The following is a 56103-nucleotide window of genomic DNA, read 5'->3' on the forward strand; positions in this document are numbered from 1 at the left end:
GGCGGGCGGGTGCTCCACGGGAATGCACGCCAAGCGAGGAGGGCGCGCGGCGGTCAGACGTCGGAGCCGGCGTCAAGCCGGCAGCGCACATCGACGACGCCTTCGACCGCGTGGGCCAGACGTTCGGCCAGCGGGATCAGGGCGCGGTCCCTCACCTGGCTGGTCAGGATGGCGATGCCGTGGGAGACGGTGACCTCGACCGCTTCGTGGGAGAGGGGGAAGAGGCGCTGGACCACGCTCTCGCAGATGTCCGCGGCGAGTTCATCGTTGCTGCGGAGGAAGACCTTCAGGAGGTTGGCGCGGCTGACGATGCCCTTGAGGGTGCCGTCGGCGTCGACGACCGGGCGGCGCTTGATGTGGCGGTCGGTCATGAGGCGGGCGGCCTGCGGGAGGGTGGCGTCGGGGCGGATCGTGACGGCGGGGGTGGTCATCAGGTTCTCGGCGCGGGCACCCGATGTGGTCCGCCGCGACGCCGCCATGCGTGCCATGCTCGGTGAAAGCGGCTCATAGCTACGCGGCACCGGCCTGGCACTTCTCCAACCAGTGGGCGCGGGTGTCCCGCAATCCCGCCCTCATGCTGCGCCTGCGGGTGTTCCTGACTCTCCTCCTGGCACTCCCCGTGCCCTTGTGGTTCGTGATCACGCCGCTGCCGTGGACTCTTCACGGTCAGCCTGCCCGTGAGCCTCTCTACGGCCACCGACTCCCACATGATCCATTTCCATCATTTCAGCGCGGCACCTCGGACCGGATCCGCAACCGGCGGGTGAACGAACGCACCGGCAAGGTTGACGAGTGCAGTCGCCGCTGGCGCCGAGCTCGTCGAGGATGATGCGGTGGAGCCGAGCGCAGACTCGCGCCCGGCTGCAATGGGCGAAGCGTCGGTAGACCGTCTGCCAGCTCGGGCGGAATACCGAAGGCACTATGACGGCGACCAACTCGCCGCTGCCCTGGGCCCTCCCGGCTTGGTCAGCAGAAGAGATACTCGATGCCGGGCGGCCGGTTCAGGATTGCTGCTGCACGTTGTTCAGGCGGGCGACCTGCCGGTCGATCAGCTCGATGGGGAAGTAGGAGCTTCTGCCCACATCGAGACTGGTGAAGGTGACAATGGTGTTCCCGGCTCGCACGATGGTGATCTGCTTGTCCGCGTCAGCGCCTTCCGAGACGGGAGTGTGCTCTCGCAGGGTCACCGCTTCGTCCCCGAACCGTGGAGGTGCCTCCATCGCTATCGATACCGTGTGCTTGCCCGTCCAGTTTTCGGTTTCGAAGGTCCGGCAGGCGGCGAGGGCCTTCTTGAGGTCCGCGAAGTGCTGCTGCGCTGCGCCGGCTTCGTAGGAGGCGAGCGTGGAGCTGCCGGGGTAGACGTTGTCCTTCCAGTCATAGTCCTGCTCTACGCGCGCGTAGGACCTGTCGCCGGTGCGGATGTCGAGGTAGGTCCGGCAGGCGGGATCCGACACTGGCGGGAACCTGCTGGGCTCGTGGTTCGGCTCCTGTATGTCCATACCGGTTTTCACCTGCGGGACGTCGGCGTCCACCAGGGCCGCGTCCTTCAGCTGGACCACCGTCAGCGGTGCCATCAGGGTCTTGCCCGGTGATGCCGATCCCGTGCCCGCGGCGGGGGTATGCCCCGTCGGCGCACTGCATCCTGAGATGACGCAGACGCCTATGACAGCGGCTGTCAGGGCGGCGGTTGCTATGGGTACGCGGGCAGGCATGGTTCCCCCGGGTGTGTGTGCGGGCAGCAGGCCGACGCTAACGTCGCCGACGCGGCTGAACCAGCACTTTTGGATCACGGCATCAGATCGCGGCGTGCCCGTGAGGTCACCGGCTGCCTGTCACCGCCTGGGCGGGGCATGGAGCCGTTCGAGCCAGCAATGTGGGCTGCGGGCCCGCGGTCTACCCGTCTCTAAAGGGCGTTTGAGCGTTTTCAGCGTTGACGCTCCAGGGTGAGGACGGTAGCGGCGATGACCGTCATGCGGTTAGGGCTGCAGCGGGCTCTGCGGAAGACACACCAGGCCTTCAGTCTCGCGAGGCTTCGTTCGACCGGCGCTCGTGCTGCTGACAGGGCCCGGTTGATCGTCCGCTGGGTCGCGGTGAGCTCCTGGTGCGGGAGCCGTCTGATCGGCGTGGTCACCCAGGAGCCGGCCCCGATGTAGGCGCGGTCGGCGAGGACGGGTACGCCCTGGCGTTCGCGATCCGGATGATGCGGTGGGTGCGGGCCGCGGTCAGATCGTGGGTGCGGCCGGGCAGTGCGGGCGAGATCCACAGCAGCTTGCCCGCAGGGTCGGCAACGAACTGCACGTTGACGTCGTGGCGGCGGTGCTTCTGGGAGAAGTCGGCCCGGCTGTCACCGACCCGGTCGCACTCGGCGAGCGTTCCGTCGAGCAGAACGTGATCGGGATCCGTTTCCCGCAGGACCCGCAGCAGCCCGGCGCCCGGCGGGACAGATGGTCGACACACGCGGTGACGTAGGCGTGGGCAGTGCCGACGGATATACCGAAACCGGCGGCGATCTGCGCGAGCGTGTCGTGCCGGCGAAGGTAGACCAAGCCGACGAGAGCACGCTGGTGAGGCGGGAGCTTGCAGCGGCGGTCACCCTCACGGGTGACGATGAGCATGGTTACCCACTCGACCAGGGCGTGCGGGAGGTCGAGTGCGGCAGGATGGGGAACCAACGAGGCTCCTGTGCTGATGAGTTGAGACGTCGAACACCTCTCTCAACGGCGCAGGAGCCTCGTGCGTTGCGGGAGGCCACCCTGTCACCCGACCGGTGGCCACTCTGAAAAGGCTCACTGACCCGATCCATCACGTGTGGGGTCCTCGACCGAAGGCGGTCGAGGACTCCACCCATTTCACCAGCGGCAGTCCACCGCTCGTGCTGGTATGGCCGCGGGAGGGGCCGGCTGCAGGTAGCCCGACATCGGCCGGTCCGTGTGGCGCGGGGACGTCTCGCAGCCACAGGTGGCCCTCCCGCCCCGGAGCTCCGGGGCGGGAGGGCCTTACCCGTGCTGCAGGCCAGGATCCGTCTCTACCATCGTGTCGACCCCGAACCCGCCTGGATGGGTCCCAAGCAAACCGGAGGGGACACCGGCCGCCTGGGCCCGCACGGCTTTTCGTACACTCGGCGGATGACCCAGATGCGCTGCACGTTTTGTGGTTCCGGCGTCCTCGAACTCGGATTCGTCGAGGACACCGGTCAGGGCGCTCCCGGGTACGCCCGGTGGATCGCGGGGGCGCTGGAACGCGGCCTGCTCGGCGGCGCGAAGCGGATGGGGCGCCCGCGCCGCCAGATCGACGCCTGGCGTTGCCAGGCGTGCGGGCACCTGGAGCTGTTCGCCACGCAAGGCAACTGAGCCCCCCGGGCCCGAAGCGCCGTCCCCCGCCGCCGGTGCTCGCCTCAAGAGCGCCAGGAATGCAGCTGACCTGCACCAACACTATCCACGGTCAGCCTCGTTGGCTGGGTCTCAAGCTGGCCGGTCACATGCGCAGACGTCAAGCTGGTCGCGTCACCGAGCCGGGTGGGCCGGCCGGCTCCGATGCCGCGTTCGAGCAGCCACGCGGAGGCTTTCGCGGGCGGCCGCCGGCGTGCAACGGCCTCCTCGGCCTCCTCGGCCGCGTTCAGCGCCCGTTCCGCACGGCCCAGCTCCCCGCGCAGGTAGGTGACCAGTGTCCGCAGTCGCGGCAGGTCGGGCGGTAACACGGACATGAGGTTAGACCCCTACTGCGCCCGCCGCGTGGCCCTGCACGCCTGTACAAGGGGTTGGCGGGAGCGCCGTAGCGCGCACAGGGCCGGTGGCAGGCGGCGCACGGTCCGGTTTGGCTCGGCGCCGGGTGAACACCAGCGCCCGGTACCCGTGAAGACCGGTCTTCTGGTCTACCTCGGCGGGGACGTCGAGTTCCCCGACGTCCACCCGGACCAGGTGGCCGCCCTCGCACGCCGCCGCGACCGTGGCCCCCTCCCTACCGTCCCCCGACCCGCACAAGCTCCAACAGGCAGCAAATGCCCTGCGCAACGAGGCGATCGCCGTCCTCCTGGTCCTCCTCGTCACAGGAACCAACCCGACCGCCCCCACCCAGAGGGCCATTCCTCGCGCGATGATCCACCGATAGCGGCCCTCCGGCCGAAACCGCCTATCGGCTCAAGCAGCGCGGGGCACCACCCCGGAAGGGGGCGGCCCGCACAGATCGGAGCGGAGCTGCCCCCCGGCGGCCGCGAAGAAGGCTGCCGCCAAGGAGGCCCCGGCGAAGAAGAGCGCTGGCCGCAAACCACGCAGCGCCTGAGGACCGGTGGGTCCGTCCCGTCGCACCGCTGCCGGAGGGGGCAGTCGTCCAGGGGAGCAGGCTGCCGTCTGCTCACATGTGATCTATGGGCCGGATGTCCCTTGACCACCTTTGATCCGCCTGGTGGTCAAGGGGGCGGCGACCGCAGGAGGGATGCTGCACAGAGGCTCGGCCCGTGCCCGGTGTCCGTGGCAGGGGGGGTTGGCGGGCGGGGGACGGTCGTCTAATGCACTGGAGGGTAGTAGGGCTCAGGTTGCGGGCGGCTTTGACAGGAATTGTTGTTCCACTCGCGCCTTTAGCTGACCCGGTGCAGCAGCGTGTCGTCAATGACGACCATAACCAGCGCGTCGGCCGGCAGCAGCGCCTCGGCCGCGCGGGCCGGCCGCAGTCCGAGCCGATCGGGGTCTCCGCGGGCATCGAATCGGCGCGTCGCAGCTCGGCCAGCAGGGCGAGGGCCACTCGGTCGGGAACACGCCGTCGTCCGGGGAAGCGGTGGCGCCGTTCGGGCGGAGGCGGCAGCAGCGGCGCCACCCGCTCCCAGAGGTCTTCCGGAACAAGATCAGTACGCAGGCGGTCACCCTGCCCACCGTGTCCGCCGACGGCAAGACCCTCGGGACTTGTCCCGGCAGGTGTCTGTCGGTGCGTTGGCAGGGCGCGAATCGGATCAGTTCAACTGTGGCGGGACCCAGGCGTGGTGGCGAAGGATCATGCGCGTTGCCACGCGGGACGGTGTCAGCCGCATCGCCGTGTTCCGCAGGGTGACGGCCAGTGGATGGGAGAGCTGCTGGCCGATGCGCCCGGCCTGCCGGGCAGCCTGCGCGACGGCTTGGCTGCGCGGCCGGCGCTCGGCGTCGTAGCGAGCGAGCGCGGCTTCGACGGTGGGCGCGGTGCCCAGGACGGCGGCCAGGGTGACCGCGTCCTCCAGTGCCTGGCAGGCGCCCTGTCCGAGGTTGGGGGTCATCGCGTGTGCCGCGTCACCGAGCAGCGCGATCCGTCCGACCGTGTACGAGGGAAGCGGTGTGCGGAGTTCGTTGACGTCGTGGTGCAGAACGGCGTCGGGCCGGGTCGCGTCGAGCAGAGTCGGGATGGGGTCATGCCAGGCGTGGAATCGTCGGCGCAGTTCCGCCAGTGGGTCGGGGAATCGCGTTCTGGCAGGGAGATTGAGGACGGCATGCCACTCGGCCCGCCCGTCCAGGAAGGCGATATGCCCGAACTCCGCGCCTTGGCCCCAGGTCAGCTCGAAGTCGGTGCGCAGGTCGACCCCGTGCTCGGTGATGGCGCGCAGCACCGTCGAGCCGCTGTAGACCGGGCCGGGGTGGTCTGGAAAGAGACGGCTGCGGACTTTGCTGCCGATGCCGTCGGCCGCCACCACCAGATCAGCGTCCAAGACCGTGCCACCGCAGTCGACTTGAACCGTTCCTGGGTCGATCTGCTCGACCGAGGTCGCCTCGGAACCGATCAGCAGTGATCCGGCGGGCAGGCAGCCGCGAAGGAGTCGGTGCAGCGTGGAGCGGGGGATGCCCGTGATCGGCGTGCCCACCGCCTTCTCCAGCACTGAGCCATCCATCCGGGCCAGCCAACCACCCTGGGGCGTGCGAGTTCCCCCGCTGTACTGGCCCCGCGATGCATCTCGCACCGCCTCGCCGACGCCGAGTTCGTCCAGTGCTCGCAGGCCGTTGGCGGCCAGTGAGATGCCCGCCCCCTCGCCTTCGAGCCTGGATGCGCGCTCGACCACTGTCACGTCCCATCCAATGCGGCGCAGGCCGAGCGCGGCGGCAAGCCCGCCGATGCCCCCTCCGACCACCACTGCCATGCCGCCCATGCCGAAGCTCCGATTCTTCTACAGATGTAGAAGACGATCCTATCTGAGCCTCTACAGGTGTAGAAAGGGGGTATGGCTTCGGATCGGCGCACCCTCCTCGCGGACTCCGCTATCGACGTACTCGCCGACGAAGGAATCCGCGGCCTGACCCATCGCGCAGTCGACCGCAAAGCCGCCATGCCGCCCGGCACCACCTCGGCCTACTTCCGCACCCGAGCCGCGCTGCTCACCGCACTGGTCACACGCCTGGTCCAACTCGATCAAGCGGAACTGCAAACGATGCCCGATGAACTGCCGCCCCTGCGCACCGTCGAGGACCTACTGAACGGCATGGCACTGCTCACCCGACAACGACTCACCGGTGAAGGGCGACGCCGCTCCCTCGCCCGTTACGCCTGCGCTGTCGAGAGCGTGCGCGACCCGGAGCTGCGCGAGATCCTCGTCCCCCGCGATAACGCCAGCCGCGAAGCCGTCCGGCTGTTCCTCGCCACGCACGGCGTCACAGACGCCGAGAACCGCACTCACACCCTGCTGACCTGCATCGACGGACTGGTCTTCGACCGGCTGGTGAGCGGCGGCAACGTACCGCGCGAGGCCCTCGAAGGCCTGGTCGTCACCGCCCTACGCCAGGCCCCCTGCTCGAACTGACCGACAGCCTCCGCCGCCATTGGCGCGAGCGGTGCAGTTGCGAGAACAGGGCCAGGCTGGGCAGGCCCGGAAACAGATCCGGCTCATGGCCGCCCGCTTCGCCGGCGAGGAGATCGAACCACGCGGTCCCATCGAGACCGAAGCAGCCCGCCGCCTCGCCGACGACCTCAAGAACGAGTGATCATTCCTCAGCCGGGCGCGGCCAGCGGCGCGAGGAGGCTGTCGACGACGCGGCGGACCTTCGCGGCCGCCGTGTCGTCGCCCAGGCGCATCGCGGTGTTCGCGGCGGTGAGCACGGCGTCGATCTGGAACGCTGTGAGGTCGGCATCGAGGCCGGACGGGCCTGGCACGACCGCATCGCCGCCGAGCTGCGACATGCCGTACCGCGGCCCGGGCCAGCGTCACACCGGCATCCGGATCGAGGAACTGTGCGAGCTGAGCCACCACTCGCTCATCCAGTACCGGCTGCCGACCACCGGCGAGCTCGTCCCACTCCTGCAGATCGCTCCGTCGAAGACTGATCAAGAGCGCCTGATCCTGGTGACCCCCGAGCTTGCCGACGTCCTGAGCCGCATCATCATGCGGGTCCACAACAGCAACGGCATCGTCGCATCGGTTGCCGCCTACGACCCCCACGAACGCGTCTGGAACCCGCCGATGCCGCTGCTGTTCCAGCATCGCATCGGCATCGAGAACCGGGCGATGCACCCAACCTGCCTCCGAAAGTACCTCGGTCAGGCCCTGGCCAGCGCAGGTCTGACCGACGCGAGCGGCGAGCCGCTGGCCATGCAGCCGCACGACTTCCGAAGAATCTTCATCACGGATGCGGTGATGAACGGAATGCCGCCGCACATCGCGCAGCTCGTCGCCGGCCATCGCGTGATCGACACGACCATGGGCTACCTCGCGGTCTACCCCCGTGAAGTCATCGAAGCACACCGGGCCTTCATCGCCCGCCGTCGGGCCACCCGGCCCGGCGAGGAATACCGCACGCCCACCGATGAGGAATGGGACTCCTTCCTCGGCCACTTCGAGAAGCGCAAACTCTCCATCGGCACCTGCGGCCGGGCCTTCTCCACCCCTTGCATTCATGAGCACGCCTGTTTGAGATGCGCCATGCTCCGGCCTGACCCCGCCGAGCGTCCCCGGCTCGTCGAAATCCGCGCCAACCTCACCGACCGCATCGCCGAAGCCAAGCGGGAAGGCTGGCTTGGCGAAGTCGAAGGCCTCGAAAACAGCCTCGCTGGCTCCGAGGACAAGCTCTCCCAGATGGACGCCGCCACAGCCCGCACGGTCACGGCGGTCGATCTCGGGATGCCCACCTTCACCCAGATCGCTGGACGCGCCACCGACACCCGAAGGCGGCCGCCACCGTCCGCTCCATGAGCGACGCGTCAGAAGGGCACGTCCACGCCAGCTTCGCGGAGATGGGACAAAGCGCGGGACAAGCACTCGTGGGCGGTGGCTCCGTCGGCCCGCATCGGGTGGCTCAACGGGCCGCCACCAGCAGTGAACGTCCATGCGGGCTTCTGGTCCCGCAACCGCTCAGCGTCCACCCTGATCGCGGCGCCCACGCCTTGCTCGCCCAACCACTCCAGGATGAGCAACCCCGCGTCCTCGACGCCGCTGTCCTGATCGATCTTCGGCCACCGGCCTCGACTCATTGTCACCGGCATGACTGTACCGACGGCCCGGCAGTCGTAGGCGCCGAGCTGGCTCGCCATCAAGAGCGCCCGGTTGGCTGCCGGACGACCAGTCAGATCTTCCTAGGTCCGGACTCAGAGAAGCAACCCTCACATGCCGGTCGGGTGGGTGGAAAGCCAATCAGGATGTGCTGCCTTGAGGGCGTCCCTGACGCTGGTGCGTGGGGCGAATACATCCCCGCCTCCGTCATAGGGGTGGTAGAGCCAGCGAAGATCGAGTGGGGCCAGGGTGACTCCTGCGATCACATCCTCAGCTACCAGCCGCAGAAGAGGGTCCAAGGCATACCTGCTGCGGAGGCGGAGGCTGATGTACTCATGCTGGTAGAGGATGTCATCAGGGAAATCATCGTCGTGGACATGGCTGCCCCAGTGCCGCGCGTCCGGATCAACTTGCCGGAGCTGGGGCATGCGCACGGTGTGTTCCGCGTCTCCGTTCCATTCGCGGGTCACCACATACAACTCGACTTCGTTCGGCGGCCCCAGCTCGTCCAACAGGGTGTGATGCCGATCGAGCATGACTGCGTACTCGGCGTCGCTGTCGGGGTATCGCTTGGACTCAGGGAGGCTATGAAAGCGCACCCATCGATCGGGATAGGCATAGCGCATCTGAAGATCGCCCGGTGGAGCAGGCCATCGCTGTTCCCATAGGGCCGACAGGGCTTCCAGGCTCAGGTCCTGTCGGGGAAGAATCTCGCTCATCGCTCCATGATCGAGCATGCGGCAGATTTCGACGGCCGAATACACCACCGTCAACGAGGGGCAGCAGCGACCCGCAGCCGCTGGTTGGTCGCTAGTTCAGAGAATCCGAAACCCTCATCACCTGGGCAGCCATCACCCTCATGACCCGCCGCATCACCAAGACACGCAGACCCCCCGAGCGGTTCTCACCCCTGCTCTGACCAGGCACATCAGGTCACCCACCCGCCTACACAACGGCAGCGCGGCAACCCCCACCACAGTTGTCTCACCGACTCACCAAACGCAGTCGGTTGTGCTGATGGTAGGAAAACCTGGATCGTAAACTACGGGAGCGGCACCGGGAATCGAGCGTTCCGCTGGAATCGCTGAACTGCTGCGGACCAGACATCTTCATCCGGGTGCTGGCCGCGCACGTCTTCGAGGCCCTCGGCTTCTCCTTCCGCCGCTTCCCCGAGTGCCTGAGCAAGCATCTCCCGCTCAGCGGCACGATCGGCGGCAGGCAAACCTAGGAGCAGCGCTGCCGCCTGCCGCAGGAGAACACCGGAACCTTCCAATGCAGCAAGTGCACGCCCGATCTCATGCCAACCCACGCCGGCCTTCAGAGCCGCGTCGATTGCCGACGACGACACGGAGTGGTGCATCCCCAGCACGAGTCGCTCCACAGTCTCCAGAGCCTGCTGGGGATCTGCCATCACCTGCCGTTGGAACTGTGCTTGCAATAGGCCCTCAGCCAGCGCGAGTGCTGATGGCCCTGTGTTCTCCTCGTTCATGCGTAGGCAACGAGCTGAGCTGCCCCAAGGCCACGTGTTGTCGGCGTACTCCTCTGAGTGCTCCACCAAGTACAGAGGTATGTGCACCAGTCTCAGGCCGCGTTGTCCCGGTCCCGCTCGATGGCAGCGAGCCGGTTCTTGAGCCGGTAGCTGGGGCCGTTGCGCACGCGTCTCCGCGATCGAGCATCAGCCCGGATGCGGTTCCTGTGCGGACTTGAGGGGAGGGGACGGTCAGTGTCCGACGCCGACCGGGCCCGGCGCCAGCATGCTTACCTGGGTCGTGCCCCCAGGTCCTCCGTCACGGGCAGGCACTCGGCGAGCAGGTTGATGACGTCGTGCCAGGCTCGCTGCGCGTGCTGTGGGTGGTAGCCGACGCCGGGGACTGTGGGGTGGTCGACCGGCGGGTGGTGGAAGGCGTGCAAGGCGCCGCCGTAGACCGTGAGGCGCCAGTCGACGCCCGCGGCCTGCATCTCAGTGGTGAACGCGTTCCGTTGCACGGGCGGCATGATCGGGTCTTCCGACCCGACCCCGGCCCACACCGGGCAGCGGATGCGCGCCGCCTCGCCCGGCCGGCCCGTGGTCAGTGCGTTGACGGTCCCGATCGCGCGCAGATTGACGCCGCCGCGCCCGAGTTCCAGCGCGACGGCGCCCCCGGTGCCGTAGCCGACGGCGGCGATCCGGTCGGGGTCGGTCCGCGGTTCGGCGCGCAACACGTCCAGCGCCGCATGGCCGATGCCCTGCATCCGGTCGGGATCAGCGAGCAGCGTCAGGCAACGGGCCAGCATCTCCTCGGGGTCGCCCAGATAGCGCCCGCCGTGAAGGTCGAAGGCCAGCGCTATGTATCCCAGCTCGGCGAGAGCATCGGCCCGGCGGCGCTCGATGTCGCTGAGTCCCATGCCCTCTGGTCCGAGCAGCACCGCGGGCCGGCGGTCGACACCGGCCGGGAGCGCGAGGTGCCCGATCATCGTCAAACCGTCGGCCGGGTACTCGACCGTACGCGTCGTAATCGTCGCCATGAGACCGGACTGTAGTGATCGTCGAGCCCGGTTCGGTCGGTGTTCCGCCGCTGGCAGAACAGCGTGCGTGTCCCTCGTGTCCCTCTGAAATACGGGGCCGAGCGCTCAGGGCTTCAAGATCATCTCGTTGCCCCTTTCTCGCGTACCTCGGTCACACCCCGAGAGCGCCCGCAACGAGGCGCCGGCCATAGCGTCACGGCGGATCGCCGCGTACAGATCGCTCTTGGACTACGGCAGCGCCCGGGCCCCCTCGTCGTGCAGAGCACAACCATGGTCCCGAAGCAAACACCGAGGTCTTCTCGAAACTCAGCGACAGCACTCTCCCATGGAAGCGGGCGTTCCCCTCGATGGGCAACAGACGTTCCTGGAACTCACCTACATAGCCAACTCCCCAATGGTCATGTCCCCAGTTTGTCCCCGGACTTGCCTCTGCCCGCAGGCTTCCCGACGCCGAAGGTGTAGGCACCGGTACACGGGTGAAGGGATGCCCCATGGACGACACGACCGACCACCACAGCGCCGAGGCGGAAGCCCTCAAGCTGTTCCCCCCGGCCCCGCTGGTCGCCCCGCCCGACTGCGCCCGCTGTCATGACTACGCGCACCGACGCGACACCGCCACCGGCCCCCTACGCGGAACCATGGTCACCGACATACAGGTGTTGATGAAGCGCTGCGCGCGGGCCGGCCACCGGTGAGGGGCCGCCGCCTCACCCTGGGGAAGAAGGTGTTCGAGCGCGCGCGCCAGGCTCACGGTGACGTCGTCGGCGTCTACCCGTCCCCGCTGGTGGTGCGCCTGGTGGACGCGTCGGGGTTCCAGTGGATCGCCCGGACCGTCGACTGCGAACAGCTCGACGTGAAGCCGGCTGGCCCCGAGGAGCGGACGCCGACGTGGCCGGGGAAGGTGGCGGTGGATGTGCCGCCCACCGACCTACGGGTCGGGGACCAGGTCCTGACCGGTGGCCGTCTGGCTGCGATCACCGACCTGCGCTACCGCTACGGCTCCGCCCGCACGATGATCTTGGATAACGGCCGCATCGCCGTCGCGCAGCGCGCGGTGCGCGTCTACCGCTCCCGCACCTGATCACGGGCGGGCCGACCACTCTCCGAGCGTCACCCGTCTGGGGGCGGGGGGCGCATCACCGCCCACGCGCGGGGGTGGGGGTGGGAGGGTGGGCGGGTGGATGCTGCGGGGTGGGACCGGCGTGTGTACGGGGCGGAGCCAAACGGGACGGCCCGGCCGAGGCCGGGGCACGCCTATGTCGAGCTGGTGGGCGGCCCCTTGGACGGCATGCTGCTCGACGTCACCGGCTGGGACCCGCAGGAGGTCGTGGACGGGGCGATGCTGATGTCGGAGCACGGCGCGTTCGGGCCGGGTGGCCGCAGGAACCGGGTCGGCGCCGGTTCACAGAACCTGTGCCAGAGCCAAATCTCGTGAACAAACACGGCCACCTTGACCGCCAAGTGCCGCCCGAACCCATCGACAAACGCTGTCGCTGAACGCGAACGAAGCCACACCGGTGAGGGGCCGCCGCCTCGCACTGGACAGAAGGCGTTCGACCGCGACCGCCAGGCCCACGGCGACGTCACCGGCGTCTACCCGTCCCGCTAGTGGTGCGCCCGGTGGACGTGTCGGGGTTCCAGTGGATCGCCCGTACCGTCGACTGCGAACAGCTCGACGCGCAGCCGGCCGCCCCCGAAAAACGCACGCGGACGTGGCCGGGGAGGGTGCCGGTGGACGTGTCACCCACCGAACTACGGTCGGGGACCAGGTCCTGACCGGCGGCCGTCTGGCCGCGATCACCGATCTCCGCTACCGCTACGGCTCCACCCGCACGTTGCCGTTGCGCAGCGCGCGGTGCGCGTCTACCGCCCAGCGCACCAGCAAATTCGTCGGCGGCGATCAGCCACGACTCGATGCAGAGCTCTCCTTCGACAAAGCCGATTTTGCGCTGGGCGGCTCACGCCTGTGGAAGGACGCCTCCGCCTCCTCCTACTTCCTCGACGGAGTCACCGGAGCTGCCTCCCCGACGCAAGCATGGGTACTACTGCCCACCGGCTGCGCCAAGGAAGCCCGGCCGGCCTCCCACGAAGCCGACGTGCCCGTGCTCAAAATGAACCTCACCCAGGGACGCAGTAACCCCGCGGCTCTGGCGCGCGCCGCTGTCAGTGCTGCCCAGCACGTAGCCAAGGGCCTCGGCTGCACCGACACCACACTGAAGGAGCCCGCTCGCTTCCAGGGCCCGGTCCCTGACAGCACGCCAACCGACACCTGCGGCGTAAAGGGCTTCCGTGTCCCGGAAGCCGCTCTCGTCAAGGCCAAGGCCGAGGCCGGCACCACCCGCGCCACCGGCAGCAAAGCCCGGACACGGGTGTGCGAGATCATGCTTCGAGGTCCCGGTGAGCCCCGCATCACCTTGGCCGTCAGTGACGACACCTCCCTGACCAAGGAGGTGCGCCGCGACGAGACTGCCACGCAAGAAAACGGCCGTACCGTCATCGCCTGCTCTTTTGGTGACCTCTACATCGGCATGAACTTCAATGACCCTTACCGAGATGCACTCCTGGACCGGAACAAGAGCGCGTACGAGACCGCACGCGCTGCCGTCTTCGACTCCTTCCAGCAAGCGGTGCGCAACGACTACGGCTGCCCGACCCGCGGCGAATGAAGGCGACACCGCCAGGTCGCGGTCTGCACGGCGTTACACGGTTCGGCTGCCCGGAACAACGGACCGGGGCCCGACCGGTCTCAATCGCTCCGGTCTTCCGCTTCAGCGGCGGCAGGGAGGGCCACCGTGCCTGCTGTGTGGTCGGCTCGGTCTCCGCGGCGCGGACGGTGCCCTTGGCCTGCCGCTGCTGCCACAGCAGCCCGGCACGCATGGGTCGCCGGCTCTCCAGCCGGGCGGCCCGCTGCATCCCGTGGGCAGGCGCCACGGCAGCGCTGAGATCGCGCTCTCACGGCCATCCCCGTCGCGGGTGACGCCATCCAGCGCGCGGTCGACGTCGGCACGACCGCGTACATGAACGACCTCAACGCCAAAGTCGACGCCGATACCCGCAACAACATGATCAACCACTACGACAACGGCCAGAAGGAGATGCACGCCATGCTGCGCCAGATGGCGAAGGAGCGCGGTCTTGCCATGTCGGAGCTGGACGCGGGCCCCGGGGAGTACGAGGACGGCCTTCAGCCGACCGCTCAGCAGTGGTACCAGAACGGGATCAAGGACGCCGACCTGAAGATGGGCGAGCGGTACAGATGACCAAGAAGACCACCTTGGTGCTGTCGGCCGTACTCGTGGTCGCGGTGCTGGTGGTCGCCGCCGTCCAGATGTGGCCCAGCCCGTTGAAGGACCTGCGCGCGCGGAACCACTGCCTGGGGATGCTCACAGAGAAGACCGTTGTGCTCCTCGACGATCACAAGGGCGGCAAGCTGGTGGTGGATGAGGACAAGAGCAAGGACTCGGGGGCTGATCCCGTGTTCTCCACCATCTGCTTCGTCGGACGTGAAACGGGTAAGGACACGACCCCGCGGATCCAGTACACCCTGGACGTGAGGCCTGCCGACGCTCTGAACGAACCCGTAACGGGTGCCAGTCGGCTCGCCGAAGGCCGTTCGGGCTGGGTGGGACCCCGGCAGAGCGAGGTCCAGCTCCCCGCCGGTTGCCCGAAGGAGATGAAGGCGGACGCCGAGTACGTCACCGTCACGCTGAAGGTCGCACCCGGCGTGCTCGCGGCGGAGAACTGGAACGACACGGCCCTCACCGAGGCCTCCCGGACGGTGGTCCTGGAGGCCGTTGACAACCTCGCCAAGCAGTACGACTGCAAGGGGTAAGCCCGGGCGTGAGCGGGGGCAGCCATCGCCCTAACCCCCCTCCGCACGCCCGACGGGAAGGGACAGCATCGCTGATACGCGCACCTGGTGCACGCGATGCGGCGTCGGCCATCACGGGCGGCAAGCTCATGCCAGGTCGATGCGCCCAAGCCATGCCGGCTTCACGGGCACACCATCCGCGTCACACTCCACCCCTGCCACCGGGATCGGCGCGTGCTTCTCTTCGAGAGCCGAAGGCGATTGCGGCGTTCCGGCAGTTGCCGATGGTGCTCTGCGAGCCGGTTCCGCCGTTGGCGGGCGGTTGGTGTCTTCCATGAGTTCTGCCACCGTGAAGCGGGCGGTATGTGACTGCCAGGCGCCGTCGACGACCAGGAGAAAGCCGTCGTCACGACGGAAGAAGCGACGGCGTTTGGGGTTTATGGGATGCGCCGGAACGTAGTCCCGCGCCCGTCGCTCCAACTCCGTCAGAGCCGTTTCGCGCGTTCCCTCCACGTGTGCCATCACGTAGGCCTGGGTGTGCTTGCGCTCACCCCCACCCACCGTTATCTCCAAGATCAGCCCCCAGGTAACCATGCTTCCTTCCCCCTCACTTTCGACGGCCCCGCATGCTCCTTCAGCGTTCCCCTTTGTACCTTGCAGAGCGAGGCCCGGATTCGACGCCCACGAGGAGGAAGCGGCGTTCTCGTCCTGGGGGCCCACCCTTGCGGATCACGATCCAGGTGAGCTTGTTCAGGGCGTCGGACCTCGCTGTCGGGGTCGCGTGCTGGGCCAGTTGTTCGAGCCGCTGGAAGGCATCGGGGTCGCTGGCGGCCCGGGTCTCGGTGAGCATCACCGTCACGCGCTGCCGCAGCAGCCACGGGTAGCTGGGGCGGATCGCCTGCCCGGCGACCAGGAGCACCAGGCCCGTGGCCAGTTTATCGCGCCAGTGGCTCTTGGGTGTGCCGCGTCCCTGGAGGGGCAGATCGGTCCACTCGGAGCCGGCGTCGTCCGCCCCGCTGGCCATCCAACGATCCTGCCAGGTCTCTCCGGGCTGGCCTTCGAGCCAGTCCAGCAGCTTGCCCAGGCCCCGCCGCCGGGTCTTGTCGCGGGTCAGGCCGGCACCGGGGTCGGTGAACAGTCCAAGCAGCCGCTCGACATGCCACGCCTCCAGGAGATCCACGCCAACCTCATCGACCGTCTCCAAGAGGCCAAGAACCAGGGCTGGCTCGGCGAGGTCGCCGCCATCGAGACCACCATGGCCGCCGCCGCGCAAAAGCTGGAGGCCATGCGCGAGCGTGCAACTCAGCCGTCCACGGTCCACCTCGGCATGCCCGACATCCGACGCGACACCGGACGAAGCAGCGCCGACGTTGAGAGATCCTTCCCATCGGATCCTAAGTGGTCGGCTTCGGAAATCCTTCGGGGGTTGACACTGGAGAAGCTCCCGTGCCAGGTGGTGATGTGGAACGCATGCGTAGCGGAGGGCTTCAGCGGGTGGCCCGAACGCGCTGGTGTGCGCTGGTGTCCTCGGGCTTGTCGCTATCGGTCGAGCGAGCAGTGCCAGTGGGTTGTCCTCGGTGCCGGAGTCCGGTGGCTCTCTTCGCGGGTGCGAGTTGACCTTCAAGTTGGATGAACGTCGACAATCGGGTCCATGGACGGCACCACGGAACTACTGAGCATCAGTGCCTTCGCGCGGCAAGTCGGTCGCGCTCCGAGCGCCCTGCGTTTCTACGACGACTGCCGAGTTCTGCGGCCGGCGTGGGTTGACGGGGCGACTGGATATCGCTTCTACAGCCCTGCGCAGGAGGCCCGTGGCGTTCTCTTGCGCGGTCTGCGAGAAGCGGGACTGCCGCTGGCTGAGGTTGCCGTGGTGCTCGACGGGCCCGAGCGCGAGGGTCGAGAGGTGCTGGAGCGGCACCTGGAGAGGCTGCGGGAGCAGACGCAGACGGCCAAGGCCGCCATCGCGGTGGCTCTGCGTTCCCTCTCGCCTGCTGGCAGCATGACGGAAGTGCGAATCGGCGGAATGGAGTTGGCCAGTGCTGTCCGCCAGGTGGTGCCGGCCGCAGCCTCCGACGTGGAACACCCTGCGCTTGGTTGCGTCCTCATCGAAATCGACGACGACGAGGTTCGTCTGGTGGCCACCGATCGCTATCGCCTGTCGATGCGTGTCCTGAGGCCGGCTGCGATCGAGGCAGGGCCGTGCCGTCTGCTGGTGCACGCGGCTGATCTGATCGAGTTCGGGCAATGGGCGGCGCGAGTCGACCAGGTCACCCTCCAGGTCGGACCGGACGGGACCCGAGCACGCAGTACGTCAGAGTCCCGGGTCCTGGCGACGGTCGATGACCAGTTCCCTGCCTACCGCGAGATGCTCGTGTCTCTGGCCCCGCCCGAATACCGCGTGATCGTTGATCGCCTGGCCCTGCGCGACGCGGTCAACAGCCACGGTGACAGCCCCCGCATCGCTCTGAGCTTCGCCGGCGACGAGATGACCATCTCCCTTCCCGACCACTCCAACACCGCCACCCTGCCCGCGGTCTGCCATGAAGCCCTGCCCCAGCGGATCGGCTTCGACCCTGCCGTCCTGGTGCCCGCTCTGGAGGCCAGCGTCGGTCCCGACGTTCTGCTGGAGATCTCCGCCGCAGACCGACCCGTCGTGGTGCGTTCTGCAGACCAGGGCAGCTTCACCACCCTGGTCATGCCGGTCGCCCTCAACACCCCCACCTGACCCTCCTTCAACACCTCAGCCTCATCACCTCAGGAGAACCATGACCGACCCCGAGAACACCGTCGTGCAGCTGTGCGTGCAAGGTATGCAGGCCGAGACCGAAGGACGAGATGCCCGAGCCCGGGACCTGTTCCTCCAAGCGTGGGAAGCGGCTGAGGACGACTACGACGCCTGCATCGCCGCGCACTACCTCGCCCGGCACCAGCCCACCCCGCAGGAGACGCTGCACTGGAACCAGGAGTGCCTGAACCGGGCCGACAAGGTCGGCGACGACCGTGTCCGCGGCTTCTACGCCTCACTTCACGGCAACATGGCCCGAGCCCACCGCGACCTGGGCCAGATCGACCAGGCCCGCGAACACTTCGAGTCGGCGGTCAAGCACATCGACGACGTCCCAGCCGGCCCCCACAACCAATGGCTCCGCTACCGCATCGCCGCAGGACTGCGGGCCACGGCCCCGGCCGCACCACAACAGCAGGAAGACCCGGTCGGAGAACTCCTCACCAAGCTCTGCGCACGCACGGACCTCGAAGCCCTGAGCCTGCTGCTGCCCCCCTACATGGGCAGCCTTGGCACACCCGAGGATGAGGAACGCATCACCACCGCCCTGCGGATGCTCCACGCCGAGCGTCGCCTCCCGACGAAGAGCAGACCGCCCTCAGCCACGCGATCAAGGTCCGGTCCGCCGTGTGAGCGCACCCGATCCGCGGTGACCCACGAGCACGAGCGCAGGCAAGCCACCGCCTTCCTCGGTACCGACGAACCTTCAACGACCACCAAGGCCTTCCGACCTGACGGTCGGAAGGCCTTCGTATGTGCCAGTCGCTTCCCGCTTTTCCCACCTTCCTGAACAGCCAACGAAATGGAAGGAGAAGAGCAGGGGACCGCCGAAACCGCTCAGCCCATCAGCCTGCCGCAGGATCCAGGGGGACGGGTACTTGTCCATACGCGCTGCCGTGGCGGTGGTGCTGACCGCCGCCGAGCGCCACCGACTGAAGAAGATGGCATACGGCCACAAGACTCCACACAGAGCCCGGCAGCGTGCCACAGTCGTCCTCCTTGCCGCACGTGGCCGGGGCAATGCCAGGATCGCCCACGAGACCCACCTGCACGTGGACACCGTCCGGACCTGGCGCGGCCGATTCGCCCACGGTGGCCTACCGGGCCTGGCTGACCGCAAGCGCTCCGGACGCCCCGCCCGGTTCACCCCCGTGCAGGTTGCCGAGGCCAAAGCGCTGGCCTGCCAACTCCCCGCCGAGACCGGCGTCCCGCTGTCGCGCTGGTCCTGCCCGGAGCTGGCCGCCGAGCTCACCGCGCGCGGGATCACTGACACCGTCTCCGCGTCCACGGTAGGCCGCTGGCTGCGCGAGGACGCGCTCAAACCCTGGCAGTACCGGTCCTGGATATTCCTCCGCGACCCGGACTTCCGCGCCAAGGCCCAACGCGTCCTGGACCTGTACGCCCGCATGTTCGAAGGCGTCCCGCTGGGCCCGGACGAGTACGTCGTCTCTAGCGACGAGAAGACCTCCGTCCAGGCCCGCTGCCGCTGCCATCCGACCCTGGCCCCCGGCCAGGCAAGGGCGATGCGCGTCAACCACGAGTACGGACGCGGCGGATCCCTGGCCTACCTGGCCGCCTACGATGTCCACCAGGCGAAGGTCATCGGCCGCTGCGAGCCCACCACCGACATCGTGCCTTTCATGAACCTGGTCACCCAGCTCATGACCACCGAGCCCTACGCCAGCGCGAAACGCGTCTTCTGGGTCGTCGACAACGGCTCATCGCATCGCGGGAAGAAGGCCATCGACCGTCTGACCAAGGCCTTTCCGAACGCGGTTAGGATTTCCGAAGCCGACCACTAAGCTTCGCGGATGACCTACGAAGAGTTGAGCTGTACTGAGATTTGTGGAGTCCCTGATGCCAGGGTTACCGTCCTGGCGAAGGAGAACCACCAGCACCATGGCAGCACTCCGTAAATACCCCGACGAGCTCCGCGAGCGCGCGATCCGTGAGGTCCGCGCCACCGGCCGCCCCATCGCGCACGTCGCGAAGGACCTGGGGATCCACAAGGAGGCCCTGCGCGGCTGGGTCCGCCAGGCCGAGGCCGACCGCGGCGAGGATGACCGGCTGACGACTGCCGAGCAGGATGAGTTGAAGCAGCTCCGTAAAGAAGTAGCGGAGTTGAGGCGGGCCAACGAGATCCTGAAAGCCGCCTCGGTGTTTTTTGCCCAGGAGATCGACCGTCCCCGGACGAGGCCGAGCAGGTGATCGACCACCTGCGGGACAGAGGTCTCGGGGTCGATCCCGTCTGCCGGGTCCTTGGGCTGTCGCCGTCGACGTACTTCGCCCGCAAGAAGCGGCCGAAGTCGGCCCGCCGGCTCCGTGACGAGCAGCTGATGCCGCTGATCGAGGAGATCCACGCCACCTCGGGCGGCACCTATGGCGCCCGCCTGATCACCCGCGCGCTTCGGCGCAAGGGCCACGAGGTGGCCCGCTGCACCGTCGAGCGGCTGATGGCCGAGCTGGGTTTGGAGGGCGTCATCCGTGGCCGGCGGCGCCGCACCACGGTCCCGGAGCCGTCGGCGCCCCGGCCGCCGGACCTGGTCGACCGCGACTTCACCGCGAGCCGACCGAACCAGCTCTGGGTGGCCGACATGACGTATGTCCGCACCTGGTCCGGCCGGGCGTATGTGGCGTTCGTCCTGGACGTGTACTCGCGGATGATCGTCGGCTGGCAGGTCGCGAACCACATGTGGACCGAGCTCCCCCTGGACGCACTGGAGATGGCGCTGTGGAGGCGGAGGATCAAGAAGGACTCCGGCCTCATCCATCACAGCGACCGCGGGTCGCAATACGTGTCAATTCGGTATACCGACCGGCTTGCCGACATCGGCGCCTCAGCCTCCGTCGGGTCGGTCGCCGACTCGTATGACAACGCGATGGCCGAGGCCCTGAACGGCACCTTCAAGGCCGAACTCATAGAGATGCAGGGCCCCTGGAAGGACGTCGACCAGGTCGAACGGGCGATCTTCCAGTGGATCACCTGGCACAACGAAGAACGCCTCCACTCAGCACTCGACTACGTGCCACCCGCCGAGTACGAGGAAGCCTTCTGTCAGAGCCAGGAGCGAACCCCGCAGTCCGCCTGAACCAATCAAGATCGGACTCTACGAAACTCGGGGCAGCTCAGATCCTCGACCTCCGGCCATGCCAACTCTCGGAACCTGCAATCGCCCCCCCACGAACACAACGCTGACGGGTGAGCCGGACCGGCCGCCCAAATTGATCGAAAGTGATCGTCACGAAATGTGGGCCACAGCCAGATTCAAAGAGCGCCATCAGTCACGGGACCTGCACACGGCCCTGGAAGGCAAGGTGCTGATCGACTGCTCCAACCAGGTCGGGCCAGGCTTCCGCCTGCTAACGGAAGGGGGCCCCTCAGCCGCGCAGCAACTGGCTGCGGCGGCGCCGGGAGCCCACGTGGTTGAAGGCTTTCAACCTCTGCCACGAGGACGTGTGGCGTATGCGGCCGCCCGTATTCGATGGGCGACCACTGGCAGTGCCGGTCTGCGGGGACGACGAGACGGCCCCTCGCGCGTGTACTCGAGTTGGTGCGGGACGTGGGCTGCGAGCCCGTGGCTGGCGGCGGTCTCGAACGTTCGGGACTTTGGAAGCGACCGCCGCGCTGTTCATCGCCCTGTGGGTCGGCGAGGGAGTGGATGCGCAGGCAATCACACCTCCGCTGGTCTATGCGGCCGGACCGAGCTACCAGGAAGCGGAAGGCGGCACGGGGGCTTTTCGTTAGGAGTTCTAAGGAGGCCATGTCCCCGGCGCACTTGGGGTGTGGAAGAGGAAGAACAAGAGCAAGGGCAAAGGTCGCACCGACGACGACCGGGCAGTCCGGCTGCGCACGCTACTGGCCGAGTATGGCGAGAGCGTGCCCTGACGAGGCCCGCGCTGAATCCATGAAGGCCGCCGCCACAGCGGTGACTCCTCAGCAAAACCCGTGGCATGCTTCGGCTGCACCGCCGCCGGCACCACCGACACACCCCGGACATCGGTTTTCACCTGCACCACGCGACGCGGCCACCGCTCCGTGGAGCGCCTCCCGGGACCAGAACCACCCGGGGGGCGTGAGTACCCCCAGGTGGCCGGCGCGGCCCCACGCCGTATCGCGGGCCCCGGGGGCTCATCCGCCTGCCTGCAGGCGAATCAGGGCGTCCTCGGAGTCCCGGTCACCGGGCAGGTAGGCCAGGAAGTGGTGACTGGGCTCGTCCACGGCGGCCAGTTTCACGTACCGCAGGCGCAGTTCGCCCACGGCCGGGTGCCGGAAACGGCGGACCGAGGGCTGGAATCCGGCTGTCTCCCGGCGCTCGTACCAGCGGGCCGCGTCGCCGTCGGACAGCAGCTCGCCGATGAGTTCGGCGAACCGCGGGTCGTTCGGCCGGCGAGCCGCCCGGGACCGGAACTGGCCGAGCAGGGCGCGAGCCTCGTGCTCCCAGTCGGCGAGCAGGGTGCGCGCCGGCGGCCAGCGGAACACCAGCCATAGCAGGTTGCGCTGCTTGGGATGCAGCCGCGCCGGATCGGTCAGCAGCGCGGCGTAGCCGGAGTTCCATGCCAGCAGGTCCCAGTGCGGGTCGAGCACCACGGCGGGGTGTGGAGTCATGGCCTGTACCAGACTCAGCAGGTTGCGCGACACCCAGGCGGGAGCATCGGCGGGCGGCCTGCTCTCCTCCATGAAGGACAGGACGTGCGCGGTTTCCGCGGCGTCCAGTCGCAGCACCCGCGTCACCGCGCGCAGCACCTGCTCCGAGGTGCGTACTCGGCCCTGCTCCAGCCACGCGTACCAGGAGACGCTGATGCCGGCGAGTTCGGCGACCTCGGCTCGCCGCAGCCCCGGTGTCCGGCGGCCCGGGGCGTCCGGCAGGCCCACGTCCCTCGGCGTCAGCCGTTCGCGGCGGGACCGCAGGAAGGCCCCCAGTTCACGGCGGGGGGACTCGCCCTGCGGTGCGGGTGCCGTGCTCATCGACCACCGCGCCCGCGGCCGGTCGTGCCCGGTGAGGAACCGTGGTCCGCAGTGGGCGGTGCGCAAGTGTTCGTCGGCGACAGCCTGCCGCGCGTCATGGTGCCTCTCCTCCGGACGGAGGGCGCCGCCCGGCCGCGGGTGCCCTCTTGTGATGCTGCCGTCATCAGGCGCGATGCCGGACCGGCAGGCTGTGAGTGATGGTAATAGCCAGCCCGCTCCGCCCCGCAGGGCCCGGTGCTGAACTGGTGACCGATCGCGTCCGCCAAGGATCGGTCCCTCTGTCACCCGTTCTCGTTGAACCTCTCGGAAGGAAGCGTCCACCCCGTGACCACCACCGCGTCGACACCGGTGGCGACCTTGCCCGCGTCCTCCTTGCGGCTGTTGCGCACCGCTGGATTCGTCAGCAACTTCGACCGCTTCTGCATCGCGCCCATGCTGGTTCTCATCGGCCCCCGACTCGGGGCCCCGCTCCCCACCGTGGTGCTGGCCGCCAGCGGCTACTACCTCACCTACGGGCTCATGCAGCCGGTGTGGGGGGTGGCCAGCGACCGATGGGGTCGCGTGCGGGTGATGCGGGTGTCGCTCACCGGCGCGGCACTTGCCGCCCTGGCCTCGGCCCTCGCTCCCGACGCTCCCGTGCTGATCGGGGTCCGCGCCCTGGCCGGCGCGTTCTTCGCCGCCTCCATCGCCGCCTCCTTGACATACGTGGGCGACACGGTGCCCGCCGCGATACGGCAGCGCCCGCTCAGCGAACTGATGACGGCGTTCGCGCTGGGCACCGCCGTGGCCACGGTCGTCGCCGGGGCGCTGGCGCACTACCTCAGCTGGCGACTGGTGTTCGCGCTGCCGGGTGTCCTCGCCGTCTACCTGGCGGTGGTCCTGCGCCGCCTGCCCGAGCCCGAGCGAGCCCCCTCCGGATCACTGCTGGCGCCCTTCCGCGTGGTCCTGTCCTCGCCGTGGCAGTGGTACGTGATGGCGGTGGCGATGCTGGAGGGGGCGGTGCTCCTCGGCTTCCTGACCTATCTGGCCCCAGCCCTGGAGGCGCGTGGAGTTCCCGCCACCCTGGCCGGCGCGGTCGCGTCCCTGTACGGGGTCGGTTCCATGGCGGCCGCGCAGGCGGTCAAGCGGCTCGTCGGCCACTGGTCCCCGGTGGGCCTGATCGTGGCCGGCGGCGTGCAGATGGGTGTGGCGTACCTTCTCGCCGGCTTCAGCCAGTCCACCGGGGTGCTCGTCGTGGTCGCCCTCCTCCTCGGGGGTGGTTGGTCCTTCATGCACTCCACCATCCAGTCGTGGGCGACGGCGCTGTTCCCGACGGCCCGCGCAACGGGCGTGGCCATGTTCGGCGTCGCCCTGTACGTGGGCAGCGCCGTGGTCAGCGGATTGGCGGCCTCCACCGCCCAGGCGCACGACTACCGGCCACTTTTCTGGCTGGCGGCGCTCCTCGCCGTGCCGCTGACGGTGGCCGCGGCGGTGGGCAGGGCACGCTATCGCTGATGGGCGGTCGGTACGCCGACCACCGGCTCGATGCCTGGGGTACGCGGACTGCCGGGACGCCGCGACGGGCCCGCTGTGGGGCACGGTCGTGACGGACATGCAGGTGTGAACTTGCTGCGACGCGGCCTGCCCGCGCACGCTCTGACTTCCTGCCCGCCTTGACCATCACCCCGACCGCACATGCGGACACCACCTTGTCGGTGACCCTTCCCGCTCCGACCTCGACCGCTCCTGCCGTCACCGAGCTACAGGTGCCGCTGCCTCTGTTCGAGGCCATCGACCGGCTCCCGGTCGCCGACGAACAGCGCACCGGCTACAAGCGGGACCTGTACAAGCACTGGAACAAGGGCCTCGATACGACGCAGGGCTGTGACACCCGCAAAGAGGTCATCCTCGCCGAGGCCGTTCAGGCGCCGCAGGTCGCGGTCGGCTGCAAGGTGACCGGCGGCAGCTGGCACTGCCCGTATGACGACGTGGTCGTCTCGACCCGGCCCGCATCGACGTCGACCACTTCGTCCCGCTGGCCGAGGTCCACGACTCCGGCGGCTACGCATGGGACGGGCCTGCCGCGAGGCGTACGCCAACGACCAGGCGTCCCCCGACACTCTCATCGCGCTCAGCCGCCTCCAACCGGTCCAAGGCCGACAAGGACCCCGCCCAATGGATGCCCTCGGACGGCTCCTACCACTGCACCTACGCGGCAACCTGGGTCGCCACCAAGCTGCGCTGGAGCCTGTCGGTGGACGAGCGCCAGGCCTTCCTCGGTCTCGCCGAAGACTGCTCGGCGACCACCCTCGTCTATGAAGAGACCGCTTGACAAGCGACTTCCGCCTCTCCGGCGTGCGGCGGCAGACCGGATCCAGTCCCGTGGTCCACCGCTCCACCCGACCGCGGCTCTCGACCGACCGCCGGCTGCCACCGGGTGCACGGCCACCCCCCACGCGCGGTGCTTTTGGAGATTCGCAGGCGACGAAGGCCAAGCCGTCTCAGCCGGGGAACGGCTTGGCAGGGCAGGACCGGTTGTCCTTCCGGGTCCGCCGAGAGGCTGGGCTGCTGCGGAAGGGCGGTCCGCTTCGGCCGCAGCGGATTGCGCAGGCTTCTTCGAATTGCAGGCATGAGTGCGAAGAATTCCGCAGAACGGTTGTTACCTGAACGACTGGTCCGGGTGGGTGAGCCGGGTGGGCAGTGCGCCCGGTGGTGCGCTGGAACGCACTGGCGGCGGGGGCCTTGTGCGGGGAGGGTGGGTGTGGGGGTTGGGTCTGTCAGAGCCACGCTGAGAGATGTGCGTGGGATATGCAGGCGAGTGTGACGGAAATGTCCGCCTCGGGTAACTGGCCCCGGCGGGGGCTGCGGCGGGGCGGGTGCGGGGTCGAGAGTGTGGCCCTCGGTTCAGTCCGGGCCGGGAGTCCGCACTCGTCGCTGCCGCCTGTATGACCTGGCAAGGCTACGGCTTTTGAGGGAGCGCCACCCATGTCTTGTCTTACTTCCGTCCGTCGTATCGCCGCGACCGTCCTGGCCGCCGGCGCGGTGGTCGGTGCTGCCGCGCTGCCGGCGACCGCGTAGGACCACGACCGTCACCAGGGGGCGCGGGTGGAGATCAGCCGGGTCCAGGCCGACAGTCCCGGACGCGACGACCGCTCCAACCGGTCGCTCAACGCAGAGTGGGTGGAGATCACCAACACCACCCGCGACACCGTCAACCTCCGCAGCTGGACGCTGCGCGACGAGGACGGCAACCGCTACCGCTTCGACAACGTCCGCATCAACGGCCGCGCCACCATCCGCATCCACACCGGCACCGGCCGCGACACCCGCACCGACCTGTTCCAAAACCGCCGCGACTACATCTGGGACAACCACTCCGACACGCTGCGCGATGACCGCGGCCGCACGGTCGAAACACCGAGTCCTGGGGCCGTCGCCACCACTGACCGGTGTCCGGGTGTCGGCGGGCCGCCTGGACGGCGGGCGACCGCTGACACCGCACTCAAGGCGAAGACCGCGCTCCCACAGTCGACTCGGCAGGAAGCTGTCGTGGGGCGCCTTGAACGGTCGGGAAACGGCTGCACCTCGGGCATTGACGCGTCCTGGCCGCAGGGGGCGGGGCCCAGCTCGTACGGGGTGGCGTGCAGGACGCCGCCGCATCAAGCCCTCTGACCGGCTGCCAAGACGAAGTCCAGATCCAGGTCGTCGACCGGGAGGGGCTGGCGGCCGGGGCAGGCGGATCGTGCACTCCGCGCCGGGGCGCTGGAGGGGTGAGCGTACCCAGTTGCGTTCCGCTGGTGGCGGGCTCTGCCCTGGGCCCGGCGGTCAGCGGTAGTAGGGCTCGACCGCGGCCCGTACCTCGTTGAGCAGCGCGGGGCCGTCCTGTGGCACGGGCGGTCGGCTGCTGGCAGGCCTGATGTCCAGGAGCTGTTCGTTGGACAGGGCGAACACCACTCGCCGCAGTCCTGCCCATTGGATGACGGCCTCGCACATCCCGCACGGCTGGCAGCTGGTGTACATCGTGGTGCCTGCCGCCGTCTGCGCGTCGAGTTCTCTTGCGGCCCACCTCGCCAATTTAAGTCCGGGTGTGCAGTGACGTCATTGTCGGTGAGGGTGGTGTTGTGCTCCTCGGCCAGGATCGTCCCGTCCGGTGCTGCCAACAGAGACCCAAAGGGGGGTGCCGCTCGCGCGTGCCTTGGCCGCGAGCGAGATGGCCTGTCGGAGGAGGGCGTGGTCGTCGGGTGTGGTCATGACTGCCTACTCGTGGTCGTCTGCGGTGTCGTTTCCGTCAGTCGGTGCGCTGCTGCTGGTGGGTGGTGTCGAGTCGTTGTCGGGCGGCGGTGATGTGGCGGTGTGGGTGCTGATGCCGTCCCGGTCGGAGCTCGGCCGCCGGGGTCGGAGCTGGATGGGCCGGGGAGGTGCCGGGCACTGGGGGGAGTCGACTGGGCCGGTTGTCGGTGGCGTCCTGGATCATGTCCGGGTGACTCATCGAACGCAGGACACTGACCCCGTCGGAACCGGGACCGGGATTGCCTGGCTCGCGGCGCCCCGCTGGATTCCTTTCGGCGGATACAACGTGGTGATGGCCCGAGGGCTGACCCCGGACGAGCTGGTAGAGCGGCTCGCTGCGACGGCCTTCTGGGGGGTGCCCGCCGTTGTCCACCGGGCGTCCGGTGAGCACAGCGCCGAGGAGGTCGCAAACCCTGACCTCGCCGATGTCGACTCAGACGTGCACCTGCGTTACGGCCAGTACGAAGGGCTGTCGTTCGCGGTCATGTACGGCCCGTGGTGGGGCGAGTTCAACGAGCTGGGCCCGGTCTCGGCGGGTGGCGCACACGTCTTCCGTGTGATGTTCGAAGAGGACAACGGCAAGCCCGTGCCGCCGTTCTTCGAGTACCACCGGGATGGGCGTCTCGCCTGCTCGTTCAATCTGCATCTGGACGGGTCATGGGGATACGACGGTATCGACGGGGACCCGGCGATGGCGGCGGAAGTGACAGCGGCCATGGCAGAGGCCGGACTGCCCGTTGCCGGCCGAGAAGGCTACACAGGCCCAGAGGACGAAGAGCAGATGCGGTGCGCACTGCTGGGGATTCTGGGCCGTTTTTTCGATCTCTCCCTGCCGCGCGAGCAGATCCTTCGGGGTTTCCTCGCCACAGCCACGCTGACGACCTGAGGCCATGGCCCACAGAGCCCCCGGCCCTGCAGCGGGCAAATGTGCTGGTGTCAGTACGCGCCGATGGACCAGAAAATTCCGACCTCGTGGTCGGACACGGCGATGAGGCCCAGTTCTTCGAAGAGGTCGAGGCCGTTGATGTATTCGCCGGTGATGAATTTGTGGACCTTGGTGTGTTTGAGGCCGGCCTGGACGAAGTCCCGGGCCGGGTCGGAGGCCGCGTCTTGGGCGTTCGTCCAGAAACGGACGTTTGGGCCGTAGCGGTCCAGCAAGGACCGTGCGTCGGCCAGCAGGGCGTCGCGCTCCGGCCGGTTCCGCACGGGCCGGTTGTCGCCCCACTCCTCCGCCATGACGGCGAGCGCGGTGACGGCGCCCGCCGGCTTCAGCTCGTGCAGGCGGTCGCGGAATCCGTCGGCGGGCGGAGGCTCGAAGGGGTATGCCGGTGCGACGTCGCGGGCGTTGTTGTTGCGGTCGCCGTCGATCCGCAGCCAGCCGCGCGGGTCTGGGACCTCCCGGTGCATCAGGGCGAGTACGTCTTCGGCCCAGTCCTCGTGTCGACGGGGACCGGTGGCGAGGAAGATGTACGGGTCCTCCAGCAGGCGCAGGGCCGCCGCGTTCCAGGGGCTGCGGCGCCGCCGCAGTTCCATGAGCGTGCTGCCGACGCTCCGGGCGAACACGTCGGCCGGCGAGCGCGGGATGCCGGCCAGCTGCCCGTACCCCCATCGCAGGAGTTCTGTAGCCGCCCCGTCCTCGACGGTCTCGGCCAGCTCGCGCGGCGTCTCGGGGACGACTGCCTGGTTTCCCCGGTGGAGTTCGGTGGCGGCCCGCCACAGGTCTTCCAGGTGGGTGTCGAGGAGGTCGAGGGCAGTCCGGTTGTCGTCTGCCGTGCTCATAGGCCGACCCTAAAGGCTGTCCGGTCAACTCACGAAGCCTCAGGTCATCCCCATTGCCCGGTCGGTTTGCCCTTCGTCCCGGTGGTCAGCCTGTCGGCAAGCTGCCGCGGTACCCCGGGCCCGGCGCCAACGACGCCCCCGAGTTCACGGCAGAGCAAGGCCGTTAGGGTGGTTTGATGGATCTTGGTGTGGTGGTGGGTGCGGACGATGCTGTCGAACTCGTCGGGCATCGGCGCCCAGATCGCCGCACGGATCCTGGCGGAGATCGGGGACGACCGCACACGACAGCAACGACGCGACCGGCCCCCTCCGAGCCAGGGACGTCTGCGAAGCCCTCGACCACGAACTACTGCCGAAGAGCATCGAAGGCACCCGCGCCAAACTGAAACGCCTCGTCAAGCTCGACATCCTCACCGAAGCCGACACCGGCAGCTTCACCAGGAAGCAGTAGCCAGCCGAGCACCGTGACCAGCAGCCCTGTCCCAGCCTCATCCGGAAACAGACATCAACTAACGAACCGCCCTCTCAAGCGGTTGCGTCTGGGCGTGGGCGTGGAGGTAGTTTTCCGGTTCGGGCATGGTTCGGCCCGTGGCATCCGGCTGAGGGTTCGGGCCTGGCGAGCGCCGGCCCCGACGCGTGGAGCGCGTGTGGGATCAAGCGAGAGGCGAAGCTGGACCGGATCGAGGGGTTGGACCGCTTCCCCGACCGGGTTTTCGTCTTCGATGAGTTCGGCCCGCTCGGGGTCCGTCCCACTGCCAAGTCCGGCTGGGTCCGCTGGAAACATCCTGACCGGGTCCCTGCCACCTTGACGTCGCACCCGCTGCCTGACCAACCCGGCGAACCTATGCGGTCTGCGAAATCCCCCCGTACATGAACGTGGAGCGGACCTGGTTGGACAGGCCGCCATGGCGGCGCTGGCGGCGCTCTGCGTTCTCGCCGGCAGTGCGGATGGCCTTGGAGGTGACGGGCAGCTTCCGCCAGAGCCTTCGCCTTCACTCTGACGGCCTTCTCCGCCAGGACGAGCACCCAGCCCTCCAGGAGGCCGGGCACCTGGCACCTTGAGTGCGACGATCTTCGTGTGGAGGGGCGTCCAGCCGCGTCGTCACCTTCTCGCAGCCCTCAGCGGCGGCAGGGGCCTCGTCGATGCCCGCCACTGACCCGGGCCATGAGGGGCGTGCGCGGTGGCGCGGGTGCCGCGGGAGTGCAGCTCGCGCGCCCTGTACGACTCTGGTGCGCCACTCAGGGGGCTGCGTAGGGTTGGCCACGCCGGAGGGGGCTGTCCGGCGCGAGCCGTGCATCCGGGGGTGGATCGTGAGCCGATCGCAGGCGGAGCCGCGCGTGGAGGAAGACCTCCTCAAGGAGATCGCCCGCGGGGTGGTGGAGCGTGTGGCTCCCCACGAGTTGGTCCTCTTCCGCGTCGAGAGCACAGCCTATTTCCGGGCTCCTCGCAAGGCGTTGAAGGCGGCGCGCAGGCGGGCGGCCGGGCAGCCGAGGGACGAGCGGTTCGGCTTCGGGGGCGGTGAGCTGATCGCCGTTGTGACTCCCCTCGTGTTGGCGATGGTGGAAACCGCTCTGGTCGGCGTGGGCGCGGACCTGATGGTGAGGGGGGCGGAACGGAGCGCGGGCCCGGTGCGTGCCCGGATACGACGCATCCTGCGGCGTCCGGATTCGACGGAGGGGGAGGAGCCGGCTGCCGAAGATGCCATTGCGGGCACGGAGCCTTCGCCCGCCCCGGCATCGGCAACCGACTCCACGCGTGGAGCGGTCATCGACGCCTCGGTCGGTTCCGAGGGCGACCCGGCGGACGGGGCGCCCCGGCCCGCGCCGAGGGCCGAGGCGCTGCCCCCTGAGCTGACGGAAGCCGTCCGGCAGCAGATGTACGAGCAGGCCCTGCGGTTCGGCATCGACGAGGACGGGGCCCGACTGCTGGCGGACGCGGTGATCGGAGGCCTCACCGCATAGCCGGTTCCGCCCACCATCCCTCGGGGGTCCGCGATGTCGACGCCTGCCACACCGACGGCTCCCGTCCCCGCGACCCCACAGGATCCGTTCGGACTGCCCGCTGGGACCACGTTCCGGTTCATCCTGCTGATCACCGCTCTCTTGGGGGCGTCGGTTTTCGTCTACAACACCGTGTACCTCGCATTCGCTCCCGGCGCCGATGGCGCGCAGGCGGTCTACGAGCAGTGCTCCGCAGCGGCCGGCCGGACCGGGCAGATCGGCCCGGCTGTGAACTTCCCGGACTACTTTCTCACCTGCACCGAGGAGTTCGAGCGCACGAAGGCTCCCTGGGTGCTGGCAGGGGTCGCCTTCCTCCTGGCACTCGCCGGGTTGTTGTACTGGGTGGACCCGTACGTGCACGTGTGCAGGCACGACCTGGTCGCCTTAGCGCCGGAAGCGGACGCTGAAGACGCGGCCCTCGTACGCCGCCTGCACGAGCTGGTCGCCGAGGCGGCCCTGCACCGGTCGCCCCGGTTCTTCCTGCGCCGGTCCTCGCTCTCAGTCACGGCCCATGCATTCGGGCGCGCCGGCTGGTATGCCGTGGTGCTTGACGCAGGGCTCGTCACACGCTTCCGTGCGGACCCCGCGCGGCTGCGAGCGCTGGTCCTGCACGAGCTGGCCCATCTGTGTAACCGGGATACCGACATCGAGTGCCTCACCCGGTCGTTTAACTGGGCCTTCCTCCCCCTGGGGGTGCTCCCTCTCGCCGCCGCCCTGATCGGAACCGCTCCTGAGGACGCGCTGGGCGTCGGGCTGCGGGCAGCGGTCCTGCTGGGCCTCGTCTTCCTGAGCTCCCGCGCCGTTATCCGGGCGCGGGAACACGGGGCGGATGTGCGGGCGGCATCGTGGGACGGTGTGCGCGAGGACCTTCTGGCCGCGATCGCGGCGGCCGACATCCGCCACCCGTGGTGGAAGGGGTCGCGCGGCTTCCACCCCACCACCGAACAGCGCAGATGCATCGTGCACCACCCGGCCCGGCTGTTCCGGACCGGGTTCTGGGAGTGCTGCGCGGCCGGCCTCGCCGCCATGAGCACCGGAAGCGGACTCCTGATCCTGTGGTGGCTCACGGCCCACGAGGCCGACCCGCTGAACAGCCGATGGGCGGCGGCGCTCGTGGTCTCGCCGGCCGTTGTGGCCGTCGTCGGCCTCGGGGCGTGGCGTACGTCAGCCCGCTCCGACCATACGGTCCGAGACAGGGTGTTCCCCGCCCTCGGTCTGGCCGTGGGGCTCGTACTCGGCCGGCCCCTCGCGGTGGACAGTGGGATGGGGACGCCCTTGCCGAGGCTGGCCTCGTCCGGCGGGGCGGCGACTGCGCTCTGGGCGTTGTGCCTGGCCTTCGTGCTGGTCCTCTTCGAGTGGTGGGCGGCTCAAGCCGCAGCTGCCTGGGGAGCTCCAGCCGTTCCGCGGCGCGCCGGGTGGGCGGTGGGCTGGGTGGCCGCCTCGCTGATCCTGTCGGTCGTTATCGCCTCGTGGACGGCCCTCACCGACTCGGCGGACTGGCTGGGCACCGTCGGAGAGGGGGTCCGCGCCGACCATCAGGCCGTGGCGCAGGTGGCGCCCGCAGGGCCTTACTGGCTCTGGTCGGCCGTTCATCATCCACTGCTGTTGCGCTTCGCGCAGTGGACCCCCCTGATCCTGGCGCTCGTCTTGGTGTGGGCGGTACCGCTCGCCGCGCGCCTGCGGCCCGCACCGCGGTCGGCGCAGGGGCGGGGGAGCGCGGCGCAGACCCGGGCGGAGGCCTTGTGCGGCTGGCCCGTTGTGGTCGCCGTGGCCTCCACGGCCGCCACCGCAGCCTTCGTCGGCGGCACTCTCGTCTCCCGTCTCCTGATCCACTCCAGCATCCCCGAGAGGACCCGTGCGATGGACGGTTTCCTGCTCGCCTTCACCTACGGAAACCTCGTCGTCGCCATGCTCGTTCAGGGCCTCGTCGCTCTTGCCGCGGCGGCCCTGCTCGTACGGCGGCACGGCAGCACGGCCGCCCTGTACGGGCTCATGGCGGCCTTCCTGACAGGGTGTCTGGTCACGGCCGTGTTCTTCGGCGGCGTGCTGGCCGCCGGCTGCGCCGACGCGCTCGCGCTGCGCCCCGCCGCCTGCGGCGGGATCTCGCTGCCCTTCGTCCGCAACACCCTGCTGCGGATCCTAGTTGGGGGAACGGCCTGCTCCCTGATCATGGTCACTACGGGGGCCGTTGCACTGGTGGTACGCCGCCGTCTTCGGTCGGTGGCCCCGCCTCGGCCCGTGGTCGGAGCGGCGTCCGAGGGCAGGATCACCGCACGCCGGGTCGGCCTGACGGCGCTGCTCCTGGCCGGAAGCGTGACGCTGTTCGCGTGCACCACGGACACGACCGACCGGACCTTTGGCGTGCCGACGGGCGGAATCGAAGAAGTCCGCTCCGCCTGCCGACAGTACGACGAACTGCTCGGCTCCCTGGACACGCTCACGAGCGCCGAGGTGCACACCCAACTGGACAAGGCCAGTCAGTTGGCGGTCCAGGGCCGGGACCCGGCGCTCGCAGTCGCTTTCATGGAGCACTTCAAGGCAGGTCTGGAAGGCGATTCAGCAGCGTTCAAAGAACACGGAGATCGAGTCAACCAAACCTGCGCCGCTGTCGGGGTCGTTCTGGTGAACCTCCCCTGAATCGGTGAAGCAGGCAAGAAAAGCCCCGGCCCGTTCAACCGCCACCGGTCTGCCGTACGTAACTGACTCCGTCGAGCACAAGATTCTCGAACGTGTAACCGTATCCCGTGTCGAATTCGTTGACCGACCACCGCGAGTACCTGATGGGTCCGCCTGGCACGTAAAGAACCATGGATGAATTCCCGACGACTGCGGGGCCGGTCAGGACCTGACGGTTGTTGAAGTGGAGCACAACGTTTCCGTTGGCCGTGAAGATGATCCGGGCTAGCTGTGCGGAGCCCTTGTTGTCTCCGTCCCACTCGCCGACCAGCGCCGTAGGTACGTAACCCGGGGGAAGAACTGGAGTGGTTGGAGGTGGTGCTGGAGTGGGTGGACGTACGCCGGGGGATGTCCGGGGGGCCGGCCCGGGCTGGCCCCCGGTTTCGCGCAGATCACCCGTCGGCGTGAACGGCTCGGGTCCCGCGCTCTTATTCGGATCGCTGCACCCGGTGGCGAGTACGGCAACGCAGGTCGCCGCGACCGTCGTCAGCCTGAACAGCATTCCCATGGACATCATTTCCCCCGATTCGATGCCACCGTGCACGCTCGTAGGTCCGACGAGAGCGTACTCCCCTCGGAATTCTTACGGAATGTTTTCCTCATGAATGAGCCCCTTGTCGAGGTGTGTTCTCGCGTGATGTCGATGCGGTCCCGGAACGCGTGAGGTCTACGACGAGTACGAGGCTGCGGGCCGGTTGCGGGTTCCGTTGGCCGCGTGGCGGTGGGCAGCCGGCTCCCGCTTGGTCCCGCTGGCGGACGCCGGGCCCCGCTTGTGGTCGCGGCGGTGGTGGAGGCGGCCGACCCGGAGGCGGTGCGGGCGGCGCTGCGGGGCCCGATGGGTGCCGGGGTGGCGGCGGACCGGTTGACGGAGGCGTTGGGGGGGCCGCTGCCGATTCTCCGGCCGCGGGTGACGGCCTCGGCGGTCGGCCGTCTCGTGTAGGCCGGTCTGCTGGTCTACCTCGGCGGGGACGTCGAGTTCCCCGACGTTCACCCGGATCAGGTGGCCGCACTCGGCCGCCGCCGCGACTTGCCCACCCTCCTCGGCCGTCACGTGCCCTCGGCTCCGACCAGGCCGCTGCGCTCGGTGAGCATTTTACCGAAGGAGCGGACGTGGCCGGTGAGGGCGTCCGGTTCAGGGCGGCGGACGAGAACGGCCTTGAGCCGTACGTGTTCCGTCTCCAGGGCGAACGGCTGCCTCAGTGGCTCGATGCCGTCCGGCGAGCCACGCGAGCAGGGCGTCGACGAATGCTTTGAACACGAGCGGGTCAATCTGGCACTCGTTAGCCTGCATGGGTCCGATGCGGGACGGCAGACCCAGTTCGGCTTGGTAGACGCCCACCTGGCTCATGAACAGCCGGGAGGCCCCGTTGGAGGGGTTCCACAGGGTCTGGTCACCCATATCGTAATACTGACTCAATGCCACCCCTTCCTGCCGGCCATACCGGCCGGCGTTGCCGGCACATGACATGACGGTCAGTCAGCCCTCCACGGAAAGTGAGCCGGAACCAAAACTCGTGAACATCACCCGACCGAGGATCCGGGCGCCTCCCAAAGCCATGAACATCAGGCTTCACAACCCGTGAATAAAGCCACTCCGGCTCCCGCCGGGGAAAACTGCTCCCCGCGCACGGGGGGATGGGCCTGCGCACCCGGTTGGCTGGCTGTCTCTTCCGGCGGCCACTGCCAGAGACCCTTCACGCAGCAGCCATGCCGCAGTTGCACCCCCCCAACTCATGACCAGGCTCTGCGACGGGCCGTTTTCTAGCCTTGCTATATGACGCGAACACCCCCGAGCGAAGCCGATCGGCAGCTCCTGCAGGCCTGCCAAGAGCAGGGTTTGACGCTGAAGGCATCCCGTCTGGCCATGTGGCGAAGGTACGGCCTGGTGCCCGACCCGGCGCCCATCTACCGCGGCGGTCGCAGCGGTTCGCGGCGGGTGTACCCGCCGGGGACCGAGCTGCAGGTGCTGAGCCTGGCTGTCTGCGACCAGCTCCATCCGCGTATGTCTCCGTTCGATCTGCTCCTCCTGGCCTTTTTCGCTGAAGTGCCGCTGCCCTTCTTACCGACAGAGGCCCTGAAGCTGGCTCTGGCCAAGGAGTACTTCGGCTCGCGGGCAGTGTGGCGGGAAGAGCAGCAGGGGGCGTTCGACGCCGTGGACGCCGGGTGGCGGGACGAACTGTCGCCCGATTTCAACTGGGCCCAGACCGAGGCCGCGCTCGAGATCCGGCAGGACTCCGAGCACGTACGGCAGATGCGGGCGAACCTCGCACGACTCCCGTCCCTGACAGGGGCCACCCGGCGGGATCTCGATGCCCGCGTCGACGGGGTGCTCACCTCCCTGAACCGTGACTGCCTACCGGAGGAAGACACCTCGGCCATGGCCGACCTCAAGGCAGCCATGGCCTTCGACGGACCGCCCGCCCAATCGCGCGCCGCATGGATGCATGCGGCGCTCTGCCATGCCGAACAGCTCTCGGTCCGCCAGGAGACCAATGCGGAGGAACGGTTCGAGGGGCTCATGGAACTCACGGGCTCCGAGCTGCTGCACTTCAGGGAGCTCGTACTCGAGGACCTCTGCGCCATGTACACGGTGGCGTCCGAGGGGCGGCTTCGGCGTTACCTGGTCCGCGCTCCGCGCCAGGCGCGTATGGCGGGGGCCATGCTCGTCGAGTGGAACAGCGTCAGGCATTCGGTCGAGCCCGGGTCCCGCCCGGCCCAGCGCGCCCGGGACGCCCTGTACGACCTGTGGTCCATCTGCTCGCACGTGGGAGGAGCGGGCGAGGGCCGGGCGGCCTTCACTGCCCGTACCGGAAGAGTCGGATCGACGGGCCGCCGCCAAGATTCCTAGCTCTCATCAAACGTTAAGCCCCTTGTGTAGCCGATGCGTCGGAACCGGCAAAGTTATGGCATCTGTTGGGCCAAAATCACGGTCAAGTGTCCTGGTGCTGCTCGTCGGGCGCTGGCCGTGCAAGCAAAGTTGTCCTGTGAGTACCCCCAGTACTCACAGGACACAACGGCAATCCACCCCGTACGTTTTCCACAACGAGCAGCCTAAAGGGCGCACTTCAAGGGGAGCAGCATGGGCACCATGGGCAGTAGCCACACGCCGCAGTGGAACGAAGACCCTCAGATCACGCGGGCACGGATTGCGGAGCTGGCCGAGGTGACGCGGCCGACCGTAACCATGTGGGAGCGCCGTTCTCCGGGCTTTCCCTCACCCAGAAAGGCTGGGGGGACGGACTACTTCCTCCAGTCGGACGTCCTGCGCTGGCTCGACGACCGCAGGGTCCCCCTCCGCCTGCGCCGCCAGGGGGAGGGCGACGAGGCGACCTACGGCCACCGGGCCCGAGGCTCGCTGGCGCCGGCCAGCCGGACGGAAACCCGTCAGCTCGTCCTCGACGCCGACGCCGACCCTGACCCCGACGCCGAGGACGCCGAGGACGCTGAGGGCGCCGGCGCCGCCGAACTCTCCGACGGGTCGGCAGGGGTGCAGCGGCCGGACGACGTACCCGCGAACCGGCATCTGGTGCACGAACTCATGGGGCCGCTGGCCGACCAGGCGCGCGGTCCCGGTTCGACGGTGAACTACCTGCACCTGCTGCTCGGGCTCCACTTCCTGCGGACCGCGTCCGGCGCACGCTGGACCGAGATCCGGGCCCGCGCGGCGGCGATCGACGCCGCTGGGGGAACCGGCAGCGAGCTCCTGGAACACATCGGCCGTGAGGTGGACACCGAGGTCAAGCGTCTCGGGATGCTGCCCCACTTCACGGATTCGCTGGCCGCCCTGATCCCACGGAGCGTAGGAGTCCTCGCCGAGGTAATCAGGCTGGTGGCCAAGCTCGACGGGGATGCCTTCGAACTGATCATCGACGAGTACGAGACCCACGCGCGGCTGCGCAGCCGTGAGTTCTCCACGCCGAAGGGTGTGGCGCGGCTGATGGCGGGCCTGGCAGGCAGCTCGTGCGGCCGCATGCCCCGAACCGCCTACGATCCGTACGTTCGCGGCGGAGAGTCCCTCGTGGCGGGTTTCGCGTTCGCCGAAGCGCTCCGCGGGCAGCAGCCCGGGCGTCAGCAGTCCCTCAAGGTGTTCGGACAGACGACCGTCCCCGCCGCAGGGCTCTTCGCGTCCCTCAACCTGGCACTGCACGACGTCCCGGCCAGGGTGCGCCTGGAGCGCAATGCACCGTGGACCAGTGGCCTGGAAACGGCAGGCCGGGCCGACATCGTCCTCACCAACCCGCCGTTCAACATGAAGAACTCGGCGGGTCAGGCTCGCCGTACGGGAACGTGGCCCTACGGCGCACCGCCGCTGGACAACGACAACTTCGCCTATGTCCAGCACGTACTGGCATCCCTCCGGGAGGGCGGCCGGGCCGCCATGGTGATGCCCACCAAGGCGGGCAACTCGGACAGCGCCGCGGAGACGGCCATCCGTAGGGCCATGGTGAAGGCGGGGGTCGTCGAGTGCGTCATCGCGCTGCCGGCCAGGCTCTTCAGCGGTACCGCCGTCCCCGTGTCCGTGTGGCTGCTGCGGCACCCGGGCGAACCGTGCGAACAGGTGCTGTTCCTCGACGCACGCGAATGCGGCACCAAGAAGGGGCCGCGGTCCGTCCTTGATGAAGATGCGGCCGGTGCGCTCCTCGCCATCTACCGGGCGCACATCGCTTCGGGGCAGCGGCGCGGCCCCGACCAGGTGCCGCAGCCGCCAGCGATCGATCCGAGGAACGTTCCGACGAGCATTCCGAGCACGCTGGTGGGCCGTGAGGTGCTGCTCGATGAGGTCTGCTCACTCAGTCCCGTGGACCACGTCCGCCCGGCGGGGCGCGTCGATGAGCGCCCGGCGGAGCGGACCGGTTCCGGAGCGGACGTGCCGGAGCGGGCCTGGGCCGAAGTGACGGCGCTGCGGGTGCGCAGCGCGGAGGCGGACGCGTACGCGGACTCCTTGCGCAGAGGGCCCACGCCGGGGGAGTGGAGCGGAGGTGACTGGGGTACGGCGGACCTCGCCGCCCTCTGCGAGATCAAGGCCGGCCCCTCGTTCACGCAGCTGGGCACGAAGGACCGCAGCCCCGACGGCGTCGTACCGGTGGTGTTCCCCCGGCACCTGCGGGAAGGGCGCATCACCGACACGGGGGAGGAGTGCATCTCGTGGGAGCTGGCCACCCGGCTCGCGCACTTCAAGCTCGAAGCCGGGGACATCGTGTGCGTACGGGCCGGCAAGACGGGGCCGCCGGCGATCGTACGGGCCGACCAGGCGGGCTGGCTGCCGAGTGCGAACCTGACGCGGCTGCGCGTACGCCAGGACGCCGGAGTCGATCCGGTCTACCTGCTCGCCTGGCTGAGCCGCCCGGAGGTCCTCGCCTGGGTCGAGGACCGGTCGGCCGCCACCGCGGCTTCGTCGATCAGCACCGGGACGCTCGGCCGCCTGGAAGTACGGCTGCCTCCGCTGCCCGAGCAGCGCCGCATCGCCGAGCTCCTGGCGGGCGTGGAGGAACAGGCTCGCGCGCACCGAGAACTGGCCGCCGCGGTCACCCGAGCGCGCGGCCTGTTGGCGGAACAGCTGATGAGCCCGACGCCGACGTCCCCCTGACCTCCCCCCTTGTTTCCGTTCCGCCGAATTCTCCGAAAGGGAACCCTTCCGTGACCGCCTCCCAAGACCCCACTGCCACGCCCTCCCCGACAGCCTCGGCTGCCTCGACCACGGCGCCCGATGTGCATGCGGGGTGCGCACAGCCCGTCTGGGCGCCCTGGCTGCTGAGCATGTTCCTGTTCTCCGTGTCCGTCGCCCTGTTGGCGGGGCTCGTGGAGAGCCTCGCGGGCGCCGGCCTCCCGACTGTCCTCCGCTCCGCCGGCACCTGCTTCGCGACAGCGCTGGGGCTGTGCCTGGCGGCTGTACACGCGGTCAGAGAGCTCAAGAAGCGCCGATAGGCCCGTTTCCCTGCAACGGCGCCGGGGCCGGAGCCGGGGCCGCCACAGTCTCGGGCTCCACTGCGTGGGCGCCCACGCGGCGCTGCTCGGGCGCCTGCGAGGAAAACGCAACTTCTGCCCTTATGGATCGATTGCCGGTTTCGGTGAAAGTGCTCGAAAGCACGGGGTTCGCCGCATAGAGTTCCAGCTAGTCAGCCTGCTCCCCGCACACGCGGGGATGACCCGGTGTACGACCCCGGCCCGAAGGACGCGGTGGTCTGCTCCCCGCGCACGCGGGGATGACCCCCGACGGCTGAAGGAGCTCACAACCGCGCAGCACTGCGTGACGGGCTGCGATCGGCGGACGTGTTCGTGCCGGCGCACCCGCACCCGCTCCGGCGCCCCCCTCCCCGGTGCCTTCGCGCTCGCCGCCGCCTCCCCGCAGGTCATCGCCGTCGGCGTCAACTGCTGCGACCCGGCCGAGGTGCTGTCCGCCCTCGCGGCGGCGGCCGGCGTCACCTCCAAACCCCTCGTGGCCTACCCGAACGACGGCTCCGTCTGGGAGCCGGCCACCGCCACCTGGCACCCCCCCCCGCGGACCGGGCCCCGCTGGCCCGTCGCCGCCTGGCGCCGCACGGGCGCCCGCCTCATCGGCGGCTGCTGCCGCCTCGGCCCGGCCCGGATCGCGGACCTCGCGGCGGAGTGCGCTGGTCCGGACATGTGACGACACATCAACTTCGGTCATTCGTAGATGTCTTCTGGCCAAAGAGGTCTCCCGCACGGCTCCCGGGAGCTGACAGGGGCGCTCCGGAAGGTCAGGATGCTCCGACATCCACAGGGGGGCGTCATGAGCACTGCCGAGAGCGCACCGGCAACCGAACCTCGGGGCGGGGAGGAGCCGGAGGCCGGAGCGGAACTGGCGCGGCGGGTCTTCACCGGCCAGGAGCGCTGGGGCTGGGAGTTCGTCCAGCCGTCCGCGCCGCCCGCACACCGGGACGCCCAGCATCCGCCCGTCTACTCCGAACCCTCCGGCGACGAGGTCCGCGCCATGGAGGAGCGCGCCATGACCGCCCGGAAGAACAGGGGCACGGGCTGTCTCGTCCTGCTCGCGGGCATCGTCGCCTACGTGGCCGGCGGCCTGTCCGCAGTCGTGATCGTCGTTGTCCTCGTCATCGTCCTCATGGCCGCGACTTCTCCGGCCGCCAGGCTGAGGGCCGCCCGCCGGCGCCTGGAAGCCGCCCGCACCAGCGCCCAGCGGGACTACGAGCAGCGCCGGCGCGCTTGGCAGAGCCGGATCGACGCCCACCACGCGGAGCACCTGCGGCACAACGACACGCTGGACACCTGGTTCCCGCTCTGCCTCACCTCCGGTCCCAGCCGGATCGACGTGTTCGGCGGCACGGGCAACGGCTGGGCCAGCCTGCTCGCCACGGTCGGCGGGCCGCTCCTCGGCGGTGGCGCCCCGCTCGTCGTTTTGGACCTCACCCAGCAGGCCGTCGCCCTCGAACTCGCTGGCCTCGCCGCGCGTCGCGACATCGCCGTCGCCCACGTACCCGTGCCCGGGGCCCTGCTCGACGCTGACCTGAGCGCGGAGTTCACTCCCGAGGAGCTGGCCGAGACTATGGCCGAGGCGCTGGGCACCATGCGGCCCCCCGGCGCGGACGTGGACCTCCACACCATCGACGTGGACCTTGTCCAGACCGTCGCGGAACTGCTCGAAGGGCCCGTCACCTTCGCCCGGCTCGCCGCCGGGCTGCGCGTCCTGCTCCGCGTCTACGATCCCGCCCCCGGCGCGCCCGGGCCGCTCAACCCCACCGAGGTCGAGTCGATCACCCGGGCCGTCGACCTCCTGGGCCAGGGTGAGCGCGTCCAGAACGAACTGCGCTACGTCCGGGCGCAGACGGAGCTGCTCACGCCGAGGGGGCAGGAGGCCGCCGTCCCCGGCGGCGGCCGCGCCGCGGACTGGTGGCGGCCCGGCGGATTGACGATCGTCACGACCGAGGACTCCGTGCGCCGCCGCAAGGACCTCACCGACCGCTTCGTCTTCTTCCGGCTGGTCCACGTGCTGCGCACCCGTGCCGTGGCGCACGGCTCGGGGACCCTCGTCGTCGCCGGAGCCGACCACCTCGGCCGTGACGCCCTGGAATCGATGGCGCGCGAGGCCCGCACGGCCGGTGTCCGGCTCGTATTCCTGCTCGAACACCTGCGGGAGGGCACCGTCCAGGTCGCCGGCGGATCGGACAGCGCGACGGTGTTCATGCGCATGGGCAACGGCGAGGAGGCCAAGGCGGCCGCGCAGTTCATCGGGCAGGAGCACAAGTTCCTCGTTAACCAGCTGACCCGGCAGGTCGGGGAGACCCTCACCGAGGGCCGCGGCACCAGCTATGGCGGCCAGCGGGGCGTCTCGGACACGGACGGCTCCAACCGGGGCGGCGGCATGTCCGGCAGCAGCTGGGGGAGCTCACGCTCCTTCTCGACCTCCCTCTCGCGCAGCTGGCAGGACTCGACCAACACCTCCACCGCCCGGTCCACGACGACCGGCGAGAACCTCAGCCGCGTCTACGAGTTCGCGATCGAGCCCACCCAGCTCCAGGCCCTCCCGGCGACCGGCCTGGTCCTCGTCGAAACCGGGCCAGCGGGCCGCCGCGTCGTGTTCGGGGACTGCAATCCCGGCATCAACTTCCTGCCCCGGCTCTCCGCCCGCCCTCGCGCGAGCCTGACGTGAGCCCCGGTGCCGGGGGCGCGGCCCGGCCCGCCGGACTCGACGCGTACCGCTTCCACCGCCTGATCACCGTGCCCCGGCGGCCCGAGGACGGCCGTACGGAGGACCGTACGGCCGCCCAGCTCACCGCCGCCGTCACAGCGGCCCACGCCGTGCTCTCCGCGCCCTCGGCCGATGGAGAGCACCGCCCGGCGGGTCTGGCCGCGGCATGGATACGCCCGGGCCGGCACCGGCCGCTGCACTTCCTGGTGGGCGGAACGCCCGGCTTCCCGCCCGCGGGCGACGAGCCCGCCGCGGACGGTGCGCAGCGCCCCCTGCGCTACCCGCCCGGCTCCACCGCCCGCGACGTCCCGGCGGGCGAGACGGTCGCCCTGCTGGAACGGCTGCCGTTCTGGATCCCCTGCCCCGGCTCCCACGACGCCCTGCGCCTGGGCGACGACGAGCGCGCCCTGCCGGGCGAACGCCGCGGCTCCTTCGACGACGCGGTCGCCCACCTCCCGGACGCCTTCGCCTGGCTCGTGCTGGCCGAGCCCCTCCCGTACGAGCGACTGGACCAGGAGCGCGCGACACTCGCCGTCCATCTGCCCCGGCTGCGCCAGCGCGAGAACTCCGCCGCCGACCGGGTGGCGGCCGACCGGGCCGAGGCCCGCTACCGCGAGCTGACCCGGGCCCTGGCCACCGGGGTGTGGAACGTGCGCGTGCTGGTCGGCGCCGAGCGGCCCGAGTCGGCGCTCGCCTCGGCGGCCCTGCTGTGCGGCGCCGGCGACCTCGACGAGCTGCCGTACGTGCTCGTACCGGCGCGGCGGCCGATGCCCTTCGCCGAGGCGCTGACCACCGTCACGCCGCAACCAGCGGCGGCCCCCGCCGCGGGCGCCGCCGGGCCGCCGGGCAGCGTGCCCTTCGTCGCCCCGGCCGAACTGGTCGCGGCGCTAGCCCGGCCGCCCGCGCGGGAGCTCCCAGGCATCCGTACGGTGGCCCCGAACCGGTTCGACGTCACCTCCGACGGCACGGGACACGACCTCGACGCCTTCCTGATCGGCGACATCCTCGACGAGGCCCTCATGCCCGCCGACCAGCTCCACGTCTCCCGCTCCACCCTCAACCGGCACGCCTTCGTCTGCGGGGCGACCGGCTCGGGCAAGTCCCAGACGGTACGGAGCCTGCTCACCGCCCTGTCCACGCACAACCGGCCGATCCCCTGGCTGGCGGTCGAGCCGGCGAAGGCCGAGTACGCGCGCATCGCCGGCCGCCTCGCCGCAGCGGGGGGACCCGAGCACGCCCGGCGCGTCACCGTGATCCGGCCCGGTGACGTGGACGTGGCCCCCGCCTCGCTCAACCCGCTGGAGCCGGAGCCGGGCTTTCCGCTGCAGAGCCACGTGGACCTCGTACGAGCCCTGTTCCTCGCGGCGTTCGAGGGACACGAGCCCTTCCCGCAGGTGCTGTCGCGAGCCCTGTCCCAGTGCTACACGGCCGCCGGATGGGACCTCGTCACCGGCGAACCGCGCCCGGCCCACAAGCCGAAGTACGTACTGGAGGAGCCGGACGAGCCGCGGACGGCCCGCTACCCGACCCTGGGCGAACTCCAGGCCACCGCCCGACAGGTCGTCGAGATGATCGGATACGGCAAGGAGATCACCGCGGACGTGCGGGGCTTCGTCGACGTCCGGATGGGCTCGCTGCGGGAGGGCGCGCCGGGCCGGTTCTTCGAGGGCGGCCATCCCCTGGACATCGCCGGGCTGCTCGCCGGAAACGTGGTCCTCGAACTGGAGACGATCACCAACGACCAGGACAAGGCCTTCCTCATCGGCGCGGTGCTCATCCGCCTGGTCGAACACCTGCGGGTGCACCACGGCGCCGGCGGGGTCCCGCTGCGCCACGTCCTGGTGGTGGAGGAGGCGCACCGGCTCCTGAAGAACGTGGAGGACGGGCCGGCGGCCGCCGCCGTCGAGCTCTTCGCCTCCCTGCTCGCGGAGATCCGGGCGTACGGCGAGGGTGTTGTGATCGTCGAGCAGATCCCCAGCAAGATCCTGCCCGACGTCATCAAGAACAGCGCGCTGAAGATCATGCACCGGCTGCCCGCCGAGGACGACCGGCGCGCCGTCGGCGCGACAATGAACCTCCAGCCCGAGCAGAGCGAGAACGTCGTCGCCCTGCCGCCCGGACGGGCCGCCGTCGCCGCCGACGGCATGGACCGGCCCGTCCTGACGGCCATCCCGCACGGAGAGCACGCCGAGAGCGCCGAGGACGCGTCGACGAAGCCACCGCTGCTCAGCAGCCGCAGCCCGCTGTGCGGGACCTCCTGCCGCCGCGAGCCGTGCACCCTGCGCACGATGAACGACTCCCACCACCGCTCCGTGGAGCCCCTCCAGCTGATCTGGACGGACGTGGCGGCCTCGGCCCAGGCGATGGGCAAGGACGCGCCGGGCCCGTCCGACCCGGTCCGGGCCGCGTTGACGGCGCTCCCGGACCACGACCTGGAATGCACCCTGGTGTACGGGGTGGAACGTGCGGTGTCCGCCCGCGAGTCCCTGATGCGCGACGAGGTCGACCCGGGCGACTTCGCCCGGCGCCTGCACACCGTGCTCCGCGCCGAACTGCTGAGCACCGACCCGCCGGGCGGCGACCCACGGCGCTACACGTATGCGAACTACCGCTTCCGGGACGTGATCGGGGTCATCTACCGGACCAGGACCTCCGTTCCGGACGGCCCGCACACCTACCCGGACCACGAGGCCGAGTGGGCCTCCCGAGGCCTGGTCCTGACCGGGACCTCGGGGGCGGACCACCGCCTCCAGATCCACGCCCTGCCGGGGTACCGGCAGGAGCGGGTCCACGCCCGGGTCGGGGACGTGGAACGCAGCGGGCTGCGAGACGCGGTGGCGGCGGTGACGGGCGGCACGACGGAGAAGCACGTGACGCGGGCCTTCACGATGGCCTGCGCGGCGGGACCGCGCCTGCGCGCGGTGGTGGCGGAGACGGCGGTACGGGTGGCGCTGGAGTGCGCCCGCGAGAAGGGTACCCGTCCATGAGCGAACTCGGCGGCCCGACCGACGCCCCGCCCCCGCCCCCACCCCCGCCCCCTCCGCCCCCGGAGCCGCCGACGGACGCGCCCCGCGACGGCGACGAACCGGAGGAGGCGGCGGGGGCGGCGGACGCCGAAGCGGCCACGGACACGAACACGGACTCGGAGACGGACCCCGTCCCGCACGCCGCCGAACAGCCGTTGGACGGCGACCACGTCCCGGACCCGCCGCCGATGGACGCACCGCAGGAGGCCGAGCCCGGGAGCCCGTCCGAAGCGAAGCCGCCGACGGCCCACCAGGAACCCGCCACGCCCGGCACCCCCAAGGACCCGCCCCTGCCCGAAACGGACGGCCCCACCCACGACCAGCCCGAACCCCCCTCCCCGGAGCCGACCGACACCCCACTGGAAGAGCCGACCCCCGAGGAGCAATCCCCGGAACAGCCGGAGCCCCAGAAACAGGAGTCAGAACCCGAACCGGAGCCGGAACCCGAGCCAGAGCCGGAACCCGAGCCGGAGCCGGAGCCGGAGCCGGAGCCGGAGCCGGAGCCGGAGCCGGAGCCGGAGCCTGAGCCGGAGCGGGAAGCAGAGCCCGAGGCGGAACCCGAGCGCGAGCCCGAGCCGGAGGCTGACCCAGAACCGGAGCACGAACCTGAGCCAGAAGGGGAGCCCGAGCCCGACGGCGGTGCGGAACAAGACGCTTCGGCCAGTGCCGCGCCGACCGATGCGCCAGGGGAAGACCAGCCCGCCAACACCGAGCATCGGGAGCCCGGCACGCCGAGCGACTCGACGTCGGAGCCAGCGCTCCCGGAGTCCTCCGAGGCGGCCGCGGATCCCGCTTGGCCAGAACAGGGGGACGCCCGTCAAGAGCCCGGAACGCAGTCCGACGAGGCTGGGCCCCGGTTGTCACCAGAGCGCACGGAGCGGGACGGCCAGGACGGGCTGCACCCCGGCCTGCAGCAGGCCGAGTCCGGCGAGGCCGGGGCCGCAGACGGCGACGCGGGCAGCCCCGCCGATGAGTTGGTCGATACGACGGCACCCCTCGCCCAGGGCGCGGTGAAGGTCGCGGAGACCCTGGCCGAGGTTGCCACGGACGCCGTCGAGCGGGTCGTGGACGCCGCGGGCAAAAGGGCTGCGAGCGCACCTGTCGACGCCATCGCCGATGAGGGCGACCGTGGACTCACCGAGGATCGCGGCTTGCGGCCGGATGCTTCCGCCGAGCCTTCCGAATCCGAATCGCACGGGCCGCCCTCCGACGCCGGCACCGGGTCGGCGTCGGTGGACGCCCGGTCGGAACCGGGGGCAGAGACATCCGCCGTCGAACCCGGAGGGCGGGCGGAGGCGCCGAAAGCTGTACCCGACGCCCCCGACGCCCCCGACGCCCCCGACGACGATGGCGGGGACGACGTGCAAGGCCAGCCCGACGGGGACGATTCCGGACGACTGGCCGGCACGGTCGATCGTCCGAGCTACTCGCCGGACGGCCCGGACGACGAGATCCCGGACCGTTACGGCACCCCGCTCGACCGTGCCGACGGCATTCGGACACCTCTGTTCGACGGGGACCCGTCGCGCGAGCAGGCGCAGCAGGGAGGTCTCGGCGATTGCGGCGTGATCGCCACCCTGGGCGCGGTGGCCAGCCATCGCCCCGATGCGATACGCGAGCGTGTGCGGGAGACCGAGGACGGCAACTACACGGTCACGCTGCACGAGGCGAGGATTGACGAGTCACTCAACAGATACGAACCGACGGGGCGTCATATCGTACTCACCGTGACCCCCGATCTCCCGGTGTTCGACGACAGGCCCGACGAACCCGCCTTCGCGGATTCCGTGGAGACCGGTGCGGCATGGGGGCCTGTCATGGAGAAGGCGATCGCGGGAAGCGACCAGACGTGGGGGGAAGACCGTCAAGACGCGTGGGCGCAGAGCGACCACGGTGCAGCGGATGTACCGGAAGGCTACGCCCGGCTGGATCTGGGTTCGGATGCCTGGGACCAGGCCGAAATGCTCACTCAGTTGACCGGTGAGCCTGCGGTGGTCGTGGACTTCCCCGAACAGGACGATGCCGCTGGGCGGAGCCCAGACGAGCAACTCGTCGGTGACATCCGGGAACAACTCGCCCAGGGAAAGCCGGTCATCGTCGGTACGCATCCCAAGGAGGAGTTCAACGGGGCCCCTCTGGAGAAGGACCTCGTGGACGGACACGCCTACGAAGTGATCGCGGTCGACGACGAGGGTCAGTTCCACCTGCACAACCCCTGGAACGATCAGCACCCTGAGCCCTTGACGGTGGCAGAGTTCAGGAGATATATCGATCCGCCCTACACCACATTGGAGTGACCACATGACCGGTGAGATCTCGATCAGGCACGGCGTTCCGAGGCGGGCTGCCACCGCCTCCTTCGGAGTGATCCATGTGGATGCCCGCCCCGGGCATCCCCTCACCGTTCGGTTGGGTGTGAACGACGGCGAGGAGCGTCGGTACACCCTTGAACCCGGTGACACCTTTCCCGTCCGGGATGAACTCTGGGTGCTGGACCGCGTGGACGACCCTTCCGGGAACTGGCGGGTCGTCATTCGCAAGGCCGAATGACGGACCGGGGCGGGTGGGTCCGTGCGGGTGGTCGATATTCGCAGCGGAACGGAGGGGAGTGCTCGTTCGTCGATCTGGTGGGATCTGCCGGTCGTTTCCTGCGCAGCCTTGTTGACGAGGTCACGAAGGCTCGCCCTGATGTTCTCGGGGAGCGGTGGGGGTGGGAGTTCGTTGTGCCGGGTGGGGTGGTGGCGCATCCTGATGCGGGGAATCCGCCCATGTGGGTCGAGCCGTACCTTCCCGAGCTGGGCCGCCTGGAGGAGCGGAGCTCCCTGCGATTGAGCGCTGGCCAGATCGGGGGGGGTGCCCCTATCTCTTTGGTCAAGGGAAACGGGGCTGCGTCTGGTCGGGGAGCCGGGCAGCATGGCGGTGTGGCTGATCTTCTGTGGGATGACGTGAGCTGTTTCTTCGACCCGGACCTGATGGGGTCGTTGCCGGATGTGCGTGTCCCGGATTGCTCGGTGGAAGACTGGCAGGCGGTCCTTGATCTTGTTGAGGCGAAGGGCTGGAAGTGCCAGTACTCCGAAGGCGAGACGGTGCTGCCGGTGTCCCGAGCGGAGAGCGTGTTGTCCCGCCCGGCGGACGCTGAGTGCCCGAACCTGCGGGTCTGGCCGGCTGACGACGTGCTGGCGATCTTCCGTTTCCTCGACGACGAGGTCATCGACTTCGACGTTGACCTGCGGGAGCTGCAGGGCCAGGAACGACTCGACGTGTTCTGCGGCTTCCTCCGGGAGATCGGGCGATGCTTGGGCAAGCCGGTCCTGATGGATCCGGAGGGCGACTACGACCATCCGGTTCTCGGGTTTGATGTCGAGGCCGACCGGGTCGTCCTCCTGGCTGAGCCGCTGGTTATGTGACCGCGGCCGTCAGCCGGGATTCGTAAAAGGTGCCGTCGCGGAGCATGGCGAAGAGGACGTCGGCGCGTCGTCTGGCGAGGCAGAGCAGGGCCTGGGTGTGGTGCTTGCCCTGTGCGATCTTTTTGTCGTAGTAGGCACGGGAGGCAGGGTCGCCCAGGGCGGCGAACGCGGAGAGGAAGAAGGCTCGTTTGAGCTGCTTGTTTCCTCTGCGGGATGGTTGTTCACCGCGGATGGAGGACCCGGAACTGCGGGTGGCGGGGGCGAGTCCGGCGTAGGCGGCGAGGTGGCCTGCCGTTGGGAAGATGCTGCCGTCGCCGACCTCGATCAGGATACGGGCTCCGGTCCTGACTCCGATGCCCGGCATCGAGGTCAGGACCTTCGACAGAGGGTGTGCCTCCAGGAGTTCCTCAATCCGTCCGGCCAGTAGTTTGCGCTGGTCAAGGACAGCGGTCAGGGAGCCTGCCAGACTCGGGACGATCGGTGCCGCAGCCTCGGTGCCCGGAACGACGATGGTCTGCTCGTCCAGAGCAGTGAAGATGTCCTCGACCAGCCGCTCGGCCATCCTCGGGGCCTTCGGCCGCAACAGGGTGACCAGACGGCGTCGCCCAGCCTTGCGGATCTGAGCCGGGGACCCGAATCGCTCCAGCAGAGTGATAACGGCCGGGTGCTGCAACCGCGGCCCTGCAACGGTGCCCGTGTGCATTGCAGAGCCGTCAACCCTACTTCGAGCACTCGCCCGCATCCTCGCCAAACTCCAGCTCCGCGACCGCCCAAGCAGTCGTCGTCGCCGCCTGAGAAACCGGCCTGTTCAGGGGGTGGCAACCCGACGTGGCCTCGGTAGCGATTCCGGAGATTCGGCTGCTCTCGCCGGATGCGGGCGCGCCCGTGCCTGCTACTGCGTGGTCGCTACGGGACCAGGCTGAAGACCTGCCAGAGATCGGTGTGCCAGGGGCAGGTGGTGTAGCCGGAGTTGCGGCCGTGGTCGAACAGGCCGCTGCTCTGGCCGAAGTCCAGGCATACCGGGACCTTCCCGTACGGCACGACGGGATAGTCCTCGATATTCATGAACTGGACGCTGTTCGGGTTGGCGTTGACGTTGCCGACCCACGTCATGTTCCACTGGTCCCGGTGATCCTGGTAGTCGCATCCGCGCGTCCAGACGTACGGCCCGGTGTGTATGGCGCCCCAGGCGTAGTCGGAGTACAGGCAGTTCCCAGTCTGCACGTCCCGGATCTGGACGCGGCTGTAGTAGTTGTTGACGTCGCTGTCGTAGGAGGTGACGTTCCACCTCTGGTAGGTGCCGCCGTTGCAGGTCCCCCAGTACACGGAACCGTTGTAGTTGCTGTCGAGGCAGGCCCCGGTCTGCTCGTTCTTGATCTGCACGTTGTACTGGTACGTGTTGGCCTGCGCGCTCCCGGTGGTGGCCACCAGTGCCGACAGGGTCAGCGCCCCGATTGCCGCCGCGGTCTTGACTCTCAGCTTCATAACTTCCCGTTCCCATCCCGTGCCTGTAGGCACGCCGATTCGGACAACTGCTGGGGGTGCCTTCGCTCAGATCGAGCCTGTGGGGGCATCATCGACCGGGTCGAATGAGTCGACGACGTTCGACAAAGATCACCGCAGGCCAAGTGGGGTACCGGGGGATCCGGACCGAATGGCCGGCTCGCCGCTCACGCCTCACCAGCACGCACCACGACCCGGGCCACACGTTGCGGGCACGGCTGACCTCCCCCGTGGAGACGCTATGTACACCGGTCCTCCAACCGTCCTAGATTCGTCCTAGTGCCAAGTCAGCCAGTTCAGGGCTGTCTCACACCCGCACAGCGCCGTGCCGCTGCTGTGTGCCCATCGTTTCGGTGGGGCCCGCGCGTGGGTAGCTTTCTCGGTGTAGCGCAAAAGCCCTGGTGAGGGCGTCAAGACCATGGGGGGTAGTTGATACGCATTCACCTGGGGCCGGAGGGTCTGGGCAACGTCAGGATCTGCGGTCTTGCTGACTTCGACGCCGAGTTGACCGCTGCCGGACGTGCTCTTGCCGAGGCCGGGAACTCGCGCTTACCGCTTTCCCAGCTCTACTCCCGCGGCACCTCCCCAGACCTCGCTGAGGGTGTCGACCACGTGTATTTCTCCCACCTGTTCGCGCGCCGCCGGCCGACACCGTTCACCAAGGCGCTTGCCGAAGGAGACGAACGCGCCCACAGCCTCCTGACCACCTCGGTGGACCACCTGTGCAGCATGGCGGTCGACCCGCACCGCTCGGGGATCAGCTCGGCGGTGGCGGCCCGCGCCGCCGACTTGTCCCACCTCTACGTGGCCGGCGGTGCCTCGGCGATGCTGCACCGGCTCGGACACGACATCCGGTACCGCCCCGGCGTCGTGGAGGTACCGACGGCTTTCGAAGCAGACCTTGACCTGGGCGAGCGCTCGCTGCAGATCCAGTCGGTAGCCCTCAGCGGACGGGTCACCCTGGCCGAACCCACCAGCGATCGCCTGACCATCCGGATCCCTGCCGGCGCCCCTCCACGCGTTGAGCTGGACCACATGGCCGCGCTCCGGTCCCTCCTGGGCGACGGCAGAGCGGACGTACTCGCAACGATCGTCACCTCCGGCAGCGTCACCGGACGTCAGCTGGCCTCTCGGCTCGGAGTGTCAGACGCCGCGGTCAGCCGTTATGCCGCCGTGCTGCGGCAGGCGGGCCTGATCCGGACCCTGCGCACGGGGCAAACCGTCAGACACATCGCGACACCCCTTGGCCACCACCTGTCGCACGGGTGAGTCCGGGTCTGCCCAAGCCTTCGCCTGTTGTTCCTCCTTTGACGCGGCCGCAGTTGGCCGAGGCCCGGCGTGTGCGGGCGGCCGAGTTGTTCGAGCAGGCGTGTTCGGGTGTCGAGATCGCGCGGATGCTGAGAGTCAGCGAGGAAAGTGTGCGGCGGTGGAAACGGGTGTGGGAGGAGGGCGGTGCCGCTGCCTTGCGCCGACGTCCGGCCACCGGTCGTCCACCCAAGCTGGACGACGCCCAGGTCGAGACGGTCCGAACGGCGTTGGAGCAAGGTGCTCAGGGGCATGGGTTCGAGGCCGATCTGTGGACCCTGGAACGGGTGGGCCTGGTCGTCGAGCGGGTGACCGGGGTGGTCTTGTCGCGGGCGGTGTGGCGGCTCCTGACCGGCCGGCTGGCTGGGGTGGAGTCTGCAGCGTCCCGAGCGGCGGGCGGTGGAGCGGGACGAGTCGGAGATCGCCCGCTGGATCGCGCACGAGTGGCCGCGGATCAGAAGGGGCCGTGAACACACGTGCCTGGATCGTCTTCCTCGACGAATCAGGCGTCGATCCGCCGCACCTACTCGCCCCGAGGCCGGACCCCGCTGTTGCGGCACCGCCTGAACTGGAAACGCGCCTCGATGGCCGGGTCCTTGGGCTACCACTCCACCGACCCCGATCGCGGGGCCCGCCTGTGCTTCCACCTCAAGCCCGGCAGCTACGACACCGCGGCCCTCATCGAGGTCCTGGAGCAGATGAAGGTGTTCTACCGCGGGGAACGGGTCATCCTGGTCTGGGACGGCCTGTCCGCCCACTGGAGCCGGGCGATGCGGGCGTGGGCAGCCGAACAGGACTCGCTCACCTTGGAGCGATTACCCGCCTACGCTCCCGAGCTGAACCCGGTGGAACTGCTGTGGTCCTCGCTGAAGAAACGCGAGCTCGCCAACCTCGCCGGCGACCACCTCGCAGACGTCGCCGACGCCACCGAACAAGGCATCCACCGCATCACCCGGCAGCCGCGAGGCCTGCGGGCTACCGCGCCCCGTTCCGACCGGCCCACGTTCACCCCGGGCCGTTTCGGGTCGGGCACCACCGAAGCCGCCGGGAAGATCCTCACCCTGGCTCCGCCCGACGCCCTGATCGAGCTGTCGCTGCCGTTCCTGCTCTGCACCATCCAAGTGGGAAAACGCGCCAACGTGTGCGTCGACTCCGTGCTCACCCTCCACCACGCCTACCAACTCCTAGGCCTGGACAGTCAGGTCTGGCCCGTGACGCTGGAGATCCTCGCGCCGTCCGGTGCCACCAAGGCCTCGTACGGTAGGAAGGATCCCTATTGGGAGGGCAGCAACTTCCATGGCCACTGCCTGGTCGAGCTGCCCGGCCGCACCGTGGACCCGACCATCCAACAGTTTCCCGAGCTCACTCGGCAGGGCGACGGGCCGTTCGTCGGCCGAACGGTCGACTCCACCGACCCCGGCGCCCGCAGTCGGCCCGGGGCGATCATCTACGGGCAGCGCGGTGACGTGATGGTCCGGTACGCGGTGTGCAGCGCCGAAGCCCGCGAGACGATGATCAGCGGTCACCCGATGATGACCAACCCCGACCCGGTCCATCATCGCAGCGCGGTCATGCTGGTGACGCTGCTGATGGATGCGCTGCGCAGCGAGGGGATAGTCGAGCGGGCCCGCAAGGTCCCGCACCAGCGGGTGGTGGAGTTGCTGGACGTGATCGGTGATGCGCCGATGGAGGGGCGACCGGCTGTCGGCGAGGGCATGGGCGACCTGTGGTTCAACGTGCCCGACGGGCAGGGAGGCACGGTGCCCCGCCGTCTGGACGAGCTGCTGTCGCAGTAGCCCGTGCGCCGGGGCGTGCCCGCGGTAGGCGTCCCCGAGCTTGAACACCCGGGAACCCCTTCTCGCAGGGTTCCCGGGGCCTCACGGCCCGTGTCGGGTTTCCTCGCCGCGATCCTTCGTCCACCTCTTCACCACGATGAGCTGTCCGCTGGCAGTCTCCTCCAGCAGCTCGATGCGGATGTCTCCCTCCTGGCTCGCGTACCTGCCCACGAAGCCGCGGAACTTCCTGTCGGCGACGGCACCATTCGTCCAGGTGCCTTTCACCCCGGGAGGCCCGGGTCTGAAGGCCAAGGTCACGTTGTGCGCCACGATGGGGTCCGCACTCGGTTCACGCCCGGTCCAGCTCACGATGCCCCCGACCACGTCGGCGCGGGGACCTCGGCGTCAGGGCAGTGGCCGCTCGCGAGGGCAGGCAGGGAGGAGTCGGTCACAGGCCTCTTCAGTCGCGCGGTGAGGTGGGAGACAAGAGCGGTCCGCCCGGTCGACGTGCGAAGGGCTCCCGGGCGGACTCCTCACCCCACGCTGCCCCTTTGACCGCCGCGGCGCCGGGACCCTGGCCGCGACGTGACCTTAACGGCGCAGCCATCCATCCGCAGGGGCGGTGAGTCACGCCCCTCGGGGGAGCGGACCGGATCCGGTGTAGGCCTGTCCGGCGGATCTTTGATCAGTATGGTCATAGCCTTATGAAGGCTCTGATCGTGCTGTCCGCTGCGTTCGTGGTTCTCGTCTTGCCGACTTTCCTGGTTTGGCTGCTGGGGCGGCGCGCGAAGGTCGCTAACTGGATGTTGATGATGTTCTTGCTGGTCGGGTGGTTGACCGTGTTCGCTGGCTGGTTCCTCTCACAGCGTGCGCAGCCGCGCCTCTTTCCCGAGACGTCGCCCTGCCACGGCATCAGCGCCACCCCTGTCTCGCAGTACTTCCCACCTGACTCGTTCTGCCGCCACGCTGGCGGGGAGCTGCGGACAGTCAATGGGCCGGACTCCAAGTTCGTGTTCTGGGCTGCCGCCGGCACCACTTTGGCGATGCCGATCGCCGTCGCCCTTGCGCGGCATCGTCAACAAGTCTGATCGCGCCGGCCGCGTCACAGGTGCCCGGACTCGACCGCTTCCCCTGCCGGGGGGTAGCCGGGTCACACCGACGTGATGGCCGCCTCGTAAGGGCGGGGATTGGTCCGTTTCCCCACGCCTCCGGTCGAGGCTGCGTCATTGTCAACCTTGGGGCCCGCGGACGGGCCCCGGGCCGGATGGTGAAAAGGGGTGTGTGGTGGAGGACGAGACGTGGACGTCTGAGGAGTTCGGGCGCTCGCATGAGGGGCGGGTCGGTGTGCTTTTGGCCGACGGCACGGTCCCGAAGCCGGTGTACTTCGACTCCGACTCGGGCAGCGGTGGCCCGCATGTGCGGCACTGGAGCGTCTACGACGGCCAAGGCCACCCCCGCTGGCCGCGCGCAGCCGTTCTGCGGGCGGAATGCTCCTGTGGCTGGGTGGGGGAGGAGCACACCGTGGACTGGACCGAGTCCGGCGATCTGCCATTCCGTGAGCACGGATCCGACACCGCGGACTCCTGCCAGGACGACTGGGACCGCCACATCGTCCACGTCCGCGACAGCACCATCCCGCTGCCCGCCGAGCTGGAAACCCTGCTCGAATCCGTCACCGCAGCGATCGACAAACTCGGCCAGGACTCACCGACCGCAGCCCTCAAAGCAGCCCGCTGTCTGGAGATCATCGCCCTGCGCGCCGCGTACTGGCCCGCACAGCACGCCCGCACCCAAGACCCCGCCGCCTTCGCGAGCGCACTGGGCCTGAACACGGACGAGGCACGCAAGCTCCTGGCTCGGTATGGGGGCTGGAGCCTGTACGGCACCCGCTGAGACCGCGCGAGCGCCCGGCCTCGCCAGCCGGACATGACGCCCGGCTCGGGGATGCCCGTCCCCGGACGCCCTCCGGCTTGAGACGGGTGCAGCGTCGCCTCGTGCGGGTGGACTCAACGAACAACCCGTGCCAGGGCGGGTACGGGGAGGTTGGTCAGGCATGCGAACCATTCCACACTCCCCGATTCCCACACCTCCGATGCCCCATACCCCCCAGCCGCATCGGCTTGCCCGCCGGACACGCTGGTCCCGGAGCCCTTCAGAGAGTCGTGGGCGGCGATGTGGGCCGCGCACAAGCGGGGAGACCTGCACACGGCCATCGCCCTAGCCGGCCGGATGGAGATCCTCCTGGAGGAGCAGCACGGGCCCCGCCATCCCTACACGATCACCGTGCTCACCGCCCGCGCCTGGCTCACCCTCTGCCGGCGCACCGACTGGCCGACGACAGTCGAGCTGCTGATCAAAACCGCCCTGCGCCGCCACGCCGCCCACAGCCAGCCGGAAGCGGACACCCTACGAGCGGCCCGGAACGCGCACGCCTGCTGGCACTTGATCACCAAGCAGGATCCATCAACAGCCGAATCACTGGCAGGCCCCCTGGCGGAGATGCTCACTGTTCTCGGACTCGAAGATCGCCGGGCCAACGTCCTCACCGTCCTTCGAGTCTGAGGACGTGCACTACGGAGTAGACCTCACACCCCGGGGAGGCCGTTTCACGCAGGTCCGGTTCCCGGCAGGCAGGCGTCCTGACGTGCACTCTCTCCGAGGCCTGCTTTCAGGCCTCCCTGCCTGAACCATCCCCGAAACACCGCTGCCCCGGTGGCCGGCATCACCGCGATGAGCCGGGGATAGAGGGGGAAGGCGCGAAGTGAATCTTCTGCGGGCCCTTCCCGTCACCCCTCCAGTCGAGGAACAAGACCACATCGGTGACCAGGCGCCGGCGGCTGGACCAGCGCGAGGAGTAGGAAGCCGGGGTAATGGACCCGTCCTTCACCCGGTTGAGACGCTGGGCCAGGTCGGTGCGCTTCGTGACGGCTGTGCCGCCTCCGACAGTCATCGCCGTCACTTCCACGTTCGTCCCAGTCGAGTCGAACGTGGGGCTGCCCCGACCGGTGGACGATTCCGGGAGGTCCCACGACACCATCGCCCAGTGCCGGATGGCTCCCCCCGATTCGGTCACACAGGCCTTGACGGTGAAGTCCCAGTTGTCGGGCCAGGGCCCGCTGTACGCGGGGTTGTCGACGGTCTTGGACGACACCTCGCACCGCTCCACCGCGTACGCGGGGCCGCTCCCGGCAGTAGC

Annotated in this window: 54 protein-coding genes and 7 pseudogenes (1 of these 61 cut by a window edge); 38 read left to right on the plus strand and 23 right to left on the minus strand. The window is 69.2% G+C overall.

What is annotated here, in order from left to right; genetic code table 11:
- Positions 1-53: 53 nt before the first annotated feature.
- The 3 genes and pseudogenes from ACV7NM_RS32500 to ACV7NM_RS32510 all read right to left on the minus strand — a co-directional run bounded on the left by ACV7NM_RS32500 (position 54) and on the right by ACV7NM_RS32510 (position 2672).
- Positions 54-479 (minus strand): CBS domain-containing protein, encoded by a 426-nt coding sequence (locus ACV7NM_RS32500; protein WP_463413660.1) that lies wholly within the window; start codon positions 477-479, stop codon positions 54-56.
- A gap of 522 nt (positions 480-1001) precedes the next feature.
- On the minus strand, positions 1002-1574 hold the full coding sequence (locus ACV7NM_RS32505; RefSeq protein ID WP_463413661.1) for a hypothetical protein: 573 nt from the start codon (positions 1572-1574) through the stop codon (positions 1002-1004).
- 350 nt (positions 1575-1924) lie between these two features.
- Positions 1925-2672: pseudogene (locus ACV7NM_RS32510) on the minus strand (transposase).
- A gap of 453 nt (positions 2673-3125) precedes the next feature.
- On the opposite strand from ACV7NM_RS32510, the gene ACV7NM_RS32515 reads away from it, so the two are divergent.
- Complete coding sequence (locus tag ACV7NM_RS32515; RefSeq protein ID WP_463413662.1) at positions 3126-3350, plus strand: hypothetical protein; 225 nt, start codon at positions 3126-3128, stop codon at positions 3348-3350.
- 1375 nt (positions 3351-4725) lie between these two features.
- On the opposite strand, the pseudogene ACV7NM_RS32520 reads toward ACV7NM_RS32515, so the two are convergent.
- Both ACV7NM_RS32520 and ACV7NM_RS32525 read right to left on the minus strand, forming a co-directional pair.
- Positions 4726-4848 (minus strand): annotated as a pseudogene (locus tag ACV7NM_RS32520) (IS5/IS1182 family transposase); the annotation flags it as partial.
- Between the two features lie 94 nt (positions 4849-4942).
- Positions 4943-6100 carry an FAD-dependent monooxygenase gene (locus ACV7NM_RS32525; RefSeq protein WP_463413663.1) on the minus strand — a complete coding sequence of 386 codons (1158 nt, stop codon included), beginning with the start codon at positions 6098-6100 and terminating at the stop codon, positions 4943-4945.
- A gap of 72 nt (positions 6101-6172) precedes the next feature.
- On the opposite strand from ACV7NM_RS32525, the gene ACV7NM_RS32530 reads away from it, so the two are divergent.
- Entirely contained in the window at positions 6173-6748 is a 576-nt protein-coding gene (locus tag ACV7NM_RS32530) for a TetR/AcrR family transcriptional regulator (protein ID WP_463413664.1), read from the plus strand.
- Between the two features lie 31 nt (positions 6749-6779).
- A complete protein-coding gene (locus ACV7NM_RS32535) occupies positions 6780-6929 on the plus strand; it encodes a hypothetical protein (protein ID WP_463413665.1) in 150 nt (49 codons plus the stop codon).
- A gap of 7 nt (positions 6930-6936) precedes the next feature.
- Here the strand turns inward: ACV7NM_RS32535 and ACV7NM_RS32540 are convergent, their stop codons facing one another.
- Entirely contained in the window at positions 6937-7125 is a 189-nt protein-coding gene (locus ACV7NM_RS32540) for a hypothetical protein (protein ID WP_463413666.1), read from the minus strand.
- On the opposite strand from ACV7NM_RS32540, the gene ACV7NM_RS32545 reads away from it, so the two are divergent.
- Complete coding sequence (locus tag ACV7NM_RS32545; protein WP_463413667.1) at positions 7124-8134, plus strand: tyrosine-type recombinase/integrase; 1011 nt, start codon at positions 7124-7126, stop codon at positions 8132-8134. The genes ACV7NM_RS32540 and ACV7NM_RS32545 overlap by 2 nt on opposite strands.
- Positions 8135-8142: 8 nt before the next feature.
- On the opposite strand, the gene ACV7NM_RS32550 is transcribed toward ACV7NM_RS32545, so the two are convergent.
- From ACV7NM_RS32550 to ACV7NM_RS32565, 4 genes are all read right to left on the minus strand, one after another.
- A complete protein-coding gene (locus ACV7NM_RS32550) occupies positions 8143-8412 on the minus strand; it encodes a hypothetical protein (protein ID WP_463414143.1) in 270 nt (89 codons plus the stop codon).
- Positions 8413-8541: 129 nt separating this feature from the next.
- Positions 8542-9150 carry a DUF3885 domain-containing protein gene (locus ACV7NM_RS32555; RefSeq protein WP_463413668.1) on the minus strand — a complete coding sequence of 203 codons (609 nt, stop codon included), beginning with the start codon at positions 9148-9150 and terminating at the stop codon, positions 8542-8544.
- Between the two features lie 323 nt (positions 9151-9473).
- Positions 9474-9920 (minus strand): hypothetical protein, encoded by a 447-nt coding sequence (locus ACV7NM_RS32560; RefSeq protein ID WP_463413669.1) that lies wholly within the window; start codon positions 9918-9920, stop codon positions 9474-9476.
- A 269-nt stretch (positions 9921-10189) separates the two neighbouring features.
- The gene (locus ACV7NM_RS32565) at positions 10190-10936 is read right to left on the minus strand and encodes a dienelactone hydrolase family protein (RefSeq protein WP_463413670.1); all 747 of its coding nucleotides are present in this window, start codon (positions 10934-10936) and stop codon (positions 10190-10192) included.
- A 491-nt stretch (positions 10937-11427) separates the two neighbouring features.
- Here ACV7NM_RS32565 and ACV7NM_RS32570 point away from each other — a divergent pair, with 491 nt between their 5' ends.
- The 6 genes from ACV7NM_RS32570 to ACV7NM_RS32595 all read left to right on the plus strand — a co-directional run bounded on the left by ACV7NM_RS32570 (position 11428) and on the right by ACV7NM_RS32595 (position 14768).
- The gene (locus tag ACV7NM_RS32570; RefSeq protein WP_463413671.1) at positions 11428-11631 is read left to right on the plus strand and encodes a hypothetical protein; all 204 of its coding nucleotides are present in this window, start codon (positions 11428-11430) and stop codon (positions 11629-11631) included.
- Between the two features lie 29 nt (positions 11632-11660).
- Entirely contained in the window at positions 11661-12017 is a 357-nt protein-coding gene (locus ACV7NM_RS32575; protein ID WP_463413672.1) for a hypothetical protein, read from the plus strand.
- Between the two features lie 96 nt (positions 12018-12113).
- Positions 12114-12371, plus strand: coding sequence for a hypothetical protein (locus tag ACV7NM_RS32580; protein WP_463413673.1), 258 nt, complete (start codon positions 12114-12116; stop codon positions 12369-12371).
- Positions 12372-12648: 277 nt separating this feature from the next.
- Complete coding sequence (locus tag ACV7NM_RS32585) at positions 12649-13602, plus strand: hypothetical protein (RefSeq protein ID WP_463413674.1); 954 nt, start codon at positions 12649-12651, stop codon at positions 13600-13602.
- Between the two features lie 351 nt (positions 13603-13953).
- Positions 13954-14196, plus strand: a complete 243-nt coding sequence (locus ACV7NM_RS32590) for a hypothetical protein (protein WP_463413675.1) — start codon at positions 13954-13956, stop codon at positions 14194-14196.
- Positions 14193-14768 (plus strand): hypothetical protein, encoded by a 576-nt coding sequence (locus ACV7NM_RS32595; protein WP_463413676.1) that lies wholly within the window; start codon positions 14193-14195, stop codon positions 14766-14768. Before ACV7NM_RS32590 ends, ACV7NM_RS32595 begins: the two co-directional genes overlap by 4 nt.
- A 126-nt stretch (positions 14769-14894) precedes the next feature.
- On the opposite strand, the gene ACV7NM_RS32600 is transcribed toward ACV7NM_RS32595, so the two are convergent.
- Positions 14895-15341, minus strand: coding sequence for a hypothetical protein (locus tag ACV7NM_RS32600; RefSeq protein WP_463413677.1), 447 nt, complete (start codon positions 15339-15341; stop codon positions 14895-14897).
- A gap of 40 nt (positions 15342-15381) precedes the next feature.
- On the minus strand, positions 15382-16068 hold the full coding sequence (locus ACV7NM_RS32605; protein ID WP_463413678.1) for a hypothetical protein: 687 nt from the start codon (positions 16066-16068) through the stop codon (positions 15382-15384).
- Between the two features lie 330 nt (positions 16069-16398).
- On the opposite strand from ACV7NM_RS32605, the gene ACV7NM_RS32610 reads away from it, so the two are divergent.
- From ACV7NM_RS32610 to ACV7NM_RS32630, 5 genes and pseudogenes are all read left to right on the plus strand, one after another.
- Complete coding sequence (locus ACV7NM_RS32610) at positions 16399-17472, plus strand: DNA polymerase III subunit beta family protein (protein WP_463413679.1); 1074 nt, start codon at positions 16399-16401, stop codon at positions 17470-17472.
- A 40-nt stretch (positions 17473-17512) separates the two neighbouring features.
- Complete coding sequence (locus ACV7NM_RS32615; protein ID WP_463413680.1) at positions 17513-18322, plus strand: tetratricopeptide repeat protein; 810 nt, start codon at positions 17513-17515, stop codon at positions 18320-18322.
- Positions 18323-18410: 88 nt separating this feature from the next.
- The gene (locus ACV7NM_RS32620; RefSeq protein ID WP_463413681.1) at positions 18411-19334 is read left to right on the plus strand and encodes an IS630 family transposase; all 924 of its coding nucleotides are present in this window, start codon (positions 18411-18413) and stop codon (positions 19332-19334) included.
- A gap of 97 nt (positions 19335-19431) precedes the next feature.
- Positions 19432-20621, plus strand: a protein-coding gene (locus tag ACV7NM_RS32625; RefSeq protein WP_463413682.1) for an IS3 family transposase whose coding sequence is annotated in 2 segments (ribosomal slippage) — positions 19432-19693 and positions 19693-20621 — 1191 coding nt in all. Because the reading frame shifts where the segments join, the coding sequence is not laid out codon by codon here.
- Between the two features lie 196 nt (positions 20622-20817).
- Positions 20818-21277: pseudogene (locus ACV7NM_RS32630) on the plus strand (NADPH-dependent F420 reductase); the annotation flags it as partial.
- Between the two features lie 384 nt (positions 21278-21661).
- On the opposite strand, the gene ACV7NM_RS32635 reads toward ACV7NM_RS32630, so the two are convergent.
- Together ACV7NM_RS32635 and ACV7NM_RS32640 are read right to left on the minus strand one after the other, a co-directional pair.
- Positions 21662-22498 carry a helix-turn-helix domain-containing protein gene (locus ACV7NM_RS32635; RefSeq protein WP_463413683.1) on the minus strand — a complete coding sequence of 279 codons (837 nt, stop codon included), beginning with the start codon at positions 22496-22498 and terminating at the stop codon, positions 21662-21664.
- 281 nt (positions 22499-22779) lie between these two features.
- Entirely contained in the window at positions 22780-22923 is a 144-nt protein-coding gene (locus ACV7NM_RS32640) for a hypothetical protein (RefSeq protein WP_463413684.1), read from the minus strand.
- A gap of 7 nt (positions 22924-22930) precedes the next feature.
- Between ACV7NM_RS32640 and ACV7NM_RS32645 the strand changes: the two genes are divergently transcribed.
- Positions 22931-23992 (plus strand): MFS transporter, encoded by a 1062-nt coding sequence (locus tag ACV7NM_RS32645; protein ID WP_463413685.1) that lies wholly within the window; start codon positions 22931-22933, stop codon positions 23990-23992.
- Between the two features lie 245 nt (positions 23993-24237).
- Here the strand turns inward: ACV7NM_RS32645 and ACV7NM_RS32650 are convergent, their stop codons facing one another.
- On the minus strand, positions 24238-24450 hold the full coding sequence (locus tag ACV7NM_RS32650; RefSeq protein ID WP_463413686.1) for a hypothetical protein: 213 nt from the start codon (positions 24448-24450) through the stop codon (positions 24238-24240).
- A gap of 206 nt (positions 24451-24656) precedes the next feature.
- On the opposite strand from ACV7NM_RS32650, the gene ACV7NM_RS32655 reads away from it, so the two are divergent.
- Complete coding sequence (locus tag ACV7NM_RS32655) at positions 24657-24809, plus strand: hypothetical protein (RefSeq protein WP_463413687.1); 153 nt, start codon at positions 24657-24659, stop codon at positions 24807-24809.
- Between the two features lie 773 nt (positions 24810-25582).
- The gene (locus tag ACV7NM_RS32660; protein ID WP_463413688.1) at positions 25583-26149 is read left to right on the plus strand and encodes a lamin tail domain-containing protein; all 567 of its coding nucleotides are present in this window, start codon (positions 25583-25585) and stop codon (positions 26147-26149) included.
- Between the two features lie 153 nt (positions 26150-26302).
- On the opposite strand, the pseudogene ACV7NM_RS32665 reads toward ACV7NM_RS32660, so the two are convergent.
- Positions 26303-26728 (minus strand): annotated as a pseudogene (locus tag ACV7NM_RS32665) (nucleoside deaminase).
- Here ACV7NM_RS32665 and ACV7NM_RS32670 point away from each other — a divergent pair.
- Complete coding sequence (locus tag ACV7NM_RS32670) at positions 26727-27653, plus strand: hypothetical protein (RefSeq protein WP_463413689.1); 927 nt, start codon at positions 26727-26729, stop codon at positions 27651-27653. The pseudogene ACV7NM_RS32665 and the gene ACV7NM_RS32670 overlap by 2 nt on opposite strands.
- Before the next feature lie 50 nt (positions 27654-27703).
- On the opposite strand, the gene ACV7NM_RS32675 is transcribed toward ACV7NM_RS32670, so the two are convergent.
- Complete coding sequence (locus ACV7NM_RS32675) at positions 27704-28546, minus strand: hypothetical protein (protein WP_463413690.1); 843 nt, start codon at positions 28544-28546, stop codon at positions 27704-27706.
- A gap of 655 nt (positions 28547-29201) precedes the next feature.
- On the opposite strand from ACV7NM_RS32675, the pseudogene ACV7NM_RS32680 reads away from it, so the two are divergent.
- From ACV7NM_RS32680 to ACV7NM_RS32690, 3 genes and pseudogenes are all read left to right on the plus strand, one after another.
- Positions 29202-29351: pseudogene (locus tag ACV7NM_RS32680) on the plus strand (IS630 family transposase); the annotation flags it as partial.
- Between the two features lie 506 nt (positions 29352-29857).
- Positions 29858-30508, plus strand: coding sequence for a hypothetical protein (locus ACV7NM_RS32685; RefSeq protein WP_463413691.1), 651 nt, complete (start codon positions 29858-29860; stop codon positions 30506-30508).
- Between the two features lie 33 nt (positions 30509-30541).
- On the plus strand, positions 30542-33184 hold the full coding sequence (locus ACV7NM_RS32690) for a M48 family metalloprotease (RefSeq protein ID WP_463413692.1): 2643 nt from the start codon (positions 30542-30544) through the stop codon (positions 33182-33184).
- 1086 nt (positions 33185-34270) lie between these two features.
- Here the strand turns inward: ACV7NM_RS32690 and ACV7NM_RS32695 are convergent.
- The gene (locus tag ACV7NM_RS32695; protein ID WP_463414165.1) at positions 34271-34492 is read right to left on the minus strand and encodes a hypothetical protein; all 222 of its coding nucleotides are present in this window, start codon (positions 34490-34492) and stop codon (positions 34271-34273) included.
- Positions 34410-34640 (minus strand): annotated as a pseudogene (locus ACV7NM_RS32700) (DUF6086 family protein); the annotation flags it as partial. The gene ACV7NM_RS32695 and the pseudogene ACV7NM_RS32700, both read right to left, overlap by 83 nt.
- Before the next feature lie 585 nt (positions 34641-35225).
- Here ACV7NM_RS32700 and ACV7NM_RS32705 point away from each other — a divergent pair.
- From ACV7NM_RS32705 to ACV7NM_RS32745, 9 genes are all read left to right on the plus strand, one after another.
- The gene (locus ACV7NM_RS32705; RefSeq protein ID WP_463413693.1) at positions 35226-36071 is read left to right on the plus strand and encodes a hypothetical protein; all 846 of its coding nucleotides are present in this window, start codon (positions 35226-35228) and stop codon (positions 36069-36071) included.
- Between the two features lie 240 nt (positions 36072-36311).
- Positions 36312-38810, plus strand: coding sequence for an N-6 DNA methylase (locus tag ACV7NM_RS32710; protein WP_463413694.1), 2499 nt, complete (start codon positions 36312-36314; stop codon positions 38808-38810).
- A 50-nt stretch (positions 38811-38860) separates the two neighbouring features.
- Positions 38861-39148, plus strand: coding sequence for a hypothetical protein (locus ACV7NM_RS32715; RefSeq protein WP_463413695.1), 288 nt, complete (start codon positions 38861-38863; stop codon positions 39146-39148).
- 322 nt (positions 39149-39470) lie between these two features.
- Positions 39471-39851: a homocysteine S-methyltransferase family protein gene (locus ACV7NM_RS32720; RefSeq protein ID WP_463413696.1), complete on the plus strand. Its 381-nt coding sequence runs from the start codon at positions 39471-39473 to the stop codon at positions 39849-39851.
- 123 nt (positions 39852-39974) lie between these two features.
- A complete protein-coding gene (locus ACV7NM_RS32725) occupies positions 39975-41852 on the plus strand; it encodes a hypothetical protein (RefSeq protein WP_463413697.1) in 1878 nt (625 codons plus the stop codon).
- A complete protein-coding gene (locus ACV7NM_RS32730) occupies positions 41849-44878 on the plus strand; it encodes an ATP-binding protein (RefSeq protein ID WP_463413698.1) in 3030 nt (1009 codons plus the stop codon). Before ACV7NM_RS32725 ends, ACV7NM_RS32730 begins: the two co-directional genes overlap by 4 nt.
- Positions 44879-45105: 227 nt before the next feature.
- Positions 45106-47214, plus strand: coding sequence for a calpain family cysteine peptidase (locus ACV7NM_RS32735; RefSeq protein ID WP_463413699.1), 2109 nt, complete (start codon positions 45106-45108; stop codon positions 47212-47214).
- A 4-nt stretch (positions 47215-47218) separates the two neighbouring features.
- The gene (locus ACV7NM_RS32740) at positions 47219-47467 is read left to right on the plus strand and encodes a DUF6406 domain-containing protein (protein WP_463413700.1); all 249 of its coding nucleotides are present in this window, start codon (positions 47219-47221) and stop codon (positions 47465-47467) included.
- A gap of 371 nt (positions 47468-47838) precedes the next feature.
- A complete protein-coding gene (locus ACV7NM_RS32745; RefSeq protein WP_463413701.1) occupies positions 47839-48324 on the plus strand; it encodes a hypothetical protein in 486 nt (161 codons plus the stop codon).
- On the opposite strand, the pseudogene ACV7NM_RS32750 reads toward ACV7NM_RS32745, so the two are convergent.
- Positions 48317-49012: pseudogene (locus ACV7NM_RS32750) on the minus strand (transposase); the annotation flags it as partial. The gene ACV7NM_RS32745 and the pseudogene ACV7NM_RS32750 sit on opposite strands and share 8 nt — an antisense overlap.
- A gap of 218 nt (positions 49013-49230) precedes the next feature.
- A complete protein-coding gene (locus tag ACV7NM_RS32755) occupies positions 49231-49809 on the minus strand; it encodes an RICIN domain-containing protein (RefSeq protein WP_463413702.1) in 579 nt (192 codons plus the stop codon).
- 447 nt (positions 49810-50256) lie between these two features.
- Here ACV7NM_RS32755 and ACV7NM_RS32760 point away from each other — a divergent pair, with 447 nt between their 5' ends.
- From ACV7NM_RS32760 to ACV7NM_RS32775, 4 genes are read left to right on the plus strand one after another with little or no spacing between them, the layout of a single operon-like run.
- Positions 50257-51096, plus strand: coding sequence for an ArsR/SmtB family transcription factor (locus ACV7NM_RS32760; RefSeq protein ID WP_463413703.1), 840 nt, complete (start codon positions 50257-50259; stop codon positions 51094-51096).
- Between the two features lie 38 nt (positions 51097-51134).
- Positions 51135-51602 carry a helix-turn-helix domain-containing protein gene (locus ACV7NM_RS32765; RefSeq protein ID WP_463413704.1) on the plus strand — a complete coding sequence of 156 codons (468 nt, stop codon included), beginning with the start codon at positions 51135-51137 and terminating at the stop codon, positions 51600-51602.
- Positions 51532-51699, plus strand: a complete 168-nt coding sequence (locus tag ACV7NM_RS32770) for a hypothetical protein (RefSeq protein WP_463413705.1) — start codon at positions 51532-51534, stop codon at positions 51697-51699. Before ACV7NM_RS32765 ends, ACV7NM_RS32770 begins: the two co-directional genes overlap by 71 nt.
- On the plus strand, positions 51684-52928 hold the full coding sequence (locus ACV7NM_RS32775; RefSeq protein ID WP_463413706.1) for a transposase: 1245 nt from the start codon (positions 51684-51686) through the stop codon (positions 52926-52928). The genes ACV7NM_RS32770 and ACV7NM_RS32775 overlap by 16 nt, the downstream gene beginning before the upstream one ends.
- Positions 52929-53009: 81 nt before the next feature.
- On the opposite strand, the gene ACV7NM_RS32780 is transcribed toward ACV7NM_RS32775, so the two are convergent.
- Positions 53010-53237, minus strand: coding sequence for a hypothetical protein (locus tag ACV7NM_RS32780; protein WP_463413707.1), 228 nt, complete (start codon positions 53235-53237; stop codon positions 53010-53012).
- Between the two features lie 374 nt (positions 53238-53611).
- Between ACV7NM_RS32780 and ACV7NM_RS32785 the strand changes: the two genes are divergently transcribed.
- The 3 genes from ACV7NM_RS32785 to ACV7NM_RS32795 all read left to right on the plus strand — a co-directional run bounded on the left by ACV7NM_RS32785 (position 53612) and on the right by ACV7NM_RS32795 (position 55469).
- Complete coding sequence (locus ACV7NM_RS32785) at positions 53612-53995, plus strand: hypothetical protein (RefSeq protein ID WP_463413708.1); 384 nt, start codon at positions 53612-53614, stop codon at positions 53993-53995.
- A 196-nt stretch (positions 53996-54191) separates the two neighbouring features.
- On the plus strand, positions 54192-54800 hold the full coding sequence (locus ACV7NM_RS32790; protein ID WP_463413709.1) for a hypothetical protein: 609 nt from the start codon (positions 54192-54194) through the stop codon (positions 54798-54800).
- 279 nt (positions 54801-55079) lie between these two features.
- Entirely contained in the window at positions 55080-55469 is a 390-nt protein-coding gene (locus ACV7NM_RS32795) for a hypothetical protein (RefSeq protein ID WP_463413710.1), read from the plus strand.
- A 160-nt stretch (positions 55470-55629) separates the two neighbouring features.
- Here ACV7NM_RS32795 and ACV7NM_RS32800 read toward each other — a convergent pair whose 3' ends face one another.
- A protein-coding gene (locus ACV7NM_RS32800) for a hypothetical protein (RefSeq protein WP_463413711.1) crosses the window boundary here: on the minus strand, positions 55630-56103 show its 3' portion. The gene runs 63 nt beyond the window's last position; 474 of the gene's 537 nt are visible here — the last part of the coding sequence; its start codon lies off the right edge, out of view; its stop codon occupies positions 55630-55632.

The organism is Streptomyces sp. Tek67B01 (assembly GCF_055231995.1).

What these genes read in the sequence shown, in the direction of transcription:
- ACV7NM_RS32530 (WP_463413664.1), top strand. Translation starts at nt 6,173, where the DNA reads ATGGCTTCGGATCGGCGCACCCTCCTCGCGGACTCCGCTATCGACGTA.
- ACV7NM_RS32595 (WP_463413676.1), top strand. Translation starts at nt 14,193, where the DNA reads ATGACCAAGAAGACCACCTTGGTGCTGTCGGCCGTACTCGTGGTCGCG.
- ACV7NM_RS32675 (WP_463413690.1), bottom strand. Translation starts at nt 28,546, where the DNA reads ATGAGCACGGCAGACGACAACCGGACTGCCCTCGACCTCCTCGACACC.
- ACV7NM_RS32570 (WP_463413671.1), top strand. Translation starts at nt 11,428, where the DNA reads ATGGACGACACGACCGACCACCACAGCGCCGAGGCGGAAGCCCTCAAG.
- ACV7NM_RS32690 (WP_463413692.1), top strand. Translation starts at nt 30,542, where the DNA reads ATGTCGACGCCTGCCACACCGACGGCTCCCGTCCCCGCGACCCCACAG.
- ACV7NM_RS32545 (WP_463413667.1), top strand. Translation starts at nt 7,124, where the DNA reads ATGCCGTACCGCGGCCCGGGCCAGCGTCACACCGGCATCCGGATCGAG.
- ACV7NM_RS32525 (WP_463413663.1), bottom strand. Translation starts at nt 6,100, where the DNA reads ATGGGCGGCATGGCAGTGGTGGTCGGAGGGGGCATCGGCGGGCTTGCC.
- ACV7NM_RS32785 (WP_463413708.1), top strand. Translation starts at nt 53,612, where the DNA reads ATGAAGGCTCTGATCGTGCTGTCCGCTGCGTTCGTGGTTCTCGTCTTG.
- ACV7NM_RS32740 (WP_463413700.1), top strand. Translation starts at nt 47,219, where the DNA reads ATGACCGGTGAGATCTCGATCAGGCACGGCGTTCCGAGGCGGGCTGCC.
- ACV7NM_RS32645 (WP_463413685.1), top strand. Translation starts at nt 22,931, where the DNA reads ATGCTGGTTCTCATCGGCCCCCGACTCGGGGCCCCGCTCCCCACCGTG.
- ACV7NM_RS32795 (WP_463413710.1), top strand. Translation starts at nt 55,080, where the DNA reads ATGTGGGCCGCGCACAAGCGGGGAGACCTGCACACGGCCATCGCCCTA.
- ACV7NM_RS32705 (WP_463413693.1), top strand. Translation starts at nt 35,226, where the DNA reads ATGTCTCCGTTCGATCTGCTCCTCCTGGCCTTTTTCGCTGAAGTGCCG.
- ACV7NM_RS32565 (WP_463413670.1), bottom strand. Translation starts at nt 10,936, where the DNA reads ATGGCGACGATTACGACGCGTACGGTCGAGTACCCGGCCGACGGTTTG.
- ACV7NM_RS32755 (WP_463413702.1), bottom strand. Translation starts at nt 49,809, where the DNA reads ATGAAGCTGAGAGTCAAGACCGCGGCGGCAATCGGGGCGCTGACCCTG.
- ACV7NM_RS32640 (WP_463413684.1), bottom strand. Translation starts at nt 22,923, where the DNA reads ATGCAGAAGCGGTCGAAGTTGCTGACGAATCCAGCGGTGCGCAACAGC.
- ACV7NM_RS32600 (WP_463413677.1), bottom strand. Translation starts at nt 15,341, where the DNA reads ATGGTTACCTGGGGGCTGATCTTGGAGATAACGGTGGGTGGGGGTGAG.
- ACV7NM_RS32590 (WP_463413675.1), top strand. Translation starts at nt 13,954, where the DNA reads ATGAACGACCTCAACGCCAAAGTCGACGCCGATACCCGCAACAACATG.
- ACV7NM_RS32550 (WP_463414143.1), bottom strand. Translation starts at nt 8,412, where the DNA reads ATGAGTCGAGGCCGGTGGCCGAAGATCGATCAGGACAGCGGCGTCGAG.
- ACV7NM_RS32515 (WP_463413662.1), top strand. Translation starts at nt 3,126, where the DNA reads ATGACCCAGATGCGCTGCACGTTTTGTGGTTCCGGCGTCCTCGAACTC.
- ACV7NM_RS32615 (WP_463413680.1), top strand. Translation starts at nt 17,513, where the DNA reads ATGACCGACCCCGAGAACACCGTCGTGCAGCTGTGCGTGCAAGGTATG.
- ACV7NM_RS32560 (WP_463413669.1), bottom strand. Translation starts at nt 9,920, where the DNA reads ATGAACGAGGAGAACACAGGGCCATCAGCACTCGCGCTGGCTGAGGGC.
- ACV7NM_RS32635 (WP_463413683.1), bottom strand. Translation starts at nt 22,498, where the DNA reads ATGAGCACGGCACCCGCACCGCAGGGCGAGTCCCCCCGCCGTGAACTG.
- ACV7NM_RS32610 (WP_463413679.1), top strand. Translation starts at nt 16,399, where the DNA reads ATGGACGGCACCACGGAACTACTGAGCATCAGTGCCTTCGCGCGGCAA.
- ACV7NM_RS32735 (WP_463413699.1), top strand. Translation starts at nt 45,106, where the DNA reads ATGGACGCACCGCAGGAGGCCGAGCCCGGGAGCCCGTCCGAAGCGAAG.
- ACV7NM_RS32505 (WP_463413661.1), bottom strand. Translation starts at nt 1,574, where the DNA reads ATGGCACCGCTGACGGTGGTCCAGCTGAAGGACGCGGCCCTGGTGGAC.
- ACV7NM_RS32670 (WP_463413689.1), top strand. Translation starts at nt 26,727, where the DNA reads ATGACTGCCTACTCGTGGTCGTCTGCGGTGTCGTTTCCGTCAGTCGGT.
- ACV7NM_RS32555 (WP_463413668.1), bottom strand. Translation starts at nt 9,150, where the DNA reads ATGAGCGAGATTCTTCCCCGACAGGACCTGAGCCTGGAAGCCCTGTCG.
- ACV7NM_RS32710 (WP_463413694.1), top strand. Translation starts at nt 36,312, where the DNA reads ATGGGCAGTAGCCACACGCCGCAGTGGAACGAAGACCCTCAGATCACG.
- ACV7NM_RS32655 (WP_463413687.1), top strand. Translation starts at nt 24,657, where the DNA reads ATGCCCTCGGACGGCTCCTACCACTGCACCTACGCGGCAACCTGGGTC.
- ACV7NM_RS32540 (WP_463413666.1), bottom strand. Translation starts at nt 7,125, where the DNA reads ATGTCGCAGCTCGGCGGCGATGCGGTCGTGCCAGGCCCGTCCGGCCTC.
- ACV7NM_RS32725 (WP_463413697.1), top strand. Translation starts at nt 39,975, where the DNA reads ATGAGCACTGCCGAGAGCGCACCGGCAACCGAACCTCGGGGCGGGGAG.
- ACV7NM_RS32500 (WP_463413660.1), bottom strand. Translation starts at nt 479, where the DNA reads ATGGCGGCGTCGCGGCGGACCACATCGGGTGCCCGCGCCGAGAACCTG.